This window comes from Leclercia sp. LSNIH1 (genome assembly GCF_002902985.1).
Classification (GTDB): Bacteria; Pseudomonadota; Gammaproteobacteria; order Enterobacterales; family Enterobacteriaceae; genus Enterobacter.
On sequence record NZ_CP026167.1, the window covers coordinates 173015 to 228829 of the forward strand.

At 57.4% G+C, this 55815-nt stretch carries 61 protein-coding genes, 1 tRNA gene, 1 pseudogene and 1 riboswitch (2 of these 64 only partly in view); of the genes and pseudogenes, 24 read left to right on the top strand and 39 right to left on the bottom strand.

The window, feature by feature from the left end:
- The 4 genes in view from yqiA to nudF are tightly spaced (at most 28 nt apart) and all read right to left on the bottom strand, a layout consistent with a single transcriptional unit that may run on beyond the window.
- Positions 1-450 carry the 5' portion of an esterase YqiA gene (yqiA, locus tag C2U54_RS00880; protein ID WP_103176986.1) on the bottom strand. It extends 132 nt beyond the left edge of the window, so the window shows 450 of its 582 coding nt (coding positions 1-450); its start codon is at positions 448-450; the stop codon falls past the left edge of the window.
- A complete protein-coding gene (cpdA, locus tag C2U54_RS00885) occupies positions 450-1277 on the bottom strand; it encodes a 3',5'-cyclic-AMP phosphodiesterase (RefSeq protein ID WP_103176987.1) in 828 nt (275 codons plus the stop codon). The genes yqiA and cpdA overlap by 1 nt, the downstream gene beginning before the upstream one ends.
- Positions 1278-1305: 28 nt before the next feature.
- Positions 1306-1728, bottom strand: coding sequence for a DUF1249 family protein (locus tag C2U54_RS00890; protein ID WP_003862516.1), 423 nt, complete (start codon positions 1726-1728; stop codon positions 1306-1308).
- Positions 1725-2357 (bottom strand): ADP-ribose diphosphatase, encoded by a 633-nt coding sequence (gene nudF, locus C2U54_RS00895; RefSeq protein ID WP_103176988.1) that lies wholly within the window; start codon positions 2355-2357, stop codon positions 1725-1727. Before nudF ends, C2U54_RS00890 begins: the two co-directional genes overlap by 4 nt.
- A gap of 204 nt (positions 2358-2561) precedes the next feature.
- Between nudF and tolC the strand changes: the two genes are divergently transcribed.
- From tolC to C2U54_RS00910, 3 genes are all read left to right on the top strand, one after another.
- Entirely contained in the window at positions 2562-3983 is a 1422-nt protein-coding gene (gene tolC, locus C2U54_RS00900) for an outer membrane channel protein TolC (RefSeq protein ID WP_103176989.1), read from the top strand.
- A gap of 174 nt (positions 3984-4157) precedes the next feature.
- The gene (locus C2U54_RS00905; RefSeq protein ID WP_103176990.1) at positions 4158-4829 is read left to right on the top strand and encodes a DUF1190 family protein; all 672 of its coding nucleotides are present in this window, start codon (positions 4158-4160) and stop codon (positions 4827-4829) included.
- A 2-nt stretch (positions 4830-4831) separates the two neighbouring features.
- The gene (locus C2U54_RS00910; RefSeq protein ID WP_103176991.1) at positions 4832-5992 is read left to right on the top strand and encodes a glutathionylspermidine synthase family protein; all 1161 of its coding nucleotides are present in this window, start codon (positions 4832-4834) and stop codon (positions 5990-5992) included.
- 81 nt (positions 5993-6073) lie between these two features.
- On the opposite strand, the gene ygiD is transcribed toward C2U54_RS00910, so the two are convergent.
- A complete protein-coding gene (gene ygiD / locus C2U54_RS00915; RefSeq protein ID WP_103176992.1) occupies positions 6074-6862 on the bottom strand; it encodes a 4,5-DOPA dioxygenase extradiol in 789 nt (262 codons plus the stop codon).
- Positions 6863-7058: 196 nt separating this feature from the next.
- On the opposite strand from ygiD, the gene zupT reads away from it, so the two are divergent.
- Positions 7059-7832, top strand: a complete 774-nt coding sequence (gene zupT, locus C2U54_RS00920; protein WP_103176993.1) for a zinc transporter ZupT — start codon at positions 7059-7061, stop codon at positions 7830-7832.
- 40 nt (positions 7833-7872) lie between these two features.
- On the opposite strand, the gene ribB is transcribed toward zupT, so the two are convergent.
- On the bottom strand, positions 7873-8526 hold the full coding sequence (gene ribB, locus C2U54_RS00925) for a 3,4-dihydroxy-2-butanone-4-phosphate synthase (protein ID WP_103176994.1): 654 nt from the start codon (positions 8524-8526) through the stop codon (positions 7873-7875).
- A 104-nt stretch (positions 8527-8630) separates the two neighbouring features.
- Positions 8631-8781, bottom strand: a riboswitch (FMN riboswitch).
- A 120-nt stretch (positions 8782-8901) separates the two neighbouring features.
- Here ribB and ubiK point away from each other — a divergent pair.
- The gene (gene ubiK / locus C2U54_RS00930) at positions 8902-9201 is read left to right on the top strand and encodes a ubiquinone biosynthesis accessory factor UbiK (RefSeq protein ID WP_103176995.1); all 300 of its coding nucleotides are present in this window, start codon (positions 8902-8904) and stop codon (positions 9199-9201) included.
- Between the two features lie 74 nt (positions 9202-9275).
- Here the strand turns inward: ubiK and hldE are convergent, their stop codons facing one another.
- The 3 genes from hldE to C2U54_RS00945 are packed head-to-tail and all read right to left on the bottom strand — an operon-like array spanning position 9276 to position 14928.
- Positions 9276-10709, bottom strand: a complete 1434-nt coding sequence (gene hldE / locus C2U54_RS00935; RefSeq protein ID WP_103176996.1) for a bifunctional D-glycero-beta-D-manno-heptose-7-phosphate kinase/D-glycero-beta-D-manno-heptose 1-phosphate adenylyltransferase HldE — start codon at positions 10707-10709, stop codon at positions 9276-9278.
- A 40-nt stretch (positions 10710-10749) separates the two neighbouring features.
- Positions 10750-13608: a bifunctional [glutamate--ammonia ligase]-adenylyl-L-tyrosine phosphorylase/[glutamate--ammonia-ligase] adenylyltransferase gene (glnE, locus tag C2U54_RS00940; protein WP_103176997.1), complete on the bottom strand. Its 2859-nt coding sequence runs from the start codon at positions 13606-13608 to the stop codon at positions 10750-10752.
- Positions 13609-13626: 18 nt separating this feature from the next.
- On the bottom strand, positions 13627-14928 hold the full coding sequence (locus C2U54_RS00945) for a CYTH domain-containing protein (protein ID WP_103176998.1): 1302 nt from the start codon (positions 14926-14928) through the stop codon (positions 13627-13629).
- A gap of 238 nt (positions 14929-15166) precedes the next feature.
- Here C2U54_RS00945 and C2U54_RS00950 point away from each other — a divergent pair, with 238 nt between their 5' ends.
- Positions 15167-15787 (top strand): TIGR04211 family SH3 domain-containing protein, encoded by a 621-nt coding sequence (locus C2U54_RS00950; protein WP_103176999.1) that lies wholly within the window; start codon positions 15167-15169, stop codon positions 15785-15787.
- A gap of 58 nt (positions 15788-15845) precedes the next feature.
- Complete coding sequence (locus tag C2U54_RS00955) at positions 15846-17087, top strand: multifunctional CCA addition/repair protein (RefSeq protein WP_103177000.1); 1242 nt, start codon at positions 15846-15848, stop codon at positions 17085-17087.
- A gap of 10 nt (positions 17088-17097) precedes the next feature.
- On the opposite strand, the gene bacA is transcribed toward C2U54_RS00955, so the two are convergent.
- On the bottom strand, positions 17098-17916 hold the full coding sequence (gene bacA, locus C2U54_RS00960) for an undecaprenyl-diphosphate phosphatase (RefSeq protein WP_103177001.1): 819 nt from the start codon (positions 17914-17916) through the stop codon (positions 17098-17100).
- Positions 17917-18019: 103 nt separating this feature from the next.
- Positions 18020-18388, bottom strand: coding sequence for a bifunctional dihydroneopterin aldolase/7,8-dihydroneopterin epimerase (folB, locus tag C2U54_RS00965; RefSeq protein ID WP_103177002.1), 369 nt, complete (start codon positions 18386-18388; stop codon positions 18020-18022).
- A 107-nt stretch (positions 18389-18495) separates the two neighbouring features.
- Between folB and plsY the strand changes: the two genes are divergently transcribed.
- The 9 genes from plsY to ureG all read left to right on the top strand — a co-directional run bounded on the left by plsY (position 18496) and on the right by ureG (position 25332).
- Complete coding sequence (gene plsY / locus C2U54_RS00970; protein WP_103177003.1) at positions 18496-19110, top strand: glycerol-3-phosphate 1-O-acyltransferase PlsY; 615 nt, start codon at positions 18496-18498, stop codon at positions 19108-19110.
- Positions 19111-19853: 743 nt separating this feature from the next.
- Positions 19854-20681 carry an urease accessory protein UreD gene (locus C2U54_RS00985; protein WP_103177004.1) on the top strand — a complete coding sequence of 276 codons (828 nt, stop codon included), beginning with the start codon at positions 19854-19856 and terminating at the stop codon, positions 20679-20681.
- Between the two features lie 10 nt (positions 20682-20691).
- A complete protein-coding gene (locus tag C2U54_RS00990) occupies positions 20692-20994 on the top strand; it encodes an urease subunit gamma (protein ID WP_039031754.1) in 303 nt (100 codons plus the stop codon).
- Positions 20995-21003: 9 nt separating this feature from the next.
- A complete protein-coding gene (locus tag C2U54_RS00995; RefSeq protein ID WP_103177005.1) occupies positions 21004-21318 on the top strand; it encodes an urease subunit beta in 315 nt (104 codons plus the stop codon).
- Positions 21311-23014: an urease subunit alpha gene (gene ureC / locus C2U54_RS01000; RefSeq protein ID WP_103177006.1), complete on the top strand. Its 1704-nt coding sequence runs from the start codon at positions 21311-21313 to the stop codon at positions 23012-23014. The genes C2U54_RS00995 and ureC overlap by 8 nt, the downstream gene beginning before the upstream one ends.
- Positions 23015-23023: 9 nt before the next feature.
- A complete protein-coding gene (ureE, locus tag C2U54_RS01005; RefSeq protein WP_103177007.1) occupies positions 23024-23482 on the top strand; it encodes an urease accessory protein UreE in 459 nt (152 codons plus the stop codon).
- 9 nt (positions 23483-23491) lie between these two features.
- Positions 23492-24031 (top strand): HupE/UreJ family protein, encoded by a 540-nt coding sequence (locus C2U54_RS01010; RefSeq protein ID WP_103177008.1) that lies wholly within the window; start codon positions 23492-23494, stop codon positions 24029-24031.
- Positions 24031-24705 carry an urease accessory protein UreF gene (locus tag C2U54_RS01015; RefSeq protein ID WP_103177009.1) on the top strand — a complete coding sequence of 225 codons (675 nt, stop codon included), beginning with the start codon at positions 24031-24033 and terminating at the stop codon, positions 24703-24705. The genes C2U54_RS01010 and C2U54_RS01015 overlap by 1 nt, the downstream gene beginning before the upstream one ends.
- 9 nt (positions 24706-24714) lie before the next feature.
- Positions 24715-25332 (top strand): urease accessory protein UreG, encoded by a 618-nt coding sequence (gene ureG, locus C2U54_RS01020; protein WP_103177010.1) that lies wholly within the window; start codon positions 24715-24717, stop codon positions 25330-25332.
- 31 nt (positions 25333-25363) lie between these two features.
- Here the strand turns inward: ureG and C2U54_RS01025 are convergent, their stop codons facing one another.
- Positions 25364-27448, bottom strand: coding sequence for a S8 family peptidase (locus C2U54_RS01025; RefSeq protein WP_103177011.1), 2085 nt, complete (start codon positions 27446-27448; stop codon positions 25364-25366).
- A gap of 369 nt (positions 27449-27817) precedes the next feature.
- Between C2U54_RS01025 and C2U54_RS01030 the strand changes: the two genes are divergently transcribed.
- On the top strand, positions 27818-28486 hold the full coding sequence (locus C2U54_RS01030) for a response regulator transcription factor (RefSeq protein WP_103177012.1): 669 nt from the start codon (positions 27818-27820) through the stop codon (positions 28484-28486).
- A 20-nt stretch (positions 28487-28506) separates the two neighbouring features.
- Here C2U54_RS01030 and tsaD read toward each other — a convergent pair whose 3' ends face one another.
- Positions 28507-29520: a tRNA (adenosine(37)-N6)-threonylcarbamoyltransferase complex transferase subunit TsaD gene (tsaD, locus tag C2U54_RS01035; RefSeq protein WP_103177013.1), complete on the bottom strand. Its 1014-nt coding sequence runs from the start codon at positions 29518-29520 to the stop codon at positions 28507-28509.
- A 237-nt stretch (positions 29521-29757) separates the two neighbouring features.
- On the opposite strand from tsaD, the gene rpsU reads away from it, so the two are divergent.
- The 3 genes from rpsU (at position 29758) to rpoD (ending at position 33847) form a co-directional block, all read left to right on the top strand.
- Positions 29758-29973 (top strand): 30S ribosomal protein S21, encoded by a 216-nt coding sequence (gene rpsU, locus C2U54_RS01040; protein ID WP_001144069.1) that lies wholly within the window; start codon positions 29758-29760, stop codon positions 29971-29973.
- Positions 29974-30089: 116 nt separating this feature from the next.
- Positions 30090-31835, top strand: coding sequence for a DNA primase (gene dnaG / locus C2U54_RS01045; protein WP_103177014.1), 1746 nt, complete (start codon positions 30090-30092; stop codon positions 31833-31835).
- A 164-nt stretch (positions 31836-31999) separates the two neighbouring features.
- Positions 32000-33847: an RNA polymerase sigma factor RpoD gene (gene rpoD / locus C2U54_RS01050; protein ID WP_139156301.1), complete on the top strand. Its 1848-nt coding sequence runs from the start codon at positions 32000-32002 to the stop codon at positions 33845-33847.
- Between the two features lie 61 nt (positions 33848-33908).
- Here the strand turns inward: rpoD and mug are convergent, their stop codons facing one another.
- The gene (gene mug, locus C2U54_RS01055) at positions 33909-34415 is read right to left on the bottom strand and encodes a G/U mismatch-specific DNA glycosylase (RefSeq protein ID WP_103177016.1); all 507 of its coding nucleotides are present in this window, start codon (positions 34413-34415) and stop codon (positions 33909-33911) included.
- Positions 34416-34540: 125 nt separating this feature from the next.
- Here mug and C2U54_RS01060 point away from each other — a divergent pair.
- Positions 34541-34616, top strand: a tRNA-Ile gene (locus C2U54_RS01060).
- 181 nt (positions 34617-34797) lie between these two features.
- Positions 34798-35163 (top strand): hypothetical protein, encoded by a 366-nt coding sequence (locus tag C2U54_RS01065; RefSeq protein ID WP_103177017.1) that lies wholly within the window; start codon positions 34798-34800, stop codon positions 35161-35163.
- Between the two features lie 58 nt (positions 35164-35221).
- Here the strand turns inward: C2U54_RS01065 and C2U54_RS01070 are convergent, their stop codons facing one another.
- The 25 genes and pseudogenes from C2U54_RS01070 to C2U54_RS01185 form a co-directional block, all read right to left on the bottom strand.
- A complete protein-coding gene (locus C2U54_RS01070) occupies positions 35222-35440 on the bottom strand; it encodes a DNA-binding transcriptional regulator (protein ID WP_103180985.1) in 219 nt (72 codons plus the stop codon).
- Between the two features lie 65 nt (positions 35441-35505).
- Entirely contained in the window at positions 35506-36654 is a 1149-nt protein-coding gene (locus C2U54_RS01075) for a phage late control D family protein (protein WP_103177018.1), read from the bottom strand.
- Positions 36647-37135, bottom strand: a complete 489-nt coding sequence (locus C2U54_RS01080; RefSeq protein ID WP_103177019.1) for a phage tail protein — start codon at positions 37133-37135, stop codon at positions 36647-36649. Before C2U54_RS01080 ends, C2U54_RS01075 begins: the two co-directional genes overlap by 8 nt.
- 15 nt (positions 37136-37150) lie before the next feature.
- On the bottom strand, positions 37151-39865 hold the full coding sequence (locus C2U54_RS01085) for a phage tail tape measure protein (protein WP_103177020.1): 2715 nt from the start codon (positions 39863-39865) through the stop codon (positions 37151-37153).
- The gene (locus tag C2U54_RS01090) at positions 39858-39977 is read right to left on the bottom strand and encodes a GpE family phage tail protein (RefSeq protein WP_103177021.1); all 120 of its coding nucleotides are present in this window, start codon (positions 39975-39977) and stop codon (positions 39858-39860) included. The genes C2U54_RS01085 and C2U54_RS01090 overlap by 8 nt, the downstream gene beginning before the upstream one ends.
- A 32-nt stretch (positions 39978-40009) precedes the next feature.
- A complete protein-coding gene (locus tag C2U54_RS01095) occupies positions 40010-40285 on the bottom strand; it encodes a phage tail assembly protein (protein ID WP_103177022.1) in 276 nt (91 codons plus the stop codon).
- Between the two features lie 60 nt (positions 40286-40345).
- The gene (locus C2U54_RS01100; RefSeq protein WP_103177023.1) at positions 40346-40864 is read right to left on the bottom strand and encodes a phage major tail tube protein; all 519 of its coding nucleotides are present in this window, start codon (positions 40862-40864) and stop codon (positions 40346-40348) included.
- 14 nt (positions 40865-40878) lie between these two features.
- A complete protein-coding gene (locus tag C2U54_RS01105; protein ID WP_103177024.1) occupies positions 40879-42069 on the bottom strand; it encodes a phage tail sheath protein in 1191 nt (396 codons plus the stop codon).
- 256 nt (positions 42070-42325) lie between these two features.
- Entirely contained in the window at positions 42326-44380 is a 2055-nt protein-coding gene (locus tag C2U54_RS28035; RefSeq protein WP_442786147.1) for a phage tail protein, read from the bottom strand.
- Positions 44377-44988: a phage tail protein I gene (locus C2U54_RS01115; protein ID WP_103177025.1), complete on the bottom strand. Its 612-nt coding sequence runs from the start codon at positions 44986-44988 to the stop codon at positions 44377-44379. Before C2U54_RS01115 ends, C2U54_RS28035 begins: the two co-directional genes overlap by 4 nt.
- Complete coding sequence (locus tag C2U54_RS01120; RefSeq protein ID WP_103177026.1) at positions 44981-45889, bottom strand: baseplate assembly protein; 909 nt, start codon at positions 45887-45889, stop codon at positions 44981-44983. The genes C2U54_RS01115 and C2U54_RS01120 overlap by 8 nt, the downstream gene beginning before the upstream one ends.
- Positions 45890-45893: 4 nt before the next feature.
- A complete protein-coding gene (locus C2U54_RS01125) occupies positions 45894-46241 on the bottom strand; it encodes a GPW/gp25 family protein (RefSeq protein WP_103177027.1) in 348 nt (115 codons plus the stop codon).
- Entirely contained in the window at positions 46238-46873 is a 636-nt protein-coding gene (locus tag C2U54_RS01130) for a phage baseplate assembly protein V (protein ID WP_103177028.1), read from the bottom strand. The genes C2U54_RS01125 and C2U54_RS01130 overlap by 4 nt, the downstream gene beginning before the upstream one ends.
- Positions 46874-46942: 69 nt before the next feature.
- Positions 46943-47392, bottom strand: a complete 450-nt coding sequence (locus tag C2U54_RS01135; protein WP_103177029.1) for a phage virion morphogenesis protein — start codon at positions 47390-47392, stop codon at positions 46943-46945.
- A complete protein-coding gene (locus C2U54_RS01140; RefSeq protein WP_103177030.1) occupies positions 47385-47852 on the bottom strand; it encodes a phage tail protein in 468 nt (155 codons plus the stop codon). The genes C2U54_RS01135 and C2U54_RS01140 overlap by 8 nt, the downstream gene beginning before the upstream one ends.
- Positions 47815-48105, bottom strand: a complete 291-nt coding sequence (gene lysC / locus C2U54_RS27665; RefSeq protein ID WP_233210476.1) for an Rz1-like lysis system protein LysC — start codon at positions 48103-48105, stop codon at positions 47815-47817. The genes C2U54_RS01140 and lysC overlap by 38 nt, the downstream gene beginning before the upstream one ends.
- Positions 48026-48376: pseudogene (locus tag C2U54_RS01145) on the bottom strand (Rz-like lysis system protein LysB); the annotation flags it as partial. The pseudogene C2U54_RS01145 and the gene lysC, both read right to left, overlap by 80 nt.
- Positions 48361-48762, bottom strand: coding sequence for a DNZ54_00345 family protein (locus C2U54_RS01150; protein WP_103177032.1), 402 nt, complete (start codon positions 48760-48762; stop codon positions 48361-48363). The gene C2U54_RS01150 and the pseudogene C2U54_RS01145, both read right to left, overlap by 16 nt.
- On the bottom strand, positions 48759-49268 hold the full coding sequence (locus tag C2U54_RS01155) for a lysozyme (protein ID WP_103177033.1): 510 nt from the start codon (positions 49266-49268) through the stop codon (positions 48759-48761). The genes C2U54_RS01150 and C2U54_RS01155 overlap by 4 nt, the downstream gene beginning before the upstream one ends.
- Before the next feature lie 2 nt (positions 49269-49270).
- A complete protein-coding gene (locus C2U54_RS01160; protein ID WP_103177034.1) occupies positions 49271-49498 on the bottom strand; it encodes an HP1 family phage holin in 228 nt (75 codons plus the stop codon).
- Positions 49489-49692 (bottom strand): tail protein X, encoded by a 204-nt coding sequence (locus C2U54_RS01165; RefSeq protein ID WP_103177035.1) that lies wholly within the window; start codon positions 49690-49692, stop codon positions 49489-49491. The genes C2U54_RS01160 and C2U54_RS01165 overlap by 10 nt, the downstream gene beginning before the upstream one ends.
- Positions 49692-50195: a head completion/stabilization protein gene (locus C2U54_RS01170; protein ID WP_103177036.1), complete on the bottom strand. Its 504-nt coding sequence runs from the start codon at positions 50193-50195 to the stop codon at positions 49692-49694. The genes C2U54_RS01165 and C2U54_RS01170 overlap by 1 nt, the downstream gene beginning before the upstream one ends.
- A 97-nt stretch (positions 50196-50292) precedes the next feature.
- Positions 50293-51042 carry a phage terminase small subunit gene (locus tag C2U54_RS01175; protein ID WP_103177037.1) on the bottom strand — a complete coding sequence of 250 codons (750 nt, stop codon included), beginning with the start codon at positions 51040-51042 and terminating at the stop codon, positions 50293-50295.
- Between the two features lie 3 nt (positions 51043-51045).
- Entirely contained in the window at positions 51046-52122 is a 1077-nt protein-coding gene (locus C2U54_RS01180) for a phage major capsid protein, P2 family (RefSeq protein ID WP_103177038.1), read from the bottom strand.
- 57 nt (positions 52123-52179) lie between these two features.
- On the bottom strand, positions 52180-53034 hold the full coding sequence (locus tag C2U54_RS01185) for a GPO family capsid scaffolding protein (RefSeq protein ID WP_103177039.1): 855 nt from the start codon (positions 53032-53034) through the stop codon (positions 52180-52182).
- A gap of 167 nt (positions 53035-53201) precedes the next feature.
- On the opposite strand from C2U54_RS01185, the gene C2U54_RS01190 reads away from it, so the two are divergent.
- Positions 53202-54971, top strand: coding sequence for a terminase ATPase subunit family protein (locus C2U54_RS01190; RefSeq protein ID WP_103177040.1), 1770 nt, complete (start codon positions 53202-53204; stop codon positions 54969-54971).
- A protein-coding gene (locus C2U54_RS01195; RefSeq protein WP_103177041.1) for a phage portal protein crosses the window boundary here: on the top strand, positions 54971-55815 show its 5' portion. The gene runs 190 nt beyond the window's last position; the window shows 845 of its 1035 coding nt (coding positions 1-845); its start codon is at positions 54971-54973; its stop codon lies beyond the right edge, outside the window. Before C2U54_RS01190 ends, C2U54_RS01195 begins: the two co-directional genes overlap by 1 nt.

Consider the following 55815-nt stretch of genomic DNA (forward strand, 5'->3'; position numbering starts at 1 on the left):
CAGCACTTCATCACCCGTCTGTTGCAGCAGCCAGATAAGATCTGGCGCTTCCAGCGGATCAATCTGCATCACTTTGAGGTCGTAAATATGGCGAGACTCTAGCACATATTGCTGTCCGGTGTAGGGGTTCTCGTTGTGCCCAAGATAGCCCACCAGCAGCTCAAAAGGCCGCACCGCTGGGTTCACCACCACGGCGGGCAGCATAAAGCACTGAGAGAGCCAGGTGGCGTAGTAGCCACCAAGGGAAGAGCCCACCACACCGAAAGGCTCGCCGCCGTGCGCCATGACGATGGTCTCCAGCATCTCGGCAGCGTCAGCCGGGTACGGCGGCAATTGCGGGACGATCATCTCGACGTCGGGATGATGAACCTCCAGCCATTGGCGAAACAGCGTCGCTTTTGCCGAGCGCGGGGAGCTGTTGAACCCGTGCAGATAAAGGAGCGCAGACATCAGTAGCCTTCTGAAGCGGTATCCGGGCGGAACCGGGTGCCTTCCAGGCGGCAGACTTCGGTGGTCAACGAGCCGTCGGCATGCAGTTCCAGCCAGCGCCAGCCTGGCGCAATGGTATCTAACGTGAAGTTCGCGCAATGCGGTTTGAACTGCACGCAGGTAGAAGGCGTAGCCAGCAGGCGACGACCGTTCCAGTCGAGATCCTGCTCCTGATGGATATGCCCGCAGAGCAAGTGCTTCACCCGCGGGAATTTTTCCAGCACCTGATCCAGGGCGGCGGAGTTGCGCAGACTGTGCTGATCGAGCCAGCTACATCCTGCCGGCAGCGGATGATGATGCAGTAAAAGCAGGGTGTTGCGCTCCGGCTCAGCCGCCAGTTTCGCTTCCAGCCACTCCAGCTGAAAATCGCTCAACTCACCGTGCGGCACGCCGAAGACCTGACTGTCGAGCAGCAGAATCTGCCAGTGGTCGCCGGCGTAGACCCGTTTAGCGGGCGAAATGCCTGAATCCTGAAGTGCGCTGTACATCGCAGGTTGAAAATCGTGGTTTCCCGGTAACCAGACGCAGGGCGCGTGAAAGCTCGCGGTACCTTCAGCGAAATGCTGATAAGCCGCGGCGGTTTGGTCCTGCGCCAAATCGCCCGTTGCGACTATCAAATCGCATTCGCGCTTCTGGCCATGAATGGCTTCCAGAACAGCCTGATAACTCTCCCAGGTATTCACACCTAACAGGGTTTCATGCTTATTGGCAAACAGGTGAGTATCGGTAATTTGTAATACCCTGACTGGCGCCCCACCAGCAACAGTCAGGTTCAACAGGCTTTCCAAATGGTGTCCTTAGGTAGGTTTCACGACGCTAACAAACCGGAATCGCCATCGCTCCATGTGCTAAACAGTATCTTAGCCAATCAGCCAGAAACTGATTAATTTGATGCTTTTCGTCACGTTGATGCAACTTTTTATTTGGGTAATCATAACGCGCTTTGAAGCGGAAGATCTGCTGACTTGAACACACTTCAGCGACCATCGCGTCATGGTACAGCCGCACCGTCATCGACGGCAGGCTCCAGTAGCTGATGGAAGGTGCCGTTTGTTCAATCTCCACCAGCGTAGTGTAACGGGTTGATTCCGTAATCGTTAACCGATACTGCGCGTTGCTCACCTGATAGCTCACTGTTTCGCCGGGCGCGTCATTACGCGGCAGCAAACGGCGCAACTGGGCGAAGTTGGTTTCGCACAGGCGCATCATTTCAGGGAAGTCAGGTGTATAACGCTTCATTTTTTCCACTCGTTTATTAATTCCTGATAGTGCAGCTGTAGCCATTGCAAAGCGATGACAGACGCCGCGTTGTCGATTTTCCCCTCTTCTACCCATTGATAAGCCTGCTCCCGACTTACCACATGAACACGAATATCTTCGTTTTCATCAACCAGACCGTGAATCCCTTGCGCGGTCGTGGCGTCCACTTCGCCTACCAGAACCGATAAACGCTCGCTGGTGCCGCCAGGGCTTGCCAGATAATTCGAAATCGGTTTTGTACGCCCAACCATCAGCCCGGCCTCTTCCATCGCCTCGCGACGGGCAACCTCATCCGGGGTCTCGCCTGCTTCAACCATCCCGGCCACCATCTCCAGCAGCCACGGGCTTTCGCTGGTATCCAGCGCGGCAATGCGAATCTGCTCTACCAGTACCACTTCATCACGCACTGGGTCAAAGGGTAGCAAGACTGCAGCATGCCCGCGCTCAAAAATTTCGCGCCGCACTTCGCCACTCATTTCGCCGTTAAACAGACGATGGCGAAAACGGTATAATTCCAGTGAAAAAAATCCGCTGTAGAGCGTTTCTCGTGCAATAATTTCTACATCGTTTTTTGTAAAAGTCACTGGCAACTTCTCTGGTTTATCCATGTTTGCATCCTGGTATAAATGGTGGCGTTAAGGTGAAATTCAATTCTGCTAAAATGCGGTTTCTACAACAGTATGGTAAATTGGTGCAAGTTACTGCCGCATGGCACGGAACGCCAACCTTTTGCAGTGGCGAAGTCTGCTAGAATCGGTAGATATTTTTTAAATTAGATCAGCGCTAACTAAGCTTCACAACAAGGAAAGCAAATGAAGAAATTGCTCCCCATCCTCATCGGCCTGAGCCTGACGGGTTTCAGCGCGGTGAGTCAGGCAGAGGACCTGATACAGGTTTATAAGCAGGCACGTCTGAGTAATCCGGAACTGCGTAAATCCGCCGCCGATCGTGATGCTGCATTTGAAAAAATTAATGAAGCACGCAGCCCATTATTACCACAGCTGGGTTTAGGTGCAGACTATACCTATAACAACGGTTACCGTGATGCTAACGGCATCGACTCCAACGTCACCAGCGGTTCACTCCAGTTGACCCAGACGCTGTTTGATATGTCTAAATGGCGTACCCTGAGCCTGCAGGAGAAATCTGCCGGTATTCAGGATGTGACCTATCAGACCGACCAGCAGACCCTGATCCTGAACACGGCCACCGCCTACTTCAGAGTGCTGAGCGCTATCGATACGCTCTCCTATATTGAAGCGCAAAAACAAGCTATCTACCGTCAGCTCGATCAGACCACCCAGCGTTTTAACGTGGGCCTGGTCGCCATCACCGACGTGCAGAACGCCCGTTCGCAATACGATAACGTACTGGCGAACGAAGTGACCGCGCGTAACGACCTGGATAACGCCGTTGAACAGCTGCGTCAGGTCACCGGTAACTATTACCCACAGCTGGCTTCCCTGAACGTTGATCGCTTCAAAGCCGAAAAGCCGCAGGCGGTGAATGCCCTGCTGAAAGAAGCTGAAAACCGTAACCTGAGCCTGCTGCAGGCCCGCCTGAACCAGGATCTGGCCCGCGAGCAGATCCGCCTGGCACAGGATGGCCATCTGCCAACCCTGAGCCTGAGCGCCTCTACCGGGGTGTCAAACACCAGCTACAGTGGTTCACGAACCAGCGGAGCCCAGTACAACGACAGCGACGTTGGCCAGAATAAAATCGGCCTGAACTTCTCTCTGCCAATCTATCAGGGCGGCCAGGTCAATTCGCAGGTCAAACAGGCGCAGTACAACTTTGTCGGTGCCAGCGAGCAGCTTGAAAGTGCGCACCGCAGCGTTGTGCAGACCGTGCGTTCCTCCTTCAACAACGTGAATGCCTCTGTCAGCAGCATCAATGCCTATAAACAGGCCGTAGTGTCTGCTCAGAGCTCGCTGGATGCGTCAGAAGCGGGTTACGCGGTCGGTACCCGTACCATTGTTGACGTGCTGGACGCGACCACCACGCTCTATAACGCCAAACAACAGCTCTCCAATGCCCGTTATAACTACCTGATTAACCAGCTGAACATCAAGCAAGCGCTGGGTACGTTGAACGAGCAGGATCTGCTGGCGCTGAACGGCGCTCTGGGTAAACCTATCTCCACTACCCCAGAGGTTGTGGCCCCGGAAAATCCACAGCAGGCTGCCTCTGCTGATGGCTTAACCGCCGCCGCTGCGCGTACCACCAGCAACTAATGATGTCATCCGGCCAGGGCTATCCTGGCCGGGTATTATCGCGCTGCCCGACAAAAAAACGTAAGCCAACGTAAAGATCCCCCAGTTTCGCCCCCATCGCTTCAATTTCCACCACTCATCCTCTATTCTGAGCGTTATTTTCTGTGTTTTATCACTGGGTCCTGGAAGACGATCATGAAACGGACAAAATCCATTAATCACGCCACGTTCCGCAAAAGCTGGAACGCGCGTCACCTCACTCCTGTCGCCCTGGCGCTGGGCGCCGTGTTTATGCTGGCAGGCTGTGAGCAAAGCGACGAAACGGTTTCGCTCTACCAGAATGCCGATGACTGTGCCTCCGCCACCGGCAACAAGGCAGAGTGTACTACCGCCTACAACAATGCCCTGAAAGAGGCCGAACGTACCGCGCCGAAATATGCCAGCCGTGAAGACTGCGTGGCGGAATTTGGCGAAGGTCAGTGCCAGCAGGCGCCTGCTCCGGCTCAGGCGGGCACGGCGCCAGAAAACCAGGCGCAGGCGCAATCCAGCGGCAGTTTCTGGATGCCGTTGATGGCCGGTTACATGATGGGCCGACTGATGAGCGGCGGCGCGGGCTATCAACAGCAACCGCTGTTCAGCTCTAAAAACCCGGCCAGCCCGGCTTACGGCCAGTATACCGATGCCAGCGGCAAAGGTTACGGTGCTGCCCAGCCAGGCCGCACCATGACCGTCCCGAAAACCGCTATGGCGCCTAAACCGGCGACCACCAGCACCGTTACCCGCGGCGGCTTTGGTGAATCTGTTGCCAAACAGAACACCATGCAACGCAGCGCGACCGGCACCTCAACGCGCTCAATGGGCGGCTGATAATGGAACGAGTCAGTATTGTTGAGCGCCCGGACTGGCGCGAAAAAGCCACCGAATATGGTTTCAACTTCCACACCATGTACGGCGAGCCGTACTGGTGTGAAGATGCCTACTACAAGCTGACCCTCGCCCAGGTTGAAAAACTGGAAGAGGTGACGGCGGAGCTGCATCAGATGTGCCTGAAGGTGGTGGAGAAGGTGATCGCCAGCGATGAGCTGCTGACTAAATTCCGCATTCCGAAGCACACCTGGGGCTTTGTGCGTCAGTCATGGCTGACCCATCAGCCGTCGCTCTACTCCCGCCTCGATCTGGCGTGGGATGGCACCGGCGAGCCGAAGCTGCTTGAGAACAACGCCGATACACCAACCTCCCTGTATGAAGCGGCCTTCTTCCAGTGGATCTGGCTGGAAGATCAGCAGAACGCAGGCCATCTGCCGGAAGGCAGTGACCAGTTCAACAGCTTGCAGGAAAAGCTGATCGCGCGTTTCGCTGAACTGCGCGAACAGCACGGCTTCAACCTGCTGCACTTTGCCTGCTGTCGTGACACGGTCGAAGATCGCGGCACGGTACAGTACCTGCAGGACTGCGCCGCAGAAGCGGACGTTGCCAGCGAATTTCTCTACATGGAAGATATCGGGCTGGGTGAAAAAGGCCAGTTCACCGATCTGCAGGACCAGGTAATCAGTAACCTGTTCAAGCTCTATCCGTGGGAATACATGCTGCGCGAAGTCTTCTCTACCAAGCTGGAAGATGCTGGCGTGCGCTGGCTGGAGCCGGCCTGGAAGAGCATTATCTCCAACAAAGCGCTGTTACCGCTGCTGTGGGAGATGTTCCCGCACCATCCAAACCTGCTGCCCGCTTACTTCGCGGAAGATGACTATCCGCAGATGGAGAAGTATGTCAAAAAGCCGATTTTCTCCCGCGAAGGCGCCAACGTATCGATTATCGAAAACGGTAACACCGTGGAAGCGGTAGAAGGTCCGTATGGCGAAGAAGGGATGATCGTCCAGCAGTTCTGTCAGTTACCGAAGTATGGCGACAGCTACATGCTGATCGGCAGCTGGCTGATCAACGATCAGCCAGCCGGGATTGGTATTCGTGAAGATCGGGCGTTGATCACCCAGGATCTGTCGCGGTTCTATCCGCATATCTTCGTGGAGTAGCCTGTGGTGCCGGGTGGCGGCTTCGCCTTATCCGGCCTACATCACTCCGCAGGCCCGGTAAGCGCAGCGCCACCGGGCGCTTTACCCCACCTGCACCGACAACATACTCAAGCTGCCCATCTCAATGCCGTCCACCGGTGTGGAAACGGGCTCCTGACCATCCCACGCGCCCAGGACATAGAGCAGCGGCAGGAAATGTTCCGCCGTCGGGTTCGAGAGCGAGCCGCCTTCGTGCGCCAGATAGTTCACCAGGGGATGTTCTTCAGCCGGCCCCTGCCAGGTCAGGTTTGCTTTCACGTAATCGTTAAACGACGTTGCCCACGGATAGGGCGTGTTTTCTCCATGCCAGCGGGCTGTGCGCAGGTTATGCACCACGTTACCGCTGGCTACCAGCATGATGCCCTCGTCACGGAGCGCGGCGAGCTTACGGCCCATCTCAAGGTGCCACGCCGCCGGTTTGGTACTGTCGATGCTCAGCTGCACCATCGGGATGTCGGCATCCGGGTACATCTTGATCAGCACGCCCCAGGAGCCGTGGTCAAAGCCCCACGCCTCTTTATCAAGGGTGACCGGGAGAGGCGACAGCAGCTCTACCAGCCGCTGCGCCAGGGCCGGTGATCCCGGTGCCGGATAGTGCGTGTCGTACAGCGCCTGCGGGAAGCCGCCAAAATCATGGATCGTTTTCGGCGTTTCCATCGCGGTAACACCGGTGCCACGGGTAAACCAGTGTGCAGAAATCACCACGATCGCTTTCGGACGCGGCAACGTTTCTCCCAGATGACGCCAGGCGCGGGTATAGACGTTATCCTCCAGCGCGTTCATGGGGCTACCGTGGCCCAAAAACAGTGCTGGCATACGAGAAGATGTCATGATGATATCCTTACACAAGCTGTCGATTTGATAGCTTTACCTTACCCGTTAACAGGATAAGATGAACTCTGATAACCATGATGAAGATCATCAGGAAATTTGAATGTAAGGGATCTGTAAAGGCGATTATACCCGCTCGCTTTACGCGCGTTTAGCCTTTAATATGAATGATAATCATTATCATAAGGAGAGGTGAATGTCAGTTCCTCTGATTCTGACGATTCTCGCAGGCGCCGCCACCTTTATCGGCGCCCTGCTCGGCGTGCTGGGCCAGAAGCCCTCGAACCGCGTACTGGCATTTTCGCTCGGCTTTGCCGCCGGGATCATGTTGCTCATCTCCCTGATGGAGATGCTGCCCGCGGCACTCGGCACCGAAGGGATGTCGCCGGTGCTCGGCTACGGGATGTTTGTTTTTGGCCTGCTGGGCTACTTTGCGCTGGACAGAATGCTGCCCCACGCGCACCCGCAGGATCTGATGCAGAAAGGGAGTCAGCCGCTGCCCCGCAACCTGCGACGTACTGCGCTGCTGCTGACCCTGGGCATCAGCCTGCACAACTTCCCGGAAGGCGTTGCGACCTATGTGACCGCCAGTAACAACCTGGAGTTAGGATTCGGTATTGCGCTGGCGGTGGCGTTGCACAATATCCCGGAGGGGCTCGCGGTCGCAGGCCCGGTCTATGCGGCCACCGGTTCAAAACGTAAAGCGGTCTTCTGGGCGGGTATTTCCGGCATGGCGGAGATTGCAGGCGGCGTACTGGCGTGGCTGATCCTCGGCAGCCTGATCTCGCCGGTGGTGATGGCGGCGATTATGGCGGCAGTGGCGGGCATTATGGTGGCGCTGTCGGTGGATGAGCTGATGCCGCTCGCCAAAGAGATCGATCCCAATAACAATCCCAGCTACGGCGTGCTGTGCGGGATGTCGGTAATGGGGCTCAGTCTGGTGCTGCTCCAGACGGCAGGAATAGGGTAAAAAAACGCCGGGTTAACCCGGCGTTTTTTATGCTGCGTTATCAGCTGGCTTTGCGCTCGTGCGCCTGGCGATACGCCACCAGATCTTCAATGGTGACCACCGCCATGTTGTGTTTCACCGCGAAGTCGATGCACTCCGGCGCGCGGGCCATAGAGCCATCATCATTGGTCAGTTCACACAGGACACCGGCGGGTTTGAAACCGGCCAGCGTTACCAGATCGATAGTGGCTTCGGTGTGGCCGCCGCGAGTCAACACGCCGCCCGGCTGCGCGCGAAGCGGGAAGACATGGCCCGGACGGTTCAGGTCAGAAGGTTTTGCACCGTCGGCAATGGCGGCACGCACGGTGGTGACGCGGTCAGCGGCAGAGACACCGGTGGTCACGCCGCTGGCGGCTTCGATGGTGACGGTAAAACCGGTGCCGAAGGCGCTGGTGTTGTTCTCTACCATCATAGGCAGTTCCAGCTGTTTACGGCGATCTTCGGTGATACACAGGCAAACAATGCCGCTGCCGTGACGGATGGTCAGCGCCATCTGCTCAACGGTCATGGTTTCGGCGGCGAAAATCATATCGCCTTCGTTTTCACGGTCTTCATCGTCAAGCACCATCACGCCGCGGCCTTCGCGAAGCGCAGCAAGCGCCTGCTCAACACGGTCAGTAGAGGTACCGAAAGAGGAAAGGAGCGTCTGATTCATGGTAAAAAAACCTCATTAAAATTATGGTTACCAGAATCAGGGCAGTCTTAGGAGCGCCGGAGTACGGCAAAAAAATAACGTGAGCGGGCCTCGCCCGACTGGTTCGTTACTCTCTCCCATCCGGACTTTAACCGTCGGCCCCGGAATTACACCGGATCTGCTGACCTTTGAGTATGCACCCAAAGCGCTCGCGGGCTTTCAACATGGTGTTGATTTACCGCCGGTGGGGAATTTCGCCCCGCCCTGAGAATAAGCGGGATAACTATAACGCTAATGATTATGTTCGGCAACGCATAAGCTTCACACAATTCTGGTTTAAGGATCCCCGTAACGCGCTACAATGGTTCTAAACATCTTTACTTCAAGGGAACTATGATGATCGACCCAAAAAAAATTGAACAACTTGCCCGCCAGGTTCATGAATCCATGCCAAAAGGCGTACGTGAGTTTGGTGATGATGTTGAGAAGAAGATCCGCCAGGTGCTGCAGGCGCAGCTGATGCGTCTGGATCTGGTCAGCCGTGAAGAATTTGACGTGCAGACGCAGGTTCTGCTGCGCACCCGCGAAAAGATTGCCCTGCTGGAGCAGCGCCTCACCGAGCTGGAAAACCGCGGTGTTGTTGTTGATGAAGTGAAACCGGCCCCGGCGATCCCACCGGTAGACAACGTGGAATAATTCACACGGGTTACCGTAGGCCGGGTAAGGCGAAGCCGCCACCCGGCAAAAAAACGGGCCTTTCGGCCCGTTTTTTATTTCTCGCTATCTTTCTGGATCTTTTTGATGATGTTGGTGGTTGAACATCCGTCCTCAAAATTGAGCACCATCACTTCCCCGCCGTTGGCCCAGACCTCTTCGCTGCCCGCGATTTGCTCAGGCTTGTAGTCACCGCCTTTCACCAGCAGGTCCGGCAGGATCCCGGCAATCAGGCGCTGCGGGGTATCCTCTTCGAAGGAGACGACCCAGTCCACCGCTTCCAGCGCGCCTAGCACAATCATACGCTGCTCAAGCGGATTCACCGGACGGGTTTCACCTTTCAGACGTTTGGTGGAGGCATCGCTGTTCACCGCCACGATCAGACGGTCGCCCAGCTTGCGCGCGTTGGCAAGATAGGAGACGTGGCCCGCGTGCAGAATGTCGAACACGCCGTTGGTCATTACCACTTTCTCACCACGCTTACGCGCGGCGGCAACGGCCACTTTCAGCTCTTCTTCACTCATCACGCCAAAACCGGTATCAGCACGGCCACGCACCGCGTTTTCCAGCTCGATAGGGGAGACGGTTGAGGTCCCCAGCTTGCCGACCACGACGCCTGCGGCAGCGTTGGCAAAGTAGCAGGCCTCTTCAAGGGTATTACCGGCCGCCAGCGTCGCCGCCAGCACGCCAATCACCGTATCGCCCGCACCGGTGACGTCATACACTTCCTGCGCCTGGGTTGGCATATGCAGCGGCGCTTTGCCCGGTTGCAGCAGGGTCATCCCCTGCTCGGAACGGGTCACCAGCAGCGCGGAGAGATCGAAGTCGGCGATGATCTTCATGCCGCGCTCAACGATCTCATCCTCGGTTTTGCATTTGCCCGCCACCGCTTCAAACTCGGAGAGGTTCGGCGTCAGCAGCGTCGCACCGCGATAGCGTTCGAAATCGGTGCCTTTCGGGTCGATCAGCACCGGCACACCGGAAGCGCGGGCCAGCTTAATCATCTGCTGGACGCTCGCCAGCGCCCCTTTGGCGTAGTCGGAGAGCACCAGCGCGCCGATGTTGCCCAGCGCCTGGTTGATGCGCTCGTGCAGCGGCTCCGGATCTACCCCTTCAAAGCCCTCTTCAAAGTCGAGGCGGATCAGCTGCTGATTGCGCGACAGCACGCGCAGCTTGGTAATGGTCGGGTGCGTTGGAACAGAAACGAAATCACATTTAACGTTTACATCCGCCAGCGTCTTGCTCAGCGCCCGCGCCGCATCGTCGATGCCGGTCAGACCGACCAGACGCGAATGCGCGCCGAGAGAAGCAATGTTCATCGCCACGTTTGCCGCGCCGCCAGGACGCTCTTCAATGGTATCCACCTTCACCACCGGGACCGGGGCTTCCGGGGAAATGCGGCTGGTTGGCCCATACCAGTAGCGATCCAGCATCACATCGCCAACTACCATAACTCCAGCACGTTCAAACTCTGGCAGTGTTACTTTCATTCCTGACTCCAGAAAGATTCACAATTTGCGCGCGATAATATCACACTTGTTTTGTTACGCACGGTTCCACCAGCCACTTCTGCCAGCAGGCGCGCACCAGCTCCCGCTCGGCGTTAAAGCATTCGAGCGGCAGATGACCGGGCTGCTCCTGCAACGCCAGATGATGCAGTTCATCGCGCAGCGTGGTGTAAGCGCGGGTGAGCGCCAGCGCCTCCTGCTCATCCATAATGTCGTTCTGCGCCAGCAGTTCCAGAATGCGCACGTTATCCGACCAGCGGGTCAGCTTCGGTTTGGCGTGGGCGTCACGCAGCACCAGATACTGGGTGATAAATTCGATGTCGGTAATACCGCCTTCGTCGGCTTTAATATCAAAGCGATCACGATGTTTATTTCCCAGATGGGCGCGCATTTTTTCACGCATCTCGCGCACCTCGGTCTGCAGCGTCTGGCCTTCACGCGTGGCGGTCAGCACGTCGCGCCGGATAGCATCGAACTGCGCCTTCAGCTGCGGATCGCCATAGACCACCCGGGCGCGCACCAGAGCCTGATGCTCCCAGGTCCAGGCTTCGTTCTTCTGATACTCGGCGAACGACTCGGTGGAGGTGACCAGCATGCCCGCCGCCCCGGACGGACGCAGGCGGGCATCCACTTCATACAGAATGCCCGACGACGTGCGGGTGCTGAACAGGTGCATGATGCGCTGGGCGAGGCGCAGGTAGAACTGACGCCCGTCGATCTCACGCTCGCCGTCGGTCATCACATCTACCGGGCAGTCGTGAAGGAAAATGAGATCCAGATCGGAGCTGTAGCCCAGCTCCCAGCCGCCCAGCTTGCCATATCCCACCACCGCAAAGCCGCGCCCTTCCCGATCGGCCAGGTGTTTCGGCTGGCCATAACGCGCCACCATCTGTACCCACGCCTGATGGACAACGGCATCAATAATCGCCTCCGCCAGCCAGGTTAAGTGATCGCTCACTTTCATCACCGGCAACGTTCCGGCGATATCGGCGGCAGCCACACGCAGCAGCTGCGCCTGTTTAAACTGACGCAGCGCCTCCAGCTGCTGCTCCTCATCCTCCTCCGGCACGCGCAGCAGATACTGGCGCAGCTCGTCCCGGTAGGCGTCGGTCGCCGTCGGCTGGTAAAGGGTATTGGGATCGAGCAGCTCGTCCAGCAGCAGCGGGTAGCGCGCCAGCTTGCTGGCGATCATTGGCGAGGCGGCGCAAAGGGAAATCAGGTGCTTTAGCGCGCCAGGGAACTCGCTTAACAGCTCCAGATAGGTGGTGCGGGTGATGATCCCGCTGAGCAGCGGGGTCAGGCGCGACAGCGGCACCGGCGCATCGGCGCGGGAACAGACGTCGCTGAGCAGGTGCGGCATCAGGTGATCGAGCACCTGACGTCCGCGCGGGCCAATGGCGCGCTTGTTCAGCTCCAGGCGGAAATCGGCAATCAGCGCCACCACCCGGTGACGGTCATCATTACTGAGGTGGGCCAGCACCGGGGTAGTGTCGTCCTCCTGCAGCGCATCCTGCCACAGCTCGCGCCAGTGCTCCGACAGCTCATCATCCTGTGATTCGCTCTCATCGTCGCCAATCAGGTCGTTAAAAATCCGCCGCACCGCGGCCATGTGCGCATCCAGCGCCTCGGTCAGCGCCTGCCAGTCGTCCAGGCGCATTCCCCAGGCGAGGCGGGCGCGATTAAGCTCATCCCCCGGCAGGGTCTGGGTTTGTTCGTCGTTAATGCTCTGCAGCAGGTTCTCCAGCCGACGCAAGAAGAGGTAGGCCTCACGCAGGATCTGCGCATCCCCTTCCGCCAAAAGGTTCAGCTGTGCAATTGCCGCAAGCGTTGGCAGCAGGGAGCGGGATTGCAGCGACGGCTCGCGCCCGCCGCGGATCAGCTGGAACACCTGGACGATAAACTCGATCTCGCGGATGCCGCCCGCCCCCAGCTTGATGTTGTCTTTCAGGCCGCGACGCCGCACTTCCCGGGCAATCATCCCTTTCATGTTGCGCAGCGACTGGATGACGCTGAAATCGATATAGCGACGGAACACGAACGGGCGCAGCATGGCGCGCAGCTCGCTGGCGTAGGCACCGTCGTTATCGCCCATGATCCGCGCCTTGACCATCGCGTAGCGCTCCCAGTCGCGCCCCTGCTCCTGGTAGTAGTCCTCCAGCGCGGCAAAGCTCAGCACCAGCGGGCCGCTGTCGCCGAACGGACGCAGGCGCATATCCACGCGATAGACAAAGCCATCCTGGGTGGGTTGATCCAGGGCCTTAATCAGCCGCTGCCCCAGGCGGGTAAAGAACTGGGCGTTGTCCAGCTCACGGCGTCCGCCGCGGGTGGCACCCTTCTCCGGCCAGGCGAAGATCAGATCGATGTCTGAGGAAAAGTTGAGCTCGCCGCCGCCGAGCTTGCCCATCCCTAAAATCAGCAGCGGCTGCGGGGTGCCATTCTCACTGCATGGCGTCCCCCATTCACGACAGCAGGCGTCGTACAGCCAGTCGCGGGCGGTGACGATCAGCGTCTCCGCAAGGTGACTCAACTGCTGCAACGTGCTCTCTTCACTCACCAGCATCAGCGCCTGCGCCCAGGCGATGCGCACCATTACCCGGCGGCGGAAATGGCGCAGCTCGCGCATCAGCGCGGCTTCATCGCCGACATCTGCCAGCGCGTCGCATAACCACTGCGCGTAGTGCTGCCACTCGTCCGCCTGCGGCGGCGCGGCCTCAAGCCCGGTCAGCCAGTCAGGATGTGCCGTAACGCTCTCCTGCACAAAGTCGCTGAACGCCAGCACCTGCCTGGCCTGCTCGCTTAATGACGAGGCGGGTAATGTTTCCGGCAGACGCTCACATACCGTCTGCCACTGCTGCTGTAAGGGTGAAGAAAGCGGCATCATGGGGGTTCCTTGCCTGCGTTAACGTTTTCCGCTGTGCAGCCAGAATGGCTCCTGCGAAATGGCTTCGTTGCGGAAATGCTCAATTTCAATGTGCTGGCGCGTCTTAATGGCATGCAGCAGACCTTGCCAGTTTTCCAGCCAGGCGCGGGCCACCGGGCCGTCATAGGCCCCTGCCAGCAGCAGCATGCTGTCGATGTTACGCGCCAGACGAATCAGCTGATCGCCATACTGATCCCCCAGCGGATGGGCGAAGGTGGTTTTCAGTTCAGCGGCGTGACGGGAGAGGTGAATATCGGCGAAGCGCTTAAAGTTATCCGCCATTTTGCTCTGCGCCTTCGCGTCGAGGAAGGTGCGCCAGCCGCGCGTCACCAGAAACTCGGTCAGCGCCAGTTTCGCGGTGGCGGTTTGCGGGCTGTAGACCGCCGTCTCGGCAGAGACATCCGACGCCATCAGGGTTTCGGTCTGGGTCAGCAGATCGCGTAAGTGAGCACTCGCTTTACGTGGCACAATGCCGCCGAACAGCGTCAGGCTGTGACGTACCAGCGCCATTGCCGCCAGCACCTCGGCTTTCGCCCCTTTCACGCCGCGGACCCACAGCTCCTCGTGATACTGCCACTGGCTGAGGGCCAGATCCAGCGAGGCTTCAAATCCCTGCTCGATGGAGGATTTCGGCGCGACGCGCATAATCTCCAGCGGTTTCAGGGTGCGCGGGGCATTGCCCTGGGCCAGATGATAGCCGCGGGCCGCCTTGCTCAGGCTTCCCTGACGCAGACCGCTCTGGGTCACCAGCTTACGCGCCAGCTTCAGCACGTCATCGGCGTGGCCTTCCAGCAGCTCAAGCTCCAGCTCGCAGATCGGCTCCTGGAACTCGCCCGCTTTTACCTCACCCCGGTCGAGGGCGATTTCAATGCGGCTTTTACCTTCGTTCACCAGCCACTTTTCGCGCCAGAAATCGGTGCTGAACAGCGGGCTGGCGCTCTCTTCCAGGCCCTCGGGGAGTTGGCCTTCCGGCCACACTTCCGCCGGGAAGCGCGCCAGATCCAGCGCAGGCTGGTCAATATCAATGTTGTATTCCGGGCGCTGATGCAGACCGCCCACCACGCGACCACCAATTTTCATGGTCATCTCGTAGCGGTCATCAACGCCGCGGATGCGCAGCCCCCTGTCATGGCGACGCAGCCACAGGTCCTGAGTTTCGTAATAGATGTTGAGCAGTTGCACCGGCTCGTGATGTTCAGCTGTCAGCTGGTGCAGATGGTTTTTCAGCGCGTCGACGCTCTCATTTTCAACGATAAACTTTAATTCGATTTCCTGAGCCATGGCCTTGTTCTTTTGATTGCAGCACTGCGGGGTAAATTTAGGCGAACTTACTCGCCACTTTTTTGTCAGTAGATAGTATTTTGCGCCAGATTGCCACGCAATGAGCAATTTGACGGGCGTAAAGTTTGTTAAAGTGGCAAACCCTACACGGAGGATTCCGAATGCTGACGAATCCTTTGCGTGGAGAAGCCGTTACCACTACTATCGTTCCACTTTTTACGAAAATAACGACTGCCTGATGCTTAAATTACGCCTAATCGGACTGACATTACTTGCTTTTAGCGCCGCAACAGCGGTTCACGCTGAAGAGAAACGCTACGTTTCTGACGAACTGAATACCTGGGTACGTAGTGGTCCGGGTGACAATTATCGCCTCGTGGGTACGATTAATGCCGGCGAGGAAGTGGTGCTGTTACAGAGCAATGCCGACTCTAACTATGGCCAGGTGCGCGACAGCAGCGGCCGTACCGCCTGGATCCCGTTGAAAGAGCTTAGCACCAGCCCAAGCCTGCGCACCCGCGTGCCGGATCTGGAAAACCAGGTCAAAACCCTGACCGACAAACTGACCAATATCGACGCCACCTGGAACCAGCGCACGGCTGAAATGCAGCAGAAAGTGGCGCAGAGCGACGGGGTGATCAACGGTCTCAAAGACGAAAACCAGAAGCTGAAGAACGAGCTGATCGTCGCCCAGAAAAAGGTGAGCGCAGCCAACCTGCAGCTGGATGACAAACAGCGCACCATTATTATGCAGTGGTTTATGTATGGCGGCGGCGTGCTGGGTATGGGTCTGCTGCTGGGTCTGGTGCTGCCGCATCTGGTACCGAGCCGTAAGCGTAAAGACCGCTGGATGAACTAAATCGCTATCTCTGCCACACTTACGTATTATTGCCATTTTTAATACGGGAGAGTGTGGCGTGAAGATTTATCTGGTCGGTGGTGCGGTTCGTGATGCGTTGTTAGGTCTGCCGGTCAAAGATAAAGACTGGGTGGTGGTAGGCGCCACACCTCAGGAGATGCTTGATGCGGGCTACCAGCAGGTAGGCCGCGATTTTCCTGTCTTCCTGCATCCGCAAAGCCGCCAGGAGTACGCGCTGGCGCGTACCGAGCGCAAATCCGGCGTCGGTTATACTGGCTTCACCTGTCATGCCGCCCCGGACGTCACCCTTGAAGAGGATTTGCAGCGCCGCGATCTGACCATTAACGCCCTCGCCCAGGATGAAAACGGCCATATCATTGATGCCTATGGCGGCCAGTCGGATCTGCGAAACCGCATTCTGCGCCATGTTTCCCCCGCCTTCTCTGAAGATCCGCTCCGCGTGCTGCGCGTGGCGCGTTTTGCTGCCCGCTATGCCCACCTGAGTTTTCGCATCGCCGATGAAACGATGGCGCTGATGGCCGCCATGACCAGAGCGGGCGAGCTGGAACACCTTACCCCCGAACGCGTGTGGAAAGAGACCGAGAATGCGCTCACCACACGTAATCCACAGGTTTACTTCCAGGTGCTGCGCGAATGCGGGGCGCTGAAGGTACTGTTCCCGGAAGTGGACGCCCTGTTTGGCGTGCCGGCCCCGGCGAAGTGGCACCCGGAAATCGATACCGGCATCCATACCCTGATGACCCTGAGCATGGCGGCGATGCTGAGCCCGGAGGTAGACGTCCGCTTTGCCACGCTCTGTCACGACCTCGGGAAGGGGTTAACGCCGCCCGAACTCTGGCCGCGCCACCACGGCCACGGTCCGGCGGGTGTGCGGCTGGTTGAACGGGTCTGCCAGCGGATGCGGGTCCCTAACGAGATCCGCGATCTGGCGAAGCTGGTTGCCGAGTTCCACGACCTGATCCACACCTTCCCGATCCTTAAACCGGCCACCATCATCAAGCTGTTCGACAGTATTGACGCCTGGCGCAAACCGCAGCGCGTGGAGCAGATCGCCTTAACCAGCGAAGCCGACGTGCGCGGGCGTACCGGGTTTGAAGCCAACGATTATCCGCAGGGGCGGTTGCTGCGTGAAGCCTGGGAGGTGGCGAAAGCGGTGCCGACAAAAGCGGTCGTCGAAGCTGGATTTAAAGGAGCAGAAATCCGGGAAGAGTTAACGAAACGGCGGATCCGGGCCGTCGCAGCCTGGAAGGAACAGCATTGCCCTCAGCCGAAAGACTGAGGGCGGGCAATCAGAAGAAGACCACGTATACCGCGGCCGCCACGATAAAGCGATAGATGGCGAACGGGATAAACGAGATGTGCTTGATCAGTTGCAGGAAGGTTTTGATGGCGATCAGCGCCACGATAAAGGCGGTGACAAAGCCCACGGCAAACATCGGGATGTCGCCCGCGGTCAGGAAGTGATAGCTCTTGTAGAGATCGAGCGCGGTGGCGCCCATCATCATCGGCACCGCCAGCAGGAATGAGAACTCAGAGGCCGCATAGCGGCTCACGCCCATCAGCATCCCGCCTGAAATCGTCGCCCCGGAGCGAGAGAAGCCCGGCCACAGTGCCAGACACTGGAAACAGCCAATCATAAACGCCTGACGGTAGGTCATGTCGTCCAGACCCGGCGCGCGGGGCTCTTTCGGCTTCAGCAGCTCGGCGGCAATTAGCAGGATACCGCCGACCACCAGGGCATACATCACGTTAATCGGGTTAAACAGCGACTTGATGGTGTCGTGGAGTAACAGACCCAGCACTACCGCCGGAATCATCCCGAGCAGAATGTGCAGCAGCGTTAAACGCCCTTTACCTGTGCCTTCATGCGGCGGATGACCAAAGTGGATGCCAATCAGGCCGAACAGGCGACGCCAGAACATCACCACCACCGCCAGAATGGATCCTAACTGGATCACTACCTCAAAGGTTTTCGCCGTTTCGCCTTCGAACCCCAGCAGATGGCCGACAATGATCATATGGCCTGTACTGGAAACCGGCAAAAACTCTGTCAATCCTTCGACCACACCCAGTATTGCTGCCACCAGCAGGGAGTGCATATCGCTCATCAATTAACCCCTAAAAGACAGAAAAAAGGGCTACCCAGGGGGTAACCGTAAAAGAAACAGCTCTAAGACTGATTTAACAGGAATTGGTTTAACTATTATACCTTTAAATGTTTCCTTTCAGATTTTGGCTACGTTCGATAATGACCCCGACATTGGCCGCCCGCGCAACCGCCCCCGGCTTGCTGACTTTGATACGCACCCATGGGGAGTTGAAGCGGCTGAGCAGCAGCTCCGCGACTTCTTCCGCCACACGCTCCACCAGCGCAAAACGCTGGCCTTCCACGTGACTGATGACCGCGTCACTCACGTCGGCATAGCTCAGACAGTCGTTCACATCGTCGCTTTTTGCCGCGGCGAGGTTATCCCAGCCCATTTCGATATCGAACACGAGTTTCTGCTCGATGGTCTGCTCCCAGTCATACACCCCGATAGTGGTGATTACCGAAAGTTGCTCTATAAATACTATATCCATCACGACCTGCCTGGTTTTTGGCTAAACCGGATACCACTCCCGGCGAATTATGCGTATTATCCACAGATGCTAAGTACAAAACGACATTTTCAAAACGGAACAGCGTTATGAGTGCAATCGCGCCTGGAATGATCCTCCTCGCCTACCTTTGCGGCTCAATTTCCAGCGCCATTCTGGTCTGCCGTATCGCCGGGTTGCCTGACCCACGCGAGAGCGGCTCCGGGAATCCGGGAGCGACCAATGTACTACGAATTGGCGGCAAAGGAGCAGCCGTAGCGGTTCTGATTTTTGACGTTCTGAAAGGAATGCTTCCCGTCTGGGGCGCGTATGCACTGGGCGTCACGCCGTTCTGGCTGGGGCTGATTGCCATTGCCGCCTGTCTGGGCCATATCTGGCCGGTTTTCTTTGGTTTTAAAGGTGGAAAAGGCGTCGCCACCGCGTTTGGCGCCATTGCCCCCATTGGCTGGGATCTGACCGGCGTGATGGCCGGCACCTGGCTGCTCAGCGTGTTGCTGAGCGGCTACTCTTCGCTTGGCGCCATTGTGAGCGCGCTGATTGCGCCATTTTATGTCTGGTGGTTTAAGCCGCAGTTTACCTTTCCGGTGTCGATGCTCTCTTGTCTGATCCTGTTGCGTCACCATGACAATATTCAGCGGTTGTGGCGGCGTCAGGAGACGAAGATCTGGGCGCGGTTGAAGCGGAAGAAGAAAGAGACGCGGTAGCTTATATTGAGTTTAGTGGAATAGTTACGTTCACTTTATGACCAACAGAATATGACGTTCCGGAACCCGTGAACGTGATAAGGGGGCCACCGCGGCCCCCTTATCAATCCCCGCGGCCCCGCGACGAAATCGGTGCTTCGCACTGCGCTCACCTCCCGACCTGCTGCCTGCGGTCGGCTCAACTCGACATCCTGTCTCGATTCGCCTCTGGCCGCCATCCCTGGCGTCCAGCCCTTGTCAGCCGGTCTCCGGTTCGCCGATTTCAGCGGGGACTCAACACCCGTGCCACATTCCGGCAATAAAAGAATTTGCAGAGAAATGACATTCTGTTTCCTTCAGACCGCAGCGAAGGCAGAGGGAGCGTGAGTCCGGCTGAAAATCGCTGAGGCGTTGACCGCAGGCCGGGGCGAGGCGCATGGATGCGCCGAGAGGGCGTGACCTACATGGATGTAGGATCACGCCCGACCCGTTAGCCGGAGGGAATAAGCCGAAGGGACCGCGAAGCGGCGATTTTCTTTGCCGGGAGCCGGGATTGTTAAGGGGGCGGCGGCAGCCCCCTTAACACGTTCACCGCAGCGGGGCGTACATAACGCAGAGAAGTCATAGTGAACGGAACAATTCCACCACTCCAGAAAATAAGTGGGCGCTTAGCAACCGCCCCCATCCATAAGCGACTCATATGACAGCCTTCATTTCCGCCAGGGCATACTAAAAAAACCCGACGGCGAGCAGATGGATAAAGCATGTCAGCAACTCAGGCGCATGAAAAAACAGTAAAAGGCTGGCAGGCATCCCTTGCCCTGCACTTTTCCTACTCGCCTGAGAAAACCCTCCTCCACTCTGCCCGCCACGTCGGGCCACTCACCGTGCAGCGCCCCTTTTATCCCGAAGGTGAAACCTGCCACCTCTATCTGCTGCATCCCCCAGGCGGGATTGTCGGCGGGGATGAGCTGGCGATTACCGTTCATCTTGCGGCCCATAGCCACGCGCTGATCACCATGCCCGGCGCCAGCAAGTTCTATCGCAGCAACGGCGTCCTGGCGCGGCTGGATCAGCACTTCACGCTGGAGGAGAACGCAACGCTGGAGTGGCTGCCGCAGGACACCCTTTTCTTTCCCGGGGCACAGGCCGCCCTGCGCTCGGTGTTCCATCTGCAGCGCAGCAGTACGCTGCTGGCCTGGGAGCTGTTTTGCCTGGGCCGCCCGGTGATTAATGAGCCCTTCAGCCACGGTCGTATTGAGAGCCGTCTCGAAGTCTGGCTTGAGGGTGAGCCGCTGTTAATCGAGCGCCAGCACCTGGCCGACGGCGATCTGACCCCCGTGGCGGAACATCCGTGGATCGGCACCCTGCTGTTTTACCCGGCGAGCGAAACACAGCTGGAGGAGGCCCGCGAAGCCCTGGCACCGCTGGAGCATTTCGCTGGCGCGACCCTCACCGACGGCCTGCTGTCGGTGCGCTTCCTCGCGCACGACAACCTGATTTGCCAGCAGGCGATGCGTGAGATCTGGCAGCGCCTGCGTCCGCAACTTACCGCCAAAGCCCCCTGTTCGCCCCGAATCTGGCACACCTGAGAGAAGCACGATGGAACTGACCCCCAGAGAAAAAGACAAGCTGTTGCTGTTTACCGCCGCGCTGGTCGCCGAGCGTCGTCTCGCCCGTGGCGTAAAACTCAATTACCCGGAATCGGTGGCCCTGATCAGCGCCTTCATTATGGAAGGGGCGCGCGATGGGCAGACGGTTGCGGAATTAATGGAAGCGGGCCGCCATGTCCTGACCCGCGCCCAGGTGATGGAGGGCGTACCGGAGATGATCCCGGACATCCAGGTGGAGGCCACCTTCCCGGACGGCTCCAAGCTCGTCACCGTTCACAATCCGATCCTGTAAGGGGGCAACATGATCCCAGGGGAATATCAGATACAACCCGGCCAGATCGTCATTAACGCGGATCGCGATACCCGGACGGTGATCGTCGAGAACCACGGCGACCGCCCGATCCAGGTCGGATCCCACTACCACTTTTTTGAGGTAAACCCGGCGCTTAAGTTCGATCGTGAGGCGACCCGAGGCTACCGGCTGAACATTGCCGCCGGTACCGCCGTGCGCTTTGAACCGGGGCAGAAGCGCGCCGTGACGCTGGTGGCTGTGGCAGGCGCGCAGCGTATTGTGGGCTTTCGTGGCGAGGTGATGGGTGAGGTCAACCATGGCTGAGATTTCACGTCAGGCATATGCCGACATGTTCGGCCCCACCACCGGGGATAAAGTCCGTCTCGCCGATACCGAGCTCTGGATCGAGGTGGAAAACGATCTGACCATCTACGGCGAAGAGGTCAAATTTGGCGGCGGAAAAGTGATCCGCGACGGCATGGGCCAGGGGCAGATGCTGGCGCAGGACTGCGTGGATCTGGTGCTGACCAACGCGCTGATCGTCGATCACTGGGGGATCGTCAAAGCGGATATCGGCGTGAAGGATGGCAGGATCTTCGCCATCGGCAAAGCGGGTAACCCGGACATTCAGCCCGGCGTGACGATCCCCATTGGCGCCGCCACCGAGGTGATCGCCGCCGAAGGGAAGATCGTCACCGCAGGCGGGGTCGATACCCATATTCACTGGATCTGCCCGCAGCAGGCGGAAGAGGCGCTGGTCTCCGGGGTCACCACCATGATTGGCGGCGGTACCGGCCCTGCCGCAGGCACCAACGCCACCACCTGCACGCCGGGGCCGTGGTATATCGCCCGCATGTTGCAGGCGGTCGACACGCTGCCGGTGAATGTCGGCCTGCTGGGTAAAGGCAACGGCTCCAACCCGGATGCCCTGCGCGAGCAGGTTGCCGCGGGTGCGATTGGCCTGAAAATTCATGAGGACTGGGGTTCCACCCCTGCGGCGATCGACTGCGCCCTGACGGTGGCGGATGAGATGGATATCCAGGTGGCGCTGCACAGCGACACCCTTAACGAGGGCGGGTTTGTCGAGGACACCCTGGCGGCCATCGCCGGGCGCACCATCCACACCTTCCACACCGAAGGGGCGGGCGGCGGCCATGCGCCGGATATCATCACCGCCTGCGCGCATCCCAACATTCTGCCCTCCTCTACCAACCCCACGCTGCCCTACACGGTGAATACCATCGACGAACACCTGGACATGCTGATGGTCTGCCACCACCTCGACCCGGATATCGCCGAGGATGTGGCCTTTGCCGAATCGCGTATTCGCCGGGAGACCATTGCGGCAGAAGATGTGCTGCACGATATTGGCGCCTTCTCGCTCACCTCGTCCGATTCACAGGCGATGGGCCGGGTGGGAGAAGTGATCATCCGCACCTGGCAGGTGGCGCACCGCATGAAGGTGCAGCGCGGTCCGCTGGCGGAGGAGTCGGGCGATAACGATAACCTGCGGGTGAAGCGCTATATCGCCAAGTACACCATCAACCCGGCGCTGACCCACGGCATCGCCCATGAGGTCGGGTCGGTTGAGGCGGGGAAACTGGCGGACCTGGTGGTCTGGTCCCCCGCCTTCTTTGGCGTCAAGCCAGCCACCATCGTCAAAGGCGGGATGATCGCCTGCGCGCCGATGGGGGACATCAACGCCTCGATCCCCACGCCGCAGCCGGTGCATTACCGGCCCATGTTTGGCGCGCTGGGCGCCGCCCGCCACGCCACCCGTCTGACCTTTCTCTCGCAGGCTGCCGCCGATAACAACATTTCGCAGCAGTTGAACCTGCAGAGCGCCACTGCGGTAGTCAAAGGCTGCCGGACGGTGAAGAAGGCCGACATGATCCACAACGGCCTGCAGCCGAACATTACCGTCGATGCGCAAACCTATGAGGTGCGCATTGACGGGGAGCTGATTACCAGCGCACCGGCAGAGGTTCTGCCGATGGCGCAACGCTATTTCCTGTTCTGAGGAGGACTCATGATCACCTTAACCCAACGCCTTGATCATCCCCATCCCGTTACCGCACACGTCACGCTGCCCATTGATGTGCGGGTAAAGAGCCGCGCCCGCGTAGTGCTTAACGATGGCCGTGACGCCGGGCTGATGTTGCCCCGCGGTCTGTTGCTGCGGGGCGGCGACCTGCTTGCCAGTGACGATGGTCATGAAGTGGTGGAGGTCATTGCCGCCCCCGAGCCGCTGTCGGTGGTGCACTGCGCGGATCCGTTCCTGCTGGCTCGCGCCTGTTATCACCTGGGCAACCGCCACGTCCCGCTGCAGGTCATGCCCGGCGAATTGCGCTATCACCACGATCACGTGCTGGATGAAATGCTGCACCTGTTGGGCCTGGACGTCACTTTCGCCACCCTGCCCTTTGAACCGGAAGCGGGCGCTTATGCCAGCGAAGGGCACTCCCACTCTCACGCTCATTCACATTAAGGATTAATTATGCGTAAGTTGTTACCCCTGCTTCTGCTGGCCTTCTCCCTGCCCGCGCTGGCCCATCCGGGACACGGCAGCGACAGTTTTCAGGCGGGCTTTTTCCATCCCCTGACCGGGCTTGATCATCTGCTGATGTTGACCGGCGCAGGCGTGCTTGCCGCCCTGAGCGGCCGCAGGCTGCTGATGCCCTTTGCCACTCTCGGCATGATGCTCACCGGGGCGATTGCAGGCAGCCTGCTGGGGGGCTTTAGCGGCATGGAGATGCTGATTATCGCCTCGCTGGCGGTGTGTGGTGCCATGATGTTCAAAACCGAAAACCGCCTGCTGCTGGCGGTGCCCGCGCTGGCGATGTTCCACGGCTGGGCGCACGGGGTGGAGATGGCAGGCCACAGCTTCTGGCTGTTTACCAGCGGCTTTATGCTCGCCAGCGCCGCGGTGCTGTGCGCAAGCTTTGCGGCAGGCCTGCTGCTGCGCCGTCACGACGGGCTGCGTAAAACCCTCGGCGGCGGGCTGATCGCCTCTGCCCTGCTGGCGCTGATGAGCTGATGGAGCCGTCCCGCCAGTGGTTGCGCCTGATGCAACTCGCCAGCAGCAGTCTGCCGGTGGGCTCTTTTACCTGGTCGCAGGGGCTGGAGTGGGCGGTGGAAGCGGGCTGGGTCACTACCCCGGCGGCATTCAAAGCCTGGCAGTGTCAGCAGATGGAGCAAAGCTTTTTCCGCGTCGATCTGCCGCTCTTTTCCCGCCTCTACCACGCCTGTGAACAGCAGGATCTGGCGAGCGCCGCGCACTGGACGGCGTACCTGCTGGCCTGCCGGGAGACCCGCGAGCTGCGGGAAGAGGAGCGCAACCGCGGGGCGGCGTTTACCCGGCTGATCAAAAGCTGGGAGGCGGATTGCCCACCTGACTGGCTGGCGCTGTTCCCGCAAAGCCAGCTATGCGGTATGGCGTGGCTCGGTGTGCACTGGGGCATCGGCCTGCGCGAGATGGCGCTGAGTCTTGGCTACAGCTGGATCGAGAGCGCGGTAATGGCGGGCGTCAAGCTGGTGCCCTTTGGGCAGCAGGCGGCCCAGCTGTTGATCATCGAACTCTGCGATCGCTTTACCGACGGGCTGGCGCAGGCGCTGTTGCTTTGCGATGACGAACTGGGCGCCGCCACGCCGCTGTCGGCCATCGCCTCGGCGCGCCACGAAACCCAATATTCACGATTATTCCGTTCCTGAGGAGTCTCTATGTCTGAGTACAAACACCCCCTGCGCGTGGGCGTGGGCGGCCCGGTGGGGTCGGGTAAAACCGCCCTGCTGGAAGCGCTGTGTAAAGCGATGCGCGACACCTATCACCTGGCCGTCGTCACCAACGATATCTACACCAAAGAGGATCAGCGCATCCTCACCGAGGCGGGCGCGCTGGAGCCGGAGCGCATTGTGGGGGTGGAGACCGGCGGCTGTCCGCACACCGCCATTCGTGAAGATGCCTCGATGAACCTGGCGGCGGTAGAAGCCCTGAGCGAGAAGTTCGGCAACCTGGATCTGATCTTTGTCGAGAGCGGCGGCGACAACCTGAGCGCCACCTTCAGCCCGGAGCTGGCGGATCTGACGATCTACGTGATCGACGTGGCGGAAGGGGAGAAGATCCCGCGCAAGGGCGGGCCGGGGATCACCAAATCCGATTTTCTGGTGATCAATAAAACCGATCTCGCCCCTTACGTGGGGGCCTCGCTGGAGGTGATGGAGCGCGACACCAACCGCATGCGCGGCGAGCGTCCGTGGACCTTTACTAACCTGAAAGCGGGTGACGGGCTGGCAAACATCATCGCGTTTCTGGAAGAGAAAGGCATGCTGAAGGTCTAAAAAAAGCCTGGCGTGACGCCAGGCTTGCCGATCATTTACAGGTGTTGTTCGACGCCCCCTCTTCACGCCATACGCCCCAACTGCTGAAGCCTTTGCCCGGCTCTTCCTGGCCCGGGTTGACGTACCACTGGTTAAACCAGATTTTACCGTTGTGGGACACTTTGGTGCATTTCACCGGATAGGCAATTTTTGGGTTATAGGCCGGAACGATCTCTTTGGCTGGGGTTTCATCCTGGGCCGGAGTTTCATCCTGGGCCGGGGTCTCGTCCTGGGCCGGGGTCTCGTCCTGGGCCGGGGTCTCGTCCTGGGCCGGGGTCTCGTCCTGGGCCGGGGTCTCGTCCTGCGCCGGGATGGCCGGCTTGCTGACCTTAATAGTCATGCTGTCCTGCGCTGTGCGGCCGTCCGCGCCGGTGGTGGTCAGGGTAAAGACCGCATCGCCCTCGGTATTCGCCGGGATCACCGCGTAGGCATGGGCGCTGTTCACGCTGCTGCTCAGGGTACCGTTCAGGTTCTGCTGCACAAAGAAGGTGCCAGCGCCTTTGGTCACGCTCCAGTTATACGATTTTGCATTGAGGCTTTGGCTGCCGTCCAGCGGCCAGGTTTTCACCCCCGTCGTGGGTGACTCCATGCTGTAATCCGCGCCCGCTGCTGCCGTCGGCGCCGGCAGGGTATCGCCCCCATCCTTCAGGGCCAATATTTTGGCCGCCGCCCGCGCCATATCCGGCTGGGTACCGATGGTCTGCCCGGTGCCGCTGGCGGCCGGTGTTCCGGTCTCCTGGAGGATTTGACGCATCTGTAGCGGCGTCACGGTGATCCCATGCGCTTTGGCGATCCCAGACAGGCTGGCCACCACGCCCGCCACGATGGGCGTTGCGGATGAGGTGCCGTTGAAGCTGCTGGTATAGTTGGCGTTAGGGGCGTTATAAAGCGGGCCGTAACCGGTGGTGGTGACATCGTTGCAGCCCCAGGAGGAGCTGGTGACGCGCTTGCCGTAAGTACTGAAGTGGGCGCGTTTACCATCTTTGGCACAAAGCGCGCCGACGATAATCGCCCCGGAATCGCGAACGTTGGTATCCCACTTGCCGTTAAAGCCCGGCGCATCCAGGTTGATATTGCCGTTGCCTGCGGCGGTGACGACAAACACCCCTTTGTCAGTCAGGGCTTTGATAACATTGAAGTAGCTCTGATCGTTTTCAATCGGTATGTAGCAGTTTTTTTGACAGGTACCGGCCACTTCACCGCCGTAGGTCTGCATGTTCAGCGACACCACGTCCCCGGCTTTGAGCTGAGGGATCAGCTTATACAGATTGCTTGAAGGCCAACCGGCATAGCCCACCTTGCTCTTCCAGCTCAGCCCGCGCACCCCGGCCCCGATATCCCGCCCGGCCAGAATACCCATGGAGGCTGTACCATGTTCCCGCTCAGAGCAGGTGGCACTGGTGCTGGTGGCGCTGCCCTGGCTGAACGCGATGGGCGGTAAATTGACATGTTGCGGGTTCCAGGCGCAGTTTTCTGAAGAGACAAGGGTAATATCTTCACCCTCATTGCCTTTATAAAGGTTGACACTGTCGCGGTTAACCCCGCCCATAAAATAGCCCGCGCGCTTTTCATCCGGCGCTTTTAAATAATCCTGGAGATGGCGAAAATCCGGCACTGAAACCGCACCGAGGCTGCCGCTGGATGCTCTTAAGCCAGGTCTGACGGCGCTGTTCTCTCCCTGCTCCTCTTCCAGCGAAACGGGAAGTGATTCCGGATAGACCGCTTCAATATTTTGATTATGTTTCAGCTCGCTAATAATGCTGTTGATGTAGTTCTTATCCTGGTTCTTATCGCCCGGCAGATTAATACGCAAATAGCGATCGAAGCCGTAGCGCTTATTTATCGCCGCCATTTCGGTGGTATTTTTATCGGCGGGATACATGGCGGTGGCTGCCAGTGAAGGGTCGCTCAGGGTCAGCGAAGGCTGGACGCCCGTGTCTGTCGATGGTTTCAGCTTAACAATGATCGCATCGTAGGCAACGCCCTCCTCCGCCAGGGTGGCCTGAGGTACGGTATCGGCCCAGGCGGTGCTGGAGACGATCGCACAGATCAGTAACGATAAAATTCTTTTTTTCATTTTTGCCAACGTTCCTTAATGACATTTATTTATGTGAAATCCCTTTTTTCACAATGAAAGAAAATCATCGTCCAGCCAATAAGAGCCTTCTTCGAATAAATAAGAACTGTCTCTACGTGTATTAGTTTCCCGATCTTTTTTGAACGCGAAAATGTCAACCGCAACGCAGAGTAAAAATAACCAAAATAATATGCATAACGCGAAAACGACAGGCACTCAGGCGAATAATACCAGCCGCCATAGCGCAAGACATTTCTAATATTAAAAATATCTTCCAAAGGATAATTAATACGCTCTCGCGGGGGTTAAAATTGGTTTTATAAATACGCTGGCCGTTATCGTCTCAGCGTTCAATGCTGGAGAATTACGATGCGATTAAATTTAACCATTGCCGATGAGCACCCGCTGATTCGCCGGGGCGTCCGGGCGATGATCGACGACATGAATAGCGCTGGCGCAGCGATTGCAATCAACGATGAAACGGAGTCGACATCCGATCTGCTGAAAACGCTGACCCGAGAGCTTCCCGATATCCTGCTGCTGGGCTACACGCTTAACGGCGCCCACAGCGCCGATCCGCTAAGCCGTATGGAGGGGCTGGCGCTGGTAAAAGGCCTGCGCCAGCGTTTTCCGGGGCTCAAAATACTTCTGCTGGCCCGCTACAAGAATCCGCAGCTTCTCCGCCTGGCCATTGAGACAGGAGCAAAGGGGTACGTTAGCCACAATATAAACGCGAAAACCCTTCGCGACGCGCTCACCTGCTTAATGAATGACGACGTCTACGTCGAACCGGCGCTGCTGGAGCTGCTCTTCCCCGGTGAAAAGCCGGCCGCGGAGACACTCTCCGCCAGAGAAGTGGACGTGCTGCGTTTACTTTGTAAAGGAGGGAGCCTGACGGATATCTCGCGTCGCATGCACCTGAGCATTAAGACCGTGAGCGCGCATAAAATTCGGGCGATGGAGAAGCTGCGGGTGAAAAATGACTGCCAGCTTTACTGCCTGCTGGCCCGCACCCGGATGTTTGATATTACCTTTTAACATCCGGGCCGGGTGAAAGATCAGGCCGCAGGCAGTTCGGACAGTGGCCAGCGCGGGCGCACGGAGACGCTGAGATCCGCCGTGGCGTTCGATTTCAGACGCACCATACCGGCATAGGCGATCATCGCCCCGTTATCGGTACAAAATTCCGGGCGGGCATAGAAGACTTCACCGCGGCGTTTTTGCATCATCTCAGCGAGCTTCGCGCGCAGCGTGCGGTTGGCGCTAACGCCCCCCGCCATCACCAGGCGCTTAAAGCCGGTCTGATCCAGCGCGCGTTTGCACTTGATCATTAAGGTATCCACCACCGCATCTTCAAAGGCGCGGGCGATGTCGGCGCGTGTCTGCTCGTCGTCGTCATTATTCCGGATGGTATTGGCGGCAAAGGTCTTCAGGCCGGAGAAGCTGAAATCCAGACCCGGACGGTCGGTCATTGGCCGCGGGAAGACAAAGCGCCCTTCGGTGCCCTGCGAGGCCATTTTCGACAGCATCGGGCCGCCAGGGTAATCGAGCCCCAGCAGCTTGGCGGTTTTGTCGAACGCTTCACCCGCCGCATCGTCAATGGACTCGCCCAGCAGTTCGTACTGGCCAATACCGGTGACGCTGATCAATTGCGTATGACCGCCGGAAACCAGCAGCGCCACAAACGGAAATTCAGGGGGATTCTCTTCCAGCATCGGCGCCAGCAGATGCCCTTCCATATGGTGAACCGCGATAGCCGGAACATCCCACGCGAACGCCAGCGAACGTCCGATAGTGGCGCCCACCAGCAGCGCCCCCACCAGACCCGGACCCGCCGTGTAGGCCACAGCGTCAATATCTTTTGCCGTAAAGCCAGCCTCTTTCAGCGCCGCCTGGATCAGGGGCACGGTTTTACGCACATGGTCGCGGGAGGCCAGTTCTGGCACGACGCCACCGTAGTCGGCATGCAATTTTACCTGACTATACAATTGGTTGGCGACCAGCCCTTTTTCATCGTCGTAGATCGCGATGCCGGTTTCATCGCAGGATGTTTCAATACCCAGTACACGCATGACTTGTTTTACCTCACTCAGATACCGCGCAGTGTAGAGCCTGGGCGGGTTGATGTAAAACTTTCCTCACCCCTGGAGTTCACTTCGTGTATACTCCTCACCCTTATAAAAGTCCCCTTTCAAAAACGGCCGCGGTGCTTTACAAAGCAGCAGCAATTGCAGTAAAATTCCGCACCATTTTGAAATAAGCTGGCGTTGATGCCAGCGGCAAACCGAATTTATAAAGGTGAGAGTTACATGCCGGTAATTAAAGTACGTGAAAACGAGCCGTTCGACGTAGCACTGCGTCGCTTCAAGCGTTCATGCGAGAAAGCAGGTGTTCTGGCTGAAGTTCGTCGTCGTGAGTTCTATGAAAAACCAACGACCGAACGTAAGCGCGCTAAAGCTTCTGCTGTGAAACGTCACGCGAAGAAACTGGCTCGCGAAAACGCACGCCGTACTCGTCTGTACTAATCTATTGAGGACGCACGTCCTCAGTCGTCAGACAGAGTAGTAGTCGTAAGGCCGTGCTTCCGGAAGGAATGCGCGGCTTGTTTTCGTTTATACGTTCCTAAAAATTTCTGGGGCCTATGGCTGGACGAATTCCACGCGTATTTATCAACGATCTGCTGGCAAGAACCGACATTGTCGATCTCATCGACGCGCGGGTAAAGCTGAAGAAGCAGGGCAAGAACTATCACGCGTGCTGTCCATTCCATAACGAAAAAACCCCCTCTTTCACCGTAAACGGTGAAAAGCAGTTCTACCACTGCTTCGGCTGTGGCGCGCACGGCAACGCCGTCGACTTTTTGATGAACTACGACAAGCTCGAGTTCGTTGAAACCGTCGAAGAGCTGGCTGCCATGCACAATCTTGAAGTGCCTTATGAAGCAGGCAGTGGCCCCAGCCAGATAGAGCGTCATCAACGACAAACGCTGTATCAGCTGATGGATGGCCTGAATTCGTTTTACCAACAGTCTCTCAAGCAACCTGCTGCTGAGCCTGCGCGTCAGTATCTGAACAAGCGCGGACTGAGCGACGATGTTATTGCGCGTTTCGCTATTGGTTACGCCCCGCCCGGCTGGGATAACGTGTTGAAGCGTTTTGGCGGCAATAGCGAAGATCGTAAATCACTCATCGACGCGGGCATGCTGGTCACTAACGACCAGGGACGTAGCTATGACCGCTTCCGCGAACGGGTGATGTTCCCTATTCGCGACAAGCGTGGCCGGGTAATTGGTTTCGGTGGCCGCGTGCTGGGCGATGCCCTGCCGAAATACCTCAACTCCCCGGAAACCGATATTTTCCATAAAGGCCGCCAGCTGTATGGCCTGTATGAAGCCCAGCAGAATAACGCTGAACCGCAGCGGCTGCTGGTGGTCGAAGGCTATATGGATGTGGTGGCGCTGGCGCAGTTCGACATTAACTATGCCGTGGCGTCGTTGGGTACCTCTACCACTGCCGACCATATCCAGCTGCTGTTCCGGGTGACCAACACGGTCGTCTGCTGTTACGACGGTGACCGGGCCGGACGCGAAGCCGCCTGGCGCGCGCTGGAAACGGCGCTGCCTTATATGACCGACGGGCGCCAGTTGCGCTTTATGTTCCTGCCCGACGGCGAAGACCCGGATACGCTGGTGCGTAAAGAGGGCAAAGCGGCATTTGAAGCGCGGATGGAGCAGGCTCAGCCGCTCTCCACGTTTCTGTTTAACAGCCTGATGCCGCAGGTAGATTTGAGCACCCCGGATGGCCGCGCCCAGCTGAGCACGCTGGCGTTACCGCTGATTACTCAGGTGCCGGGCGAAACGTTGCGCATCTATCTGCGCCAGGAGCTGGGCAAGAAACTTGGCATCCTGGATGACAGCCAGCTTGAACGTTTAATGCCAAAACTGGCTGAAAGCGGAGCGGTTCGCCCCGCGCCTCAGCTAAAACGCACAACCATGCGTATACTGATAGGACTGTTGGTGCAAAACCCGGAGCTGGCCCCACGCGTGCCCTCTCTGGCGGGTTTAGACCACGAAAAGCTGCCCGGACTTGGCTTATTTGCAGAACTGGTCAACACTTGTTTGTCACAGCCAGGTCTGACCACCGGGCAACTTTTAGAGCACTATCGCGGAACAAAAGCCTCCGCAACCCTTGAAAAACTGTCGATGTGGGACGATATAGCAGATAAAGAGATTGCTGAAGAGACCTTCACCGACTCGCTCAACCATATGTTTGATTCGATGCTTGAACTGCGCCAGGAAGAGTTGATTGCTCGCGAGCGCACACACGGTTTAAGCAGCGAAGAACGCCGGGAGCTCTGGATGATTAGCCAGGAGCTGGCAAAGAAATAACAGAAAGACAAAAGTATTTAACGGCTTAAGTGCCGAATATCGATCGGGTAGATCCCGACAGCCGCACTGAGAGGCAGCGGCAAAAATACAAGTACGCCCTCGCTTTAAAGGTTGGCAGCCGTATCGCCGACACCAATCAAACGAATAAGTGTGGATACCGTCTTATGGAGCAAAACCCGCAGTCACAGCTGAAACTTCTTGTCCAACGTGGTAAGGAGCAAGGCTATCTGACCTATGCCGAGGTCAATGACCATCTGCCGGAAGATATCGTCGACTCCGATCAGATCGAAGACATCATCCAAATGATCAACGACATGGGTATTCAGGTGATGGAAGAAGCCCCTGATGCCGATGATCTGTTACTTGCTGAAAACTCAAACAACACTGACGAAGATGCAGAGGAAGCTGCTGCACAGGTTCTGTCGAGCGTTGAATCTGAAATCGGCCGCACCACCGACCCGGTTCGCATGTACATGCGCGAAATGGGTACCGTTGAACTGTTGACCCGCGAAGGCGAAATTGACATCGCTAAACGTATCGAAGACGGGATCAACCAGGTGCAGTGTTCCGTTGCCGAATACCCGGAAGCGATCACCTATCTGCTGGAGCAGTACGATCGCGTTGAGGCAGAAGAAGCCCGCCTCTCCGATCTGATCACCGGTTTTGTCGATCCGAATGCGGAAGAAGACATGGCCCCAACGGCGACGCACGTCGGTTCTGAACTCTCTCAGGAAGAGATGGATGATGACGAAGACGAAGACGACGAAGATGGCGATGACGACAGCAGCGATGATGACAACAGCATCGACCCTGAACTGGCTCGCGAGAAGTTCGCTGAACTGCGCGCGCAGTATGTCGTTACCCGCGACACGATCAAAGCGAAAGGCCGCAGCCACGCAGCCGCTCAGGAAGAGATCCTGAAGCTCTCTGAAGTGTTCAAACAGTTCCGTCTGGTGCCAAAACAGTTCGATTACCTGGTAAACAGCATGCGCGTGATGATGGATCGCGTACGTACCCAGGAACGTATCATCATGAAGGTGTGCGTTGAACAGTGCAAAATGCCGAAGAAGAACTTCATCACCCTCTTCACCGGCAACGAAACCAGCGAGACCTGGTTCAACGCCGCTATCGCGATGAACAAGCCGTGGTCTGAAAAACTGCGCGACGTGACTGAAGAGGTACATCGTGGCCTGCAGAAACTGCAGCAGATTGAAGAAGAGACCGGCCTGACCATCGAGCAGGTAAAAGACATCAACCGTCGTATGTCCATCGGTGAAGCGAAAGCCCGCCGTGCGAAGAAAGAGATGGTTGAGGCGAACTTGCGTCTGGTTATCTCTATCGCCAAGAAGTACACCAACCGCGGTCTGCAGTTCCTGGATCTGATTCAGGAAGGCAACATCGGTCTGATGAAAGCGGTTGATAAGTTCGAATACCGTCGTGGTTATAAGTTCTCCACCTACGCAACCTGGTGGATCCGTCAGGCGATCACCCGCTCTATCGCGGATCAGGCGCGCACCATCCGTATTCCGGTGCATATGATTGAGACCATCAACAAGCTCAACCGTATCTCCCGCCAGATGCTGCAGGAGATGGGCCGCGAGCCCACGCCGGAAGAGCTGGCCGAGCGCATGCTGATGCCGGAAGACAAGATCCGTAAGGTGCTGAAAATCGCTAAAGAGCCAATCTCCATGGAAACACCAATCGGTGATGATGAAGATTCGCATCTGGGTGATTTCATCGAGGATACCACCCTCGAGCTGCCGCTAGACTCTGCCACCACCGAGAGCCTGCGTGCCGCCACCCACGACGTACTGGCTGGCCTGACCGCCCGTGAAGCGAAAGTCCTGCGTATGCGTTTCGGTATCGATATGAACACCGACCACACGCTGGAAGAGGTGGGTAAACAGTTCGACGTTACCCGCGAACGTATCCGTCAGATCGAAGCGAAGGCGCTGCGTAAACTGCGCCACCCGAGCCGCTCTGAAGTGCTGCGTAGCTTCCTGGACGACTAATTCGTCCTGATGTAAAAAAGCTCCCTACGGGGAGCTTTTTTTATGGCTGATGCTTCAGAGCTTAAAGCCCCCGCACGACCAGCGCCTCGTCCAGCTCCCGGTACGCCTCCACCAGCTTCTCCAGCGTTGCCCGGTTCAGGCCGCTCGGATTGGGCAGCACCCACACCTGCGTTACGCCGATGGTGATCTTCTGCTTTCCCCACTGCACCCCACGCTGGCTAAAAGCCTGCTCATACGCCTGCTTGCCGAGGACCGCCAGCGCCGCGGGCTGATAGTCCTCCATCTTTTTAACCAACTCGCGCCCGCCGCTGCGTAGCTCATGCAGGTTTACCTCACTCGCCTGCACCGTGGGCCGCTCCACCAGCATGGTGATGCCGCAGCGGGTATCCAGCAGCTGCTGCTCCTCTTCCGGCTTGAGTAACTTATCGGTAAACCCGGCCTGGTAAATCACTTTCCAGAAGCGATTACCGGGATGCGCAAAGTGAAAACCGGTATGGGCAGAGGACTTGCCCGGATTGATGCCGCAGAACACCACCCGCAGGCCTGGCGCCAGGATATCGCTGATCATTATTACTCCTGCTTATTGATTCAGGCTTTAAGTATAAAAGATTGAAAATGCGTTGTTTATAAAAACAGCAGGCAGGTGCGTATGGCTGGATTGCAGCGAGCAGTTACTTTATAATCCTCCGCCACGGCCCCTTAGCTCAGTGGTTAGAGCAGGCGACTCATAATCGCTTGGTCGCTGGTTCAAACCCAGCAGGGGCCACCAAATTTTAGCTTTAAAATCATGTATATAAGCCACCTTTAGAGGGTGGCTTTTTTATTTCTACTTTTCGAGTGGCGATGAAATGGCGATGGATTTTTAGTGCAACGCTTTTATTCCCGGCTTTGTCGCACTTCTCTATTTGATAAAATTAGTCTTCACTTCAACTCTAAATGAGGGATCGTTGATGAAAAAGATTCTCGGGTTAGCTTTCCTTTTAACCTCTACTTCTGCGCTTGCTGGCTTCATTCACCCGCTTGACTTCAATGGCTCAGATACTCAAAAACAGGAAGTCATTAGTTATATCAAAGATCGCGTTAAGGCTGATTATTGCGACGGCAAGATAGATATGTGCCAGCCCACCACCTTGCGCATGATGGAAAATGAGAACCTTGAGGCTTTTAAAAAATTAACTAAGGTGAGTGACCGAAAGGTATTAGATAGAGTTATCAAGGATTATTGTAAACGCGGGCTGGATATGTGTACTTACAGCACAATTGCGATGATGTATGAAGAAAATGCGAAGGCTGATAAACAAGAACTCAGCTGGTAACGTTGATACGCTCGGCCTGCAAACAAATGCCACTTGCAGGCCGCCTTCTGGGTCGCCACTAAAGCCAGAGGTTCTGCTGCCCACCTCGTACAGGATGAGGAGGCGCAAAATCTACTTTGCCTGGCGTCACTATAAATCGCTGCACTGACTCCATCGTAACAAACGTGCAACTACAGTTGATATTGGTGCACTGGTGGTAACGTTCTTTAGTATTTTCAGTCAGATAACGGCTAGTTCGCGCATGTGCTGCGTGCTGACATTGCGGACAATGAAACATGTTTACCCCACCATTCCCATTTAGTGAATCAATCATACCGCTTTGTTCACAAAATGAGAATACTCTTACCCCTCATTATCTTCACTTTCATATTCCACATCGGAAAGCTTCACTTCTAACTCCAGGCCCGTCGTATAACCGTTATTGCTAAGCAGGTGCGTTACCTTTGTAATCGTCCAGGCCTGATCGTCAATCACTCGCTTGAAACCGCTGACTTTAACCGGCGTTTCTGGACAGAGGTCAGCGCGACCACGCGCCAGGCTGATAGAAAATTCAGCAACACCCCGCTGAAGCTTGTCCCATTTAGCCTGCGCCGCCCGCATCGCCTGGGCCTTTGTTGCAAATATTGTCGTGAGGGCAAAAACATTGTCAGCCTCACCGGCCATGTACTCGCCCTCTCTTGCTTCAGGCACTTTTACAGGCTTTGCTTTCGGATGCTGTGCCGCCCCTGCTTTGGCTGGCTTCTCTTTACGCTTTAGCTTTACGCTTTGCTTCTGCGGCTTTGGGTCTTTGGTGTGCAGCCATTTCGCCGTAACGCCGGTATATGCCCCCCGATCAGCAATTGAGAAGTGGTGCCGGTCTCCGTCACTGCGGACAATAGTCACCTGCGGGATAGGTTTTCCGCTAACCGTCACGCCGCGCCCCGCTTTAAGAAATAGCAGCTTCCCCATTTTTACCGATACCTCGCCGCCGTTCCTCTCAGCAAGGCGGGTCAGGAATTTCACGTCTGATTCCTGGGCCTGATCGATATGCGTGATTTTAATCCCGTCCAGCTCCGGCGCGACACCTGCTTCCAGCTTGTTGCGAGCGGCTATAGCTCTCACTATTCCGCCGAGTGTGGTGTTGTGCCAGGACTCTTCACGCCGGGAATTTAATGTTCCACGAAAATCGGCGCTGCGGGCGCGCACGGTGACCACATCCGGCGCTCCCCTGTGCTCGACCTCATCAACGGTGAAGGAGCCTTTACCGATTAATGCCTCTCTTTTCCAGCCGATGAACAGAGTCAGCTCCGCCCCTCGCGTTGGTAACACTACCCGGCCGTCGGCATCGTTCAGCTCGATATCGAGCTGGTCAGCCTCAAATCCGCGGTTATCAGTTAGCGTCAGGCTCATCAGCCTGTCGCTGATGTTGCCGGTTATGTCCCGGCTGTCAATTTTCAGCACGTAAGCGGGAGTACACACCCCGCCCGCGCTGCCAGTCAGCGCATTAAGCATTAAGCAGCCCCGTCACAGTGGTGGAAACGTTCGACACCATATCCCCCGCTTTACCGACAAGCGTTTCGGCCTGCCGACCGATATCGCCATAAAGTGCAGCAAGTGATTCATCGACGCGGGTAAGGGTCATCGTAAAGTCGATTTTTCTCGGGGTGCCGTCACTAAAAAACACGCTGCCGGTTTCACTGACGTTATTGATAACGTACATACCGTAAATCGTGCCGCCGCCATCCAGCAAAGACCATGCGCGGCCTTCCTCGGCCATCAGGCGCACAGTAGTCATGGTCACCTTCCCGCCCGTCAGCTCTGGGTAAAGCACACCTGCAAGGGTGATCTTTTCCTCTCCAGGGCCGAGATACTGAAATGCGTCACGCTTGCCTACACGCGAGTTTGACGGCCAGCGGTATTCCGCATCACGCTGAAGTGTCTGATAGGGCAACGTCTGTCGCATAAAGACAAACATGCCAAGCGCTAACATCATTGTGGTAACTCCTTATCAGTCATAAGCCATGCTGGATCGGGCGCGGGCGCGCTTGTCACGCTCGAATTTTTCTAGCGCGTCCTGCACCTGCTGTTCAAGCTGGCCGCCAGGTGCGGCCCCTCCCGGTAGGGTGATGTGGTAATCGCTTTTACTCTGATCGATATACGTCCGCCCTGTCGGCGCATTCACCGGTCGATAAGCCTGATATCCACCCGCCTGGTTTGCCGGGGTGTACCCTGCCGCCTGGCTGACAGGTGACTTATGGCCCGCCCCGGCCTCCGGAAGTGCCTGATTTTGAGAGGCCGCTTTTGTTGACAGCGGCACGTCACTTCCAGCCCTGACTACGGCGGGCGGTGGCACGATAACCGGCGGCGCTACTTTTACGGGTTGCATAGTAATATTTGGCTGCGGCATAACTACGGGTTGCGGTACGGCGGCAGACTGCAACACAGAAGCGGGCTGTGGTGGCATACCTGCGGCACTGACTCCCAGCACTAAACCGCCGTTAGCCGCCGCGCTGGCACGCGCAGCCGTCTGATCCAGCTTGCTCGACTCCTTATTAATTATTCCGAGCTTTTCAAGCACCCAGTCAATCCCGCTGCGTAGCTTATTGAATGCCACAAGCGGCATCAGCAGTGCATCCGCCAACGTTTTACCAAAATTCACTCCTGCATCACGGCAGCTATTTAGCGTGCTTTGTGTTGCCTGCACCGGCGCGATGAGTCCGGCAAACCACTGCGCGGCAGCTTTAAGTTTCTCACCGAGCCAATCGAACATGGGCTTAACCGGCATAAAAAGCTCACCAACCGGCGCGAATGCCGCCCGCAGCCCTTCGACCACGCCACCGAAGAAGGCGCTTATCGGTTCCCAATATTTGCGAATTAACAGAGCACCGGCGACGATAGCCGCAACCACAGCTACAACCGGCCAGGCAATGGCCCCAATAGCGGTCGCTATAGTTGTACCGGCGACACTGAAGCCTGTAGCCAGCAAGCCAGCCCCCGCAATCAGCGCATTAATGCCTGCCATTACCGGCCACAGTACCAGACCAATACCACCCAGCACGGCAATCAGGCCGGTGACCGCCCCCGCCACTAATACAATTTTTGATACCAGCTCCGGGTTAGCCGTTACCCATGCGTTCATTTTTCCCAGCCATTGCGTAGCCGTCGCCGTAAGTTTACGCAGACGGTCATCCATGCCGCTGAATACATTCAGGCGCAGGCCGGACAACGCACCCTGTAGCCGCTCCATGTCCCCTGACAGATTATCGCGTAGGGTTTTACCCATATTGTCAGCCGCGCCGCTGACGTCTCCGAGCTGGTTTTTTGCGCCAGCCAGGGCCGCGAGGAACTTCGGGATCTGATCGACAGACAGGTCTTCAACTGGCGTACCAAACAGAGCTATCGCCGCGTTTGCCCGCTCTGCCGGATTTTTAATGGACAGCAGGCCACGTGCGGTTTTCTGCATTGCCGCGCGCGCCTTTTCACCCCCTCTGGCAATATCCGCCGACATTTTTTCCGCATTCAGGCCAATCTGCGTATATGCCGCGACGCTGTTTTTCGACATATCAGAGCCACGGATAGAAAACTCCTTTATGGCATCGCCGGTTTTATCGAGCGCGAATTTCCCCTGCTTCGACATCTCAACAAGCAGTGACATTGCCTCCGCCCCGGTAAAGCCCATATTACGAAAATGGGTCGAATATTCGTGCAGGATCTCTGGCATCTCGCCCCGCATTTGTGAGGACACGCGCTGCATCCCGGATACGATCAGATCCAGCGCCTCGTCACTGTTTGCAGCGAGACCGTTCTTAATCATGATGCCCGCAATCTGGATGCTTTCTGCGGCTTCGCTGCCGAAGGCCGTCTGCATATCCAGCGCCTTGCGGGTAATGCGGGTTAGTTCAGCCTCGCCAACATCCCCCATCGTCCCCAGGGTGCTGCGAACCGCCGATACGGCCTCGGTGATATTCTCGATATCGCTGCTGACACCGGAGCTGCTAATTTCCTGAATGACGCGTACATATTGCTCCCCGCTGGCGGCGTCTTCACCCTGACGCGCCGCGATCAGCGCGCCGCTGTGCTGCGTCTGCACTTCCGGCGCAATCATACGGCTTCCCGCAAACAGCCCCGCAGTGCCCAGCCCCAGCGCCGCCGCGCTGGCGTTTCGCGCACCGGCAACCATTTCCCGGCCCCGCTCATAACGTTCTCTGACTGCATTAAGTCGGGCCTGTTGCTGGCTGACACGCGCCAGTTCAGCACGCTGGCGCTCCATGGCGGCGGTAGTCTGCGTGATGTTTCCGCGCAGCTGTCGCTCGGCAGCAGACAAATTGCGGGTATCTATACCGGCCTGTTGCAACCCGGAGCGCTGGCGCTGCACAGACAGGCGCAGTCCATCATATTTAGTCTGTAGCTCAGCAGCGCTTCGCCTGGCGTTATCCAGCGCTTTGACCTGCGCATTAGTGGGGTTAGTGGTGTTTCGCATCTGGAGCGCCAGCTCGGCCGCCTGCTCCTTTGCCTTTTTCAGCGCATTGCCGGTGACGGCAAGCTGCGCGCTGGCTTTACGAAATCCCTCAATCTGCCTGGCGCGCTCGTTCAACCCCTTTAATTCGTTCTGCGATCCGCGTATTTCTCCGGAGAGGGTGCGGCTTGCCTCCTGCACCGCCTTAAAGGGCCGCGACGCCTGGTCAACCGCCTTGAGCAATACCTGTAACTTAACGTCACTCATTCGTGTTTCCGCTTCGCTGGAGCGCCTTCTCGCGCCATGTGAAAAGCTCGGTCAGGCTCAGGGGATATAGCTCTGATGGCGGCCAGTGGAAAATCACTGCGATATCCGCCATCAGATCGTCAACCGATAATTTTTTCGGGAAATCTACTGCACCGAACTCGGCGACAAAAAACCAACCACTTTCCCGGCCAGTGCCACAAAATCTGGCAATTCCAGCGTGGCGATTTCCTGCTCGGTCAGGTTCGGGGCCGTCATGCGCGGCAGCACCTTAATCAGGGCGTCAACCTCAGAGCTTGCCACCGCAGCCAGCCCGACACCGCGCAGCGTGCCAGCCGTCGGCTTAATCAGGGTGACTTCGGTAATTTCCTGCTCGCCACGCTTGATGGGTTTTTCCAGGGTAACAACGTTTTCTTTGCTCATGATTTTCTCGCTTATTAATTTAAAAGAGGGTTACCGGCCAGGCTTGCTGGCCGGGATAAATTACAGGCCGACGTTGCGGCGGTGCTGCTCCAGCTTATCCTCGCCGTTTACCTTTTCGACCATGTTGATGGTGTCGATCTCAACCAGCTCTTTTCCGTCCATCGTCAGGCGGAAATAGGTGCAGACAACCGGCAATTTTGATTCCGTGTCTTCACCCTGTTTGGCCTCGCCGGTGTCGATCTCCTTCTGACGCCCGCGCATGACCACTTCAACGGCCACCGTTTCGCCGGAGTCGTCACGCTGGTAAGAGCCAGCGAAACGGATCGGCACGGCGTCAATGCCGGTTGCAGCATACAGGTTCCAGATAACATCATCCGGGAAGCCGCCGAGCGACCACTCCATTGACAGCGCATCATCATCCAGACCGAGATCAACCGGCGCGACGCCGTTCATCCCTGCCCCGCGATAGTTCTCTAATTTGCGGGTTAACTTTGGCAGCGTGACTGATTTTGCGACCCCCTGATAGCTGTAGCCATCAAGGAACACGTTCATAAACTTAAGCTTGCGCGGCATTGCCATTTATCGGGCGCTCCTTAATTGCTGTTGACCGAGGAAACCAGATCCGCCAGATATTTGTCGGTAATACGCTGGCGCAGCGTCAGGTTTTCCAGTGGAGGAACCGGGGTGTAGTCATAGTCAATGAACAATTTCCCGGCCTTGAGGGTTGCCGCGTCGTTGGACTCTTCGTCAAACCAGCAGGTGCCATCAACGATATAGCCTGCGGTTTTAAGTTCGCGGAATTTGGCGTTGATGCCGTCCACAATGTCGCGGATCAGCGTCGGCGTGATCGGCCTGTCCATCGCCCAGGCATGCGCGGTAGCCATCGTGTCGGCGAGCACCTGCGCCGTGCGGGTGTAGTTTTCAAACAGGAACAACGGATCGTCAGAGCAGGTGCGGTTGCCCCAGAACTTAAAGCCATCGTTTCGGATAAGCGTTGTCACGCCCGCCTCGTTGAGCAGGTCGGCATCGGTGCCTGGCTCCTGCAAATCCCAGAACACTGAGGCGCTGATGCCCGTCACGCCGTTAACGGCGACGTTTGAGAGCGTTTTATGCCATCCAGTCTCCTGGTCAATTTTGGCGCGCAGGCCCAGCGCCCGCGCCGTCGCCCATGCTTTGGCGCTGGCGTTCGCATTAGTGTCCCATGCGATAAAGTCGGGCCAAATGACCATCAGCTCGCGCTGCCCGAAATTTTTGCGGTAGTTGATGGCATCAGAAAGGGTTTTACAGTCCCATGCACTGACGTAGCCAAACGCGCGCAGCTTCTGGCACACCGACGCGATGGCTGTCGCCACTTCAAGACTGTCCAGCCCCGGCACGCCGATGATGCGTGGCTTAACGCCCGTCACGGCTTCGGCAGTCAGCAGCGCTTTCAACCCGGTGTATTTGCCTTCTTCGTCAGTGGTGCCGATGATGTTAGAAACCGTCTGCGCGAGCGCGGCTTCTTCATCTTCGCCGGTGCCTTCTGCAACGCGCACCACGACAATAACGGGCTTGCTCTGGTCAGCAATAGCCTGGAGGGACGCGGCCAGGGTGCCTTTTTTACCGGCTTTACCGATAGCGCTTTGCACGCTGGTAATCAGCACCGGCTCATTTAGTGGAAAGGTAGCGGCATCGGCATCGCTGGCCGTGCAGACCATGCCGATAACTGCCGTTGATACAGTGGAAATGACGCGTGTTCCGTCGTTGATTTCGACGATCTGCACGCCGTGATGAAAATCACTCATCCGGTTAACTCCGTGGTTAAGGGGTGAGGTCATTGTCCTGGTGATGCCGGGCTTCGGCTATTTATGAGGGTTGGCTGCGGGCTGGTACAACAGAACGAGGCGAGGAGTTTTTTTCACCGAGCATGGTCATTTTTGACCGTACTGTTGCTGATGGCCAACACGATCATAATTAACCGTGCGCGCCGGTATCGGGGCAGAAAAAAGCCCCGCAATGCGGGGCCGCTATGCTTCTTGCCTTACATTACTACTGACCAGCTCAAACCTCTGATGAGGCTGGATCCTGCTCGTTAACTTCAGGCATATCTAAACGCAAATCTATCCAGCGATCGTCAGGTACATCCATCGCTTCGCCTGCAATGAACACCCCCGTTCTGCTATCAAATTTGCGCGCACTGACATTGATATTTAAAACTTCTGATTCTGAGTCGTACGCTGCCTCTACAAAACAAAGCCTGTTCCCGTTCGCGTCCTGAGGGATTTCAATCTGCCAGCCTTCGGAGTGCAGACCCAGCGATCCAAGTACCTGATACCTGCCGGTACTGATTTTTTTAAATGTTACGCCGGTGGCTTCGTCATTAACCTCAATGCTGTTACCGAAAAGCCGTGCTATCGGCGAGGCTTGTTTAATAAACCCGTTCGTATCTACGGTGGTGTTTTGCGTGTGCCAGAAATTCGCTCGCCACGACTCAGCCCCCTCCAGTTGAGTAACAACAACGCCCACAACTTTTGTGTCTTTATTGATATAGTTCGTTGCAACATACCCAATGGTGGAGTTGCGGCCTGTAGTGATATTGTGCTTTAACTCAACTCCTGCTCCTCCGTATCCACCTGCCGGGTCGCTGCTGTAGTACCATGAGTAGTACGAATTCCGCTCATCGACTGAACGGGGTTGCGCCTGCACCGGCAGACCAAAACCGTGTCGGGAGCCTACCGTAATAACTTCGCCCTCTGCTGAACCTGCATTTAATTTTGCAGCAGTACCCAATCCAAGGTATTGGAGAACAGCAGCCACATCGCTCTTCCCGATGATGTCGCGCCCCACCTTGGTCAGATCGGTCAGTGCAGCGCTATCTGTCCCGCTGAAGTATGGGAGTTTATTAGCAGTACCCACCAGGCTGGCGATGGCAGTCAGAGTGGCATCAAGCGGTTGCAGGCTGTTCAGGTTATTTTTCGTTGCTAATCCGACAATTGTGTCGCTCGCTTTATGCCTTAAATATGGATTGGTTTTGTCTCCACCTGCGAAGCCGACCACGCTACAGTCATCACCTTCGGTAGCCTTCAGGTATGCCAGAACAGCGGCAATATCGCTCTTTCCTATTAAGTCTCGCCCTACCTGCGTCAGGTCTGTCATGCCGACAGTGTCCGCACCGGTGAAATACGCCATTTTATTGGCTGAGCCAACCAGCTTCGCTATTGCAGTCAGGGTGGCATCAAGGGGTTGCAGGCTGTTCAGGTTCTCTTTCGTTGCCAGTCCGACAATAGTGTCGCTCGTTTTGTGCCTGAGATATGGACTGGTTTTGTCTCCGCCAACGAAACCGACCACGTTGCAGCTATCACCTTCGGTGGCCTTCAGATATGCCAGAACAGCAGCAATATCGCCCTTCCCGATGATATCGCGCCCTACCTGAGTCAGGTCAGCCAGGGCCGCTGTTTCACTGCCACTGAAATAGGGAATTTTGTTGGCTGAGCCAACCAGAGCAGCAATCGCTGTGAGGGTGGCGTCAAGCGGCTGCTTATCTGCTAACTGTCTTGTGACGTTATCAGCATGCGCGTATTGTGTATGCGGGTCAGCACTGGCGAGGTGCTTTTTCATCACATCATCAGCGTATGCCTTTACCTCGATCACCTTATCTTCAACATACTGCCGCGTCGCCAGCACGACCGACGGGTCGATCTTCAGCGTGACGGCCGCCGTGCTCGACACAATTAAAACCATACGAATGGTTTGCGTGCGCCCGCTTCCTTCCTGGAGCTGCGGCTTGTAGGTTTCCGCACAGTTCGCCACGGCAATCAGCACGCCGTCGCTGTCATACAGACCAATCTCACGGATCCACCAACCGCCCTCATCCTCCGGGATAACCTGCTCGGCGATAATCTGGCTGGTATTGTTAGGGTCTACGGTCAGCAGGTTAATCGGCGCAATTCGCCTGCGGTTAATCAGTGCCGTCTGCGAGGGATCCGGCGTCGGCAGTACGCCGTTTGCGTCACCAACAGCTATTTGCGTCAGGTTTAATTTGGTGCCGAGCGCGGCAGCGTTCGCCAGCCGTGCCGCGCCCTGATTGGTCAGAATGGCATAATATTTCGCGGTCATGCGCTCACTCTCAGGTTATCGATCAGATGAATGGCCGAAGCCGGGTAATATTCCCCGCCGACGGTGATCGTCTCGGGGGTATAGGGGTAAACAGTCAGGGCGTCACCGAGGTAACAGCCTGCGCCGACAAAGGCGTTACCTGTTGCGCTGAGGCTGATAGCCAGCCCGGTCAGGTGACGGCTGGCGGGTTTGGCATCCTCGATAAGGCGCTCCAGCTCCTGATACATTTCGTCGGTAATGCCACTGTCCAGCACGCCCACAACCAGACGAAACGTCCCCGGCTCCTCGTTGAGTTGCCACCACTCCCGCACCTCAATCAGATAGCCGAGCGGCTCAACAACGCGGCGCAGCGCGCTGATGGTGCCTTTGTGCTGATGGACGTAAAACGAGGAGGCAATAACGCTGCGTTTGGTTGCCTCGGGCCAGTCGGGATCCCACCGGTCAACTGACAGCGCCCAGGCCAGATACGGCAACAGATTTACGGGGCAGGCAAACGGATCCCACAGCGTGCGCAGCGGCACCGGCACGCGCTCGATTTCTGCCGCTGCTGCTGCTGCTGCAACCTCCAGCACTGACGAGCCAACCGGCAGCAGGCGGTTATCACTCATCATTGCCACCTGCTGAGATGGTGTACGCCGTGCAGAAGGAGGCCTGGTGTTTATCCAGCACGATATCGGCGACCGGCGCGGTCAGCTCTACGCGCTGCACACCTTCAACATGCAGGGCGGCATAAATAGCAGACTGACGAATATCACGCCCGAGACGGCGCTGCGCGCTGATGTAGGCTTTCAGCTTTTCCTCAGCAGCCAGCCGGATCGGCTCAGACTCAGGGCCAGGGTAAAAATAGAGGGTGGCATCTATCCGGTACGACACAATTTCAGCCGCCTGCACTGTCACCCGGTCGCCCACCGGACGCACATCCTCCGCATTCAGTGCAGCCTCAACCACTGCCAGCAATTCGGGACTGGCTGCGCCGTCATTTTCGCGGGACAGCACGGTGATCATCACGCACGCCGGGGACGGGCTGACGACTGAAATATCCGCCACGCGCCCGTCGGCGCTGCGGCCGTGATATTCGTAAGCGCCTACCGGCCCCGCAACGCTCAGCCCTTCAAAAGCCTGCTGCGCCCGCAGCCGCAAATCGGCATCGGACTCCATCACCGCAGGAGTGGGCGGGATTGTGGTTTCGTCTGCTGGCGTGACTGTCAGCCTGGGGGTGTTGTTATTAGCGGCCATCACATCAAGATCGTTACCGACGGAATAGGCAAGCGTTGTGCCGAGTCCTGCCTCATTCACCCGTTGCCGCCAGATAATTTCCCGGTAGGCGTTCTCCTCCAGATATTTGGTCAGCGGCTCCGACTCCAGTGCCAGCGTGCGGGCAACGGCCTCCTGCTGGCCTGCCGGGAAAAGCGAGATTAACGTCGCCTTACGCTCGGCCAGGATGGCTTCATAATCCAGCTTCTCCACAAAATCCGGCGCGGGGAGCTGGCTCAGGTCAATGCTGGGCATAGTTTCAACTCACTGTGATGGAAAAAGAAAAGCTCTCGCCGATGTCGGCGATCTGCCCGGACAGCTCAACAACCATCTGCCCGTTAAACTGCCGTTCCGTCGTGATACCGGTCAGGGTGACGCGTGGCTCCCAGCGCAGGATCGCCATGTAGCAGGCCGCCTTGATTTGCAGCTCCAGCGCTGGAGTTTGTGGCTGGTCAATCATGGCCGACAGCAGGGAACCATAATTACGGCGCATCACACGCGAGCCGACGGGGGTGCGCAGGATATCTCCCAGGCTCTGCCGGATATGATCCGTATCGGTCAGCGCCTGGCCGGTGCTGCGGCTCATGCCGATATAACGCGCTGTCATAATGGCGCTCCTGTCTGGCCGCCGCTGTCGCCCGGGTGTTTATGGGTGTGCAGCACTTTGCCATTTGAAGACAGAGAGCCGCCGTTGTGCGTGATATCGCCGGTCATCGTCCCGCCTTTCTGTACCTCAAGCGTGCCGGTGGTCAGTTTGTTGGTGCAGACCACTTCCGGCGTGTCGAGGGTGATCCGTGTCTCCGCCTTGACCAGTACAACCGGCACGGTCGCGGTGATGCTCTTTGAGGCGGTAACGTCAGCGGTTTTTATGCCCGAGGCGATCAGGGCACTGGTTTCCGGCTCGTACTCGATAACTGCCCCGTCAGGAAAATCAACGCGCCAGGCATCAGCCGAAGCCGACGGTGCGGGGTGCTCATCAGAATAAATGCCGGGCAGCACAAACGCCGTGTCCATCTCGCCACCCACGGACAGGATTAGCACCTGCTCACCGATGGACGGTGCCCACCATGTACGCGAGCGCCCGGCGCGGTGGGTCAGCCACTGGAGCCAGTCGGAGGTATTGCCGCCGGTCTGCACACGACAGCGCCCCGCATCAAGGTCGGTTTCGACAATGACGCCGGTGCGGATCATGTTGCGCAGCAGGCGCGCGAGTTCCTGTAGGGATTCGAATGTTTTCATAGGGGAAAGGATGCCGCCGGGGCTGACCGGCGGCAATTCAGGCGGGTTTTGTCAGGAATGGCACAACGATTAATCAGAAAGGTGGGCGATTATGATCTCCTCAACGAGCTGCCGGTCTTCATCAGAAATGCCAAGCAGCTGACGCACCGGGTAAGCAACTTCCTCGCTGTTACGGGATGGACGGTCTTTCAGACCGAGCTGATGCACGCGGGCGATGCGCTGGACTTTCCCCGTAAAATCCACCACCGCCGCGCTGTCTGTACCCTTTGCTTTCATGTAACGGCTGGCGCGCAGCCTCTCAAACATCTGGCGCTTAACCCGACCGTTTTTCGCTTTAACGGGCTGGCGCTTTCGCGCCTCGTACGGTGTGCCGTCCGGCGCTTTCTGCGATTTAATTCGCTTCTGCTGCCCGGCCCGCACCTTTTTAGCGATATCCGCAGCCATACGGCGACGGCCAGACGGTGACAGCGTGGCAATCAGCGCGGCGAGCTTATCCTCAAAGAGCTGTAAGTCACTCATCCCACTTACTCACCAGTTCGCCAGCGACATACAGCTCCAGCGGGCGCGTTACCGGCTCCGGCGGTGGCGGCTCGGGGATGTTCTGCACATGCAACGCTTCCCCTTGCTGCTTAACCAGCGTGCGCTCGGTGAGCATCAGGCTGATGCTGATATCAATGCTGCTGTCGTTATTGATATCGGCGTACCACGTAAACCCGCGCTTTTTCCCCTCGTCGGTGGTCATGATATCGGGCTGATTTTCCCGCAGCCAGGCCATGATCGGCACGAGCAGCAGATCGATATCCTGCGTGTAGTCGGTCACCACCACGTTAAGCGCGTACCGCTTTTCAAACGACAGCGACGCGGCCAGCGTGGCGGCGATACTGCCGTTATCAACAAAGAGCCGCAGCATATCGGGGTTATTTTGCAGCGTAGGGACGGCTTTATTTAGCGCCTGGCGTAGCGAATTGGGTTTCAGCATCGTGCGCCTCCTGACAATCTTTGATTATTTCCACCTGAAGCCCGCAGGACGCGAGCGCCGCCTCTAACTGCCGGTTATCCGCCGCCAGATCGCCCGCCGTTAGCAGACTGTTGCCCGGCACCGGGCAGCTTGTCACGCGTGGACAGCCAATCCAGATAATCTCTGGCGCTGGCGAAGGCGGGGCGGGCGTGCAGCCGGATAACATCGTCAGGCAGAGCAGCAGCAGACCAGTCACGTAAAATCGGGTTCGCATCGGTTTCCCTCTGTATTTGTGCCTCACGGGACAGCGCTCCGGCACTCGCCCGGCCCTGTAACAGCCGCAGCTCTGCTTCGCGTTTTTGTCCCTGAATATTTTCACTGTTCAGCCTGGCGATCGCTTTGTCACGGCTTTCGATACCCGCCGACAGCGTGCCGATAATCAGCTGCGCACTTGCCAGTTCGTCACTTGCAACCGACCAGCGCCAGCTGGTTAACGCCAGCGCTACCAGAGCCGCAGCTAAAAGCGAGGCTATGATGCGCGGCATGTTGCACCTGCCTCAGCGAGTGCAGATCGGCAAATCTGAAATATGATCACCGTCAACACATAACTGACCAGCGTCAATAGCCAACCCGAGCAGGCCAGACTGATTACGATGAGTATTTTCATTCCCCACCCGTAAACGCGGCTAAGCACATTTTTTGCGGGGCGATTAAAAAGCCGAGCCAGCTGCGCGTGTATTTTTTCACGGCTTTCTCTGCCAGCCATGTAGGCAGCAGCACCCGTGACAGCAGCCAGCCAGACAAAAATATTCATCACCCAGATGAACGCAGCGGGCAGGTTAATCAGCCAGGTCTGCGGATCACGGATCCCGGCAATGAGCAGGGCGATATAGGCAACTTCAAAAATCACATTCAGTATTTTATTTTTCACAGCGAAACCCCTTTTAAGCATCTGGCCATCTCTCGCTCGCGACGGTTATCCAGCCCCTGATTGAAAACACCTTTCACATATACCCAGCGAGGCAGCTGATTACATGCCTCTCGCCATTTTTTCTGGTTCAGCAGCTTTACCAGCGTTGAACTACAGGCGTTACCCGTACCAACATTGAAGGCAAAGCTAATCACAGCGTCATAGACCGGCTGCGGCATTACGACAGGTGCGCAGACCGCGAGACGCCGCTCAGTATTCAGTACATCGGCGATCAGATTTGTCGCTGCCTGCCGTTCTGTGATGTCGCCTTTCGGCACCACCCCCGCAGTGTGGCCGATGCCCGACGTCCATACCCCGGCGCTGCACTGGTAAGGGCGCAAACGGCAACCCTCCAGATCGCCGATGAGGGCCAGCCCCTCCGGTGAGGTCTGGAGCAGACGAAAGTCGGGTAACAGCACTGCCAGCGCCAGCACGGCCGCCACACTGCAACGTTTAATCACTGACATATTCACGGCCTCTTTGGTGGGGGTGCGATAATGACAGGCTGCATTTTTTTATTGGCTTCCAGCAGATAACTCATGTGCCGGTAGTACCAGTTCACGCCAACGGTAAAAATCACCCCCAGCACGCCGAACCATGCGGCGACGTCCTGCGGTGTCATGGCTCCGAACGCGGCCAGGGCCACGCTCAGCCAGTAGGCTAAAAACGATGTGATTCGCTCCATACTCAGTCCCATAGGTTTACAGTCTCTGATACCGGGGCCGCCTGCACCTCGGGCAGCTCGACCGCCGTACCGTGCGGCAGTACCGCCCCCATCCCGGCCAGTCCCGGATTGGCGGCAAGCACCTCCTCAAATACCCCCTCAGTGCGCCCGTAATACCGGGCGCAAATCATGTCCAGGGTGTCCCCCTGCTGTGCGACGACGCGCATCAGATTTGGCCGACGATGCAGCGTGATTTCCCCTGGAGGCGGGCCACAGCCCAGCGCATATCCCGCCACATCTCATCAATCGTGGTGTCGATTGAATCCGCTTTTTTATCGCCTTTCGCGCTGGCGTCCACACCGCGATAACGCTCGTACAGCGTGGCCGTGGTCATCGCCGAGACGGCGCTGAGGTACTGGAAAACCCGCTCGCTTTCACCGTCGATTTGCTCGGCCGGCACGTCAGCCAGGTGCTCAAATCCGGCGGCCATCTGCCGGGCGCGGTAGTCGTACAGCTCCGCGTTGGTTTCAGCCATGCCCGTTTTGATGGCCTGCCTCAGCCGGTCGGGGGTAACGGTCTGCTCCAGGCGCATTAGTTTTCGCACGCGCTTCGGATCGATATCAGGAAAGAAAAACGTGTTTTTAATCACCGGCTCGTCGCCCGCAGGCGGCGGGATAACTACCGGGCCGCTGCTCTGCGGCGTGTCGTTCTGAATAATCAGCGTCATCATGACTACCTCTGAAAAGGGTGGGCGGTGGACGCCGATCGCAGGGAAGGTGAAAACACCACCATTGACCGGCGTGCCGCCCGGCGCGGGGCGCATTCTGTTAACTGGCGATTTTTCTCGGTCGGCCACGTTTAGCCGGGGTCGCGCTCTTTGCTTTACGCGGGCGCGATGCCGCCGGGGCCGGTTTCGGTTTCGCCTCGGGCTTCGGGCGCAGCTCGCGCTCAAGCCGTTCAATTTCTTTTTTCACGCCCGCCTGACAGTCGAGACGCATTGCACGCTGTAGGTGTGCCAGCGCATCTGCAACCTGACCGCCATCACGCAGCACCAGACCGGTAATTTTGTGCAGCTTCGCCCGCACCATATCCGGCATGTCGGCGGATTCAGTCAGCGCCAGTACGTCAAGCAGCAGGCGAACATCGACAGGCTCACAGGCGGCATGGGCCCGCATCGCGGCGAGCGCCACCTCCTCGGTGAACATATATACCGGCGTGCGGCGGTGTTTCCCCGGCATGGCCAGGCCAAACTGAAAGGCATAACGGGCAATATCCAGCGCACCGGCGATATCACCGGCATCGAGACGCCACAGCATCACCGTCATCAGAATGTCGTCCTGTGCGCCTTTGCCCTGCTCAAGCGCGCCACTGACCCACGGGGCATAGAACGGCAACAGCTCCCGCTTAATCTCCGCCTTGCGCTCTTTCGAATGGATGGTTTTTAGCGTGCGTTGGTCTGCGGCCAGCTTAACCAGCATCTGCTCGTAGGCAGTGGCATGTCGCAGCGGGTTTGCAGCCCGCTGCGTGGTTGTGGAGGCCGAGACCCGCATCATGTGACGCTGTGCGGGACTCGTCATCGGTTACGCTCCTGCTACCGGCTCGGCTGCTGCCTGCGCCTGGGTGAAGGTGCCGACCTTGATGTTTTCCACCAGGCAACCGGCGGCGTAGTCTTCAACCACAAAATCGACGTTCATCGACTCGTAGTTTTCCACGCGGTCGAGTTTCGCGTTTTCGTCAATAACCCGGCGATGACTCTCGTCCATAAAGTAGATGGACAGATTATCGAGGCGCGTCACAAACAGCGCATTGGCCGGGAAGTACGGCACACGCACCGCCGGAAGGTTACCGATGCGTTTCTGGCTGGCGATCACGTCAGCGGCCATGGCTTCGGTATTGGCCTGCTCTTTGTTGACGATCGGGAAATATTTGTCCGCCAGAAGCTGACGACCCACAATCACCACTAGATCGGGGTCTTCCTGATACCACGGCTCGATAAGGTTGTTCGTGGCATCCATCACCAGGGCGTCGAGGTTTTCATAGTCGCCACCTTTACCGATGCGGATCACATCGGAAACGACCGCGCCGTCGTCATCGGTGACCTTATTCATCACACGGCCCGGTGCTTCATTGCGGTATTTCTGCATCCAGCCCACGGCCACGTCCTGAAGCATCGGGTTTTCCGCACGGTTTGACGTCGCGGCGCGTTTCACGCCGTTAAAGCCGACCATGATGAAGTCCAGCGACTGGCGCTTGGTGATGGCATTGCGGATGCGGATCTGGAAGTCCTGAAAACGCGCCCACAGGTCGAGCGTTTTGTAACGGATATGGAAATCGAAGTTAATCTGATCGCACTCGTACTTGTTGCTCTCCAGCGCGGCGAAGTCGCCGGTCTTACGCTCCTGACCGTTGGCAGTGTCCGCCGTGCTGGCAATGGAGCCAGTCACGCCGACCCCAACTTTTTCGCCCTTCAGCTCACTGACCGGCACGATATTGATGCGGGTCAGGAAATCGGAATTCTCCTGCACGGTGTCCATCAGAGTCTGAGTCACCGACGGGTTGACGGTGAATTTTTTCGACAGATCGCTTACCTCCACACCGCTCAGCTCAGCAATTCGGGAGAGATACTTATTAAATTTAAAACGGGTTTCCTGACGCATATTTTTTCCTGAAATTTGTAATTAATCGGGGTTCACTGTCTGCCGTTCGCGGGCCTGTCAGCAGTTCGTCAGCGTCGATTCACCGCCACCGCCGGTACTCAGCTCGCGGCGCGGCTGATGACGGCTTGGTGTGTTATCGAGCGTGGTTTTGAGCTGCGAAAATGCCTGACTGGTCTGCTCCGCCTTACTTGTCACATCCTGCCTGAGGGAGGCAAAGGAAGTTTCCAGCGCAGCGAGACGCTCATCGGATGCGCTGAGGCTGGTCTGCATATGCTCACTGACCACCGTCACCGCTTCATGCACATCAGCGAAACGGGCGTCATCGCTTGCCTGCTTGCGGCCAAAAATGCTTTTCACGGTGTCGCTTAATTTGGTGAAGACGGTTTCGGCCTGGTCTTCAAACTCCAGCTCCGCCAGGGTGGCGACAGAAATCAGGTTGTCCGGGGCTGTCTTGAAGCGGTTAAGCGGATTGCTTTTCGCAGTGCGGCAAAATTCAAGATATTCGGTGCCGAGGCTTGCCGGGTCATCGGTGACGGCCAGGCCGACCAGATAACATTTGCCGGTGTTGGCAAAGTTCGGCTGGATCTCCATGGAGGTGTAAACCTTCTGGCCCTTGCCGACCATTTCCACCAGGTTGTCGAGCGGCGCGATTTTGCCGAACAGCGCCCATTTACCGTTAAGCGCCGAATCGTCTTCGATTTTTTCAGCCTTCAGCTCCACCACGTCACCGTAGCGGTTGAATGCACCATCCGGGAGGATGCCGCGCAGATGTTCCAGGTTAATACGGCAGCCATAGACGCGGGGGTCAAAACCTGCGGCCATTTCCTGAATATCGGTCGCGCTAATTACGCGGCCGTCGCAGGTATCGCCCTCAACGCCGATACGGAAAAACTTACTCACTTTTTTTGCCATCGTCAGGAGTCCTGATTGTGGGGTTACGGGTTCGGGGTTAGTTTTCCCGACTCGGCACCCTTCCGGCTATCGGTGCCGGATGGGTACGCCCTCACACAACAGCGCCTTAGCGATTCGTAAGCGGCTCATCAGTAGCCTTGCCCTGTATCAATCACGGCGAGGCATCCATGACCATCACCACCGACACGACGCTTTTAAACGATCCGCGACGACAGGCGGCGCTGCTGTACTGGCAGGGCTTTTCCGTGCCGCAAATCGCTGAAATGTTGCAGACCAAACGGCCTACCGTGCAGAGCTGGAAACAGCGCGACGGCTGGGACGAAACCGCACCGATTAACCGGGTGGAAAGCACGCTTGAAGCCCGGCTCATCCAGCTCTACGCAAAGCCGGATTTAACCGCGCATGATTTCAAGGTTGCCGACTTTTTGTCGCGCCAGATGGAGCGTCTTGCCCGGGTCAACCGCTACGGCCAGACCGGCAACGAGGCCGATCTCAATCCCAACGTGGCGAACCGCAACAAGGGTGAACGTAAGAAGCCGAAAAAGAATTTTTTCAGCGAAGAGGCTATCGAAAAACTGGAGGAGATTTTCCTCGCGGAGTCGTTCGAGTATCAGCTCAAATGGCACCGTGCCGGGCTGGCTCACCGCATCCGCGACATCCTGAAATCCCGCCAGATCGGCGCAACGTACTACTTTTCCCGCGAGGCGCTGCTGCACGCCCTGAAAACCGGCCATAACCAGATATTTTTATCAGCCTCAAAAACACAGGCGTATGTGTTCCGGGAATACATCATCCAGTTTGCGCGCCTGGTCGATGTTGACCTCTCCGGCGACCCGATTGTGATCGGCAACAACGGGGCAAAGCTGATTTTCCTCGGCACCAACTCCAACACCGCGCAGAGCCATAACGGCGACCTGTATGTTGATGAGATTTTCTGGATCCCCAACTTCCAGCGGCTGCGTAAGGTTGCCTCGGGCATGGCCTCGCAAAAGCACCTGCGCACCACCTATTTTTCAACACCTTCCTCCCTCGGCCATGGTGCATATCCGTTCTGGTCGGGCGAGCTGTTTAACCGGGGCCGGGCCAGTGCCAGTGAGCGTGTCGAGATCGATATCAATCATTCCGCGCTGGCCGCCGGGGTTGCCTGCGCGGACGGGCAGTGGCGGCAGATTGTTACCATTGAGGATGCGCTTGCCGGGGGCTGTACCCTGTTTGACCTGGACACACTGAAGCGCGAAAACAGCGCCGATGATTTCCGCAACCTGTTTATGTGCGAATTTGTTGACGATAAAGCCTCGGTGTTTCCGTTTGAGGAGCTGCAACGGTGCATGGTAGACAGTCTGGAGGAATGGGAGGACTACGCCCCGTTTGCCGATCGTCCTTTCGGCCAGCGTCCGGTCTGGATTGGCTACGACCCGTCACACCGGGGCGACAGCGCCGGGTGCGTGGTAATCGCCCCGCCGATGGTGACCGGCGGCAAGTTCCGTATTCTGGAGCGCCATCAGTGGAAGGGCATGGACTTTGCCACCCAGGCGAACGCAATCCGCGAGCTGACCGAAAAATACTACGTCGAGTATATCGGTATCGATGCAACTGGCCTCGGCCAGGGTGTATATCAGCTGGTTCGTTCCTTCTACCCGGCTGCCCGCGAGATCCGCTACACGCCGGAAATTAAAACGGCAATGGTGCTCAAGGCAAAAGACACGATCACCCGCGGCTGTCTGGAGTATGACGTTGCCGCAACCGACCTCACACAGTCATTTATGTCCATCCGTAAAACCATGACCGGCAGTGGGCGCAGCTCGACCTATGAGGCCAGCCGCACCGAGGAAGCCAGCCACGCCGATCTCGCCTGGGCCACCATGCATGTACTGATCAACGAGCCGCTTACCGCTGGCAGCGGCGGGGCTTCATCTTCTATTCTGGAGTTCAACTAATGCGAAAACGTAACAAGCGCCAGCGCAGCCAGCAGGTAACAGAAACCACCGCCACCGGCGCACAAAAAATGGAGGCATTCACCTTCGGCGAGCCGTCCCCGGTACTCGACCGCCGCGACATTCTGGATTATGTCGAGTGCGTGACCAACGGCAGATGGTACGAGCCGCCGGTAAGCTTTACCGGACTTGCCAAAAGTCTGCGGGCCGCCGTGCATCACAGCTCACCGATTTACGTGAAGCGCAACATTCTGGCGAGCACGTTTATGCCGCATCCCTTGCTCTCGCAGCAGGATTTCAGCCGCTTTGCGCTCGATTTTCTGGTGTTCGGCAACGCCTTTTTTGAAAAGCGTATGAGTGAAACAGGTCGCGTACTGAAGCTGGAAGCCTCACCGGCGAAATACACCCGGCGTGGCGTAGAGCTTGATACCTACTGGTATGTGCCGACTTTCTCAAACCCACATCAGTTTATGTCTGGATCGGTTTTTCACCTGCTGGAGCCAGATATCAATCAGGAGCTGTACGGGATGCCGGAATATCTCAGCGCTCTTAATTCAGCCTGGCTAAATGAGAGCGCGACGCTGTTCCGCCGCAAGTACTACCAGAACGGCGCGCACGCGGGTTACATCATGTACGTGACCGACGCGGCGCAAAGCAGCACCGACGTTGAGGAGCTTCGTCAGGCAATGCGCAGTTCGAAAGGACTTGGTAATTTTAAGAATCTTTTTTTCTATGCACCGAACGGGAAACCGGACGGCATCAAAATTGTGCCTCTCAGCGAAGTTGCCACGAAAGACGATTTTTTTAATATCAAAAAGGTCAGCGCTGCGGATCTGCTGGACGCTCA

Coding starts and splice junctions, on each gene's coding strand:
- C2U54_RS00890 (WP_003862516.1), bottom strand. CDS start 1,728: ATGAAGCGTTATACACCTGACTTCCCTGAAATGATGCGCCTGTGCGAA.
- nudF (WP_103176988.1), bottom strand. CDS start 2,357: ATGGATAAACCAGAGAAGTTGCCAGTGACTTTTACAAAAAACGATGTA.
- tolC (WP_103176989.1), top strand. CDS start 2,562: ATGAAGAAATTGCTCCCCATCCTCATCGGCCTGAGCCTGACGGGTTTC.
- C2U54_RS00905 (WP_103176990.1), top strand. CDS start 4,158: ATGAAACGGACAAAATCCATTAATCACGCCACGTTCCGCAAAAGCTGG.
- C2U54_RS00910 (WP_103176991.1), top strand. CDS start 4,832: ATGGAACGAGTCAGTATTGTTGAGCGCCCGGACTGGCGCGAAAAAGCC.
- ygiD (WP_103176992.1), bottom strand. CDS start 6,862: ATGACATCTTCTCGTATGCCAGCACTGTTTTTGGGCCACGGTAGCCCC.
- zupT (WP_103176993.1), top strand. CDS start 7,059: ATGTCAGTTCCTCTGATTCTGACGATTCTCGCAGGCGCCGCCACCTTT.
- ribB (WP_103176994.1), bottom strand. CDS start 8,526: ATGAATCAGACGCTCCTTTCCTCTTTCGGTACCTCTACTGACCGTGTT.
- ubiK (WP_103176995.1), top strand. CDS start 8,902: ATGATCGACCCAAAAAAAATTGAACAACTTGCCCGCCAGGTTCATGAA.
- hldE (WP_103176996.1), bottom strand. CDS start 10,709: ATGAAAGTAACACTGCCAGAGTTTGAACGTGCTGGAGTTATGGTAGTT.
- glnE (WP_103176997.1), bottom strand. CDS start 13,608: ATGATGCCGCTTTCTTCACCCTTACAGCAGCAGTGGCAGACGGTATGT.
- C2U54_RS00945 (WP_103176998.1), bottom strand. CDS start 14,928: ATGGCTCAGGAAATCGAATTAAAGTTTATCGTTGAAAATGAGAGCGTC.
- C2U54_RS00950 (WP_103176999.1), top strand. CDS start 15,167: ATGCTTAAATTACGCCTAATCGGACTGACATTACTTGCTTTTAGCGCC.
- bacA (WP_103177001.1), bottom strand. CDS start 17,916: ATGAGCGATATGCACTCCCTGCTGGTGGCAGCAATACTGGGTGTGGTC.
- folB (WP_103177002.1), bottom strand. CDS start 18,388: ATGGATATAGTATTTATAGAGCAACTTTCGGTAATCACCACTATCGGG.
- plsY (WP_103177003.1), top strand. CDS start 18,496: ATGAGTGCAATCGCGCCTGGAATGATCCTCCTCGCCTACCTTTGCGGC.
- C2U54_RS00985 (WP_103177004.1), top strand. CDS start 19,854: ATGTCAGCAACTCAGGCGCATGAAAAAACAGTAAAAGGCTGGCAGGCA.
- C2U54_RS00990 (WP_039031754.1), top strand. CDS start 20,692: ATGGAACTGACCCCCAGAGAAAAAGACAAGCTGTTGCTGTTTACCGCC.
- C2U54_RS00995 (WP_103177005.1), top strand. CDS start 21,004: ATGATCCCAGGGGAATATCAGATACAACCCGGCCAGATCGTCATTAAC.
- ureC (WP_103177006.1), top strand. CDS start 21,311: ATGGCTGAGATTTCACGTCAGGCATATGCCGACATGTTCGGCCCCACC.
- ureE (WP_103177007.1), top strand. CDS start 23,024: ATGATCACCTTAACCCAACGCCTTGATCATCCCCATCCCGTTACCGCA.
- C2U54_RS01010 (WP_103177008.1), top strand. CDS start 23,492: ATGCGTAAGTTGTTACCCCTGCTTCTGCTGGCCTTCTCCCTGCCCGCG.
- C2U54_RS01015 (WP_103177009.1), top strand. CDS start 24,031: ATGGAGCCGTCCCGCCAGTGGTTGCGCCTGATGCAACTCGCCAGCAGC.
- ureG (WP_103177010.1), top strand. CDS start 24,715: ATGTCTGAGTACAAACACCCCCTGCGCGTGGGCGTGGGCGGCCCGGTG.
- C2U54_RS01025 (WP_103177011.1), bottom strand. CDS start 27,448: ATGAAAAAAAGAATTTTATCGTTACTGATCTGTGCGATCGTCTCCAGC.
- C2U54_RS01030 (WP_103177012.1), top strand. CDS start 27,818: ATGCGATTAAATTTAACCATTGCCGATGAGCACCCGCTGATTCGCCGG.
- tsaD (WP_103177013.1), bottom strand. CDS start 29,520: ATGCGTGTACTGGGTATTGAAACATCCTGCGATGAAACCGGCATCGCG.
- rpsU (WP_001144069.1), top strand. CDS start 29,758: ATGCCGGTAATTAAAGTACGTGAAAACGAGCCGTTCGACGTAGCACTG.
- dnaG (WP_103177014.1), top strand. CDS start 30,090: ATGGCTGGACGAATTCCACGCGTATTTATCAACGATCTGCTGGCAAGA.
- rpoD (WP_139156301.1), top strand. CDS start 32,000: ATGGAGCAAAACCCGCAGTCACAGCTGAAACTTCTTGTCCAACGTGGT.
- mug (WP_103177016.1), bottom strand. CDS start 34,415: ATGATCAGCGATATCCTGGCGCCAGGCCTGCGGGTGGTGTTCTGCGGC.
- C2U54_RS01065 (WP_103177017.1), top strand. CDS start 34,798: ATGAAAAAGATTCTCGGGTTAGCTTTCCTTTTAACCTCTACTTCTGCG.
- C2U54_RS01070 (WP_103180985.1), bottom strand. CDS start 35,440: ATGTTTCATTGTCCGCAATGTCAGCACGCAGCACATGCGCGAACTAGC.
- C2U54_RS01075 (WP_103177018.1), bottom strand. CDS start 36,654: ATGCTTAATGCGCTGACTGGCAGCGCGGGCGGGGTGTGTACTCCCGCT.
- C2U54_RS01080 (WP_103177019.1), bottom strand. CDS start 37,135: ATGATGTTAGCGCTTGGCATGTTTGTCTTTATGCGACAGACGTTGCCC.
- C2U54_RS01085 (WP_103177020.1), bottom strand. CDS start 39,865: ATGAGTGACGTTAAGTTACAGGTATTGCTCAAGGCGGTTGACCAGGCG.
- C2U54_RS01090 (WP_103177021.1), bottom strand. CDS start 39,977: ATGGCGGATATCGCAGTGATTTTCCACTGGCCGCCATCAGAGCTATAT.
- C2U54_RS01095 (WP_103177022.1), bottom strand. CDS start 40,285: ATGAGCAAAGAAAACGTTGTTACCCTGGAAAAACCCATCAAGCGTGGC.
- C2U54_RS01100 (WP_103177023.1), bottom strand. CDS start 40,864: ATGGCAATGCCGCGCAAGCTTAAGTTTATGAACGTGTTCCTTGATGGC.
- C2U54_RS01105 (WP_103177024.1), bottom strand. CDS start 42,069: ATGAGTGATTTTCATCACGGCGTGCAGATCGTCGAAATCAACGACGGA.
- C2U54_RS28035 (WP_442786147.1), bottom strand. CDS start 44,380: ATGACCGCGAAATATTATGCCATTCTGACCAATCAGGGCGCGGCACGG.
- C2U54_RS01115 (WP_103177025.1), bottom strand. CDS start 44,988: ATGAGTGATAACCGCCTGCTGCCGGTTGGCTCGTCAGTGCTGGAGGTT.
- C2U54_RS01120 (WP_103177026.1), bottom strand. CDS start 45,889: ATGCCCAGCATTGACCTGAGCCAGCTCCCCGCGCCGGATTTTGTGGAG.
- C2U54_RS01125 (WP_103177027.1), bottom strand. CDS start 46,241: ATGACAGCGCGTTATATCGGCATGAGCCGCAGCACCGGCCAGGCGCTG.
- C2U54_RS01130 (WP_103177028.1), bottom strand. CDS start 46,873: ATGAAAACATTCGAATCCCTACAGGAACTCGCGCGCCTGCTGCGCAAC.
- C2U54_RS01135 (WP_103177029.1), bottom strand. CDS start 47,392: ATGAGTGACTTACAGCTCTTTGAGGATAAGCTCGCCGCGCTGATTGCC.
- C2U54_RS01140 (WP_103177030.1), bottom strand. CDS start 47,852: ATGCTGAAACCCAATTCGCTACGCCAGGCGCTAAATAAAGCCGTCCCT.
- lysC (WP_233210476.1), bottom strand. CDS start 48,105: ATGCGAACCCGATTTTACGTGACTGGTCTGCTGCTGCTCTGCCTGACG.
- C2U54_RS01155 (WP_103177033.1), bottom strand. CDS start 49,268: ATGTCAGTGATTAAACGTTGCAGTGTGGCGGCCGTGCTGGCGCTGGCA.
- C2U54_RS01160 (WP_103177034.1), bottom strand. CDS start 49,498: ATGGGACTGAGTATGGAGCGAATCACATCGTTTTTAGCCTACTGGCTG.
- C2U54_RS01165 (WP_103177035.1), bottom strand. CDS start 49,692: ATGCGCGTCGTCGCACAGCAGGGGGACACCCTGGACATGATTTGCGCC.
- C2U54_RS01170 (WP_103177036.1), bottom strand. CDS start 50,195: ATGATGACGCTGATTATTCAGAACGACACGCCGCAGAGCAGCGGCCCG.
- C2U54_RS01175 (WP_103177037.1), bottom strand. CDS start 51,042: ATGACGAGTCCCGCACAGCGTCACATGATGCGGGTCTCGGCCTCCACA.
- C2U54_RS01180 (WP_103177038.1), bottom strand. CDS start 52,122: ATGCGTCAGGAAACCCGTTTTAAATTTAATAAGTATCTCTCCCGAATT.
- C2U54_RS01185 (WP_103177039.1), bottom strand. CDS start 53,034: ATGGCAAAAAAAGTGAGTAAGTTTTTCCGTATCGGCGTTGAGGGCGAT.
- C2U54_RS01190 (WP_103177040.1), top strand. CDS start 53,202: ATGACCATCACCACCGACACGACGCTTTTAAACGATCCGCGACGACAG.